Origin of the sequence: Bacillus mobilis, assembly GCF_001884045.1 — a bacterium.
Taxonomy (GTDB): Bacteria; Bacillota; Bacilli; order Bacillales; family Bacillaceae_G; genus Bacillus_A; species Bacillus_A mobilis.
In genome coordinates, this window is record NZ_MACF01000034.1 from 1 (window position 1) to 57,671 (window position 57,671).

General features: G+C 35.7%; 60 protein-coding genes and 3 pseudogenes (1 of these 63 running past the window's edge). 19 read left to right on the forward strand and 44 right to left on the reverse strand.

Annotated features, from left to right (window positions below; genetic code table 11):
- The coding region (dhaK, locus tag BAQ44_RS03590) for a dihydroxyacetone kinase subunit DhaK (RefSeq protein WP_071720774.1) at positions 1-1,603 on the reverse strand (1,603 nt) is incomplete at its 3' end.
- Positions 1,604-1,781: 178 nt separating this feature from the next.
- Between dhaK and dhaS the strand changes: the two genes are divergently transcribed.
- Together dhaS and dhaQ are read left to right on the forward strand one after the other, a co-directional pair.
- Positions 1,782-2,348, forward strand: coding sequence for a dihydroxyacetone kinase transcriptional activator DhaS (gene dhaS, locus BAQ44_RS03595; RefSeq protein WP_071720776.1), 567 nt, complete (start codon positions 1,782-1,784; stop codon positions 2,346-2,348).
- A gap of 19 nt (positions 2,349-2,367) precedes the next feature.
- Positions 2,368-3,366 (forward strand): DhaKLM operon coactivator DhaQ, encoded by a 999-nt coding sequence (dhaQ, locus tag BAQ44_RS03600; RefSeq protein WP_071720778.1) that lies wholly within the window; start codon positions 2,368-2,370, stop codon positions 3,364-3,366.
- A 161-nt stretch (positions 3,367-3,527) separates the two neighbouring features.
- On the opposite strand, the gene BAQ44_RS03605 is transcribed toward dhaQ, so the two are convergent.
- The 12 genes from BAQ44_RS03605 to BAQ44_RS03660 form a co-directional block, all read right to left on the reverse strand.
- A complete protein-coding gene (locus BAQ44_RS03605; RefSeq protein ID WP_063263584.1) occupies positions 3,528-4,157 on the reverse strand; it encodes a LysE family translocator in 630 nt (209 codons plus the stop codon).
- A 181-nt stretch (positions 4,158-4,338) separates the two neighbouring features.
- Entirely contained in the window at positions 4,339-4,992 is a 654-nt protein-coding gene (locus BAQ44_RS03610) for a DUF2306 domain-containing protein (RefSeq protein WP_071720780.1), read from the reverse strand.
- Between the two features lie 124 nt (positions 4,993-5,116).
- Positions 5,117-5,746: a VanZ family protein gene (locus BAQ44_RS03615; RefSeq protein WP_071720783.1), complete on the reverse strand. Its 630-nt coding sequence runs from the start codon at positions 5,744-5,746 to the stop codon at positions 5,117-5,119.
- A gap of 187 nt (positions 5,747-5,933) precedes the next feature.
- Positions 5,934-6,305, reverse strand: coding sequence for an ATP synthase subunit I (locus tag BAQ44_RS03620; RefSeq protein ID WP_071720785.1), 372 nt, complete (start codon positions 6,303-6,305; stop codon positions 5,934-5,936).
- 155 nt (positions 6,306-6,460) lie between these two features.
- Positions 6,461-7,618, reverse strand: a complete 1,158-nt coding sequence (locus BAQ44_RS03625; RefSeq protein WP_071720787.1) for an RNA-guided endonuclease InsQ/TnpB family protein — start codon at positions 7,616-7,618, stop codon at positions 6,461-6,463.
- A complete protein-coding gene (locus BAQ44_RS03630; RefSeq protein ID WP_071720790.1) occupies positions 7,615-7,845 on the reverse strand; it encodes a MerR family transcriptional regulator in 231 nt (76 codons plus the stop codon). Before BAQ44_RS03630 ends, BAQ44_RS03625 begins: the two co-directional genes overlap by 4 nt.
- 73 nt (positions 7,846-7,918) lie before the next feature.
- A complete protein-coding gene (pssA, locus tag BAQ44_RS03635) occupies positions 7,919-8,503 on the reverse strand; it encodes a CDP-diacylglycerol--serine O-phosphatidyltransferase (RefSeq protein WP_116758349.1) in 585 nt (194 codons plus the stop codon).
- Positions 8,496-8,954, reverse strand: a complete 459-nt coding sequence (locus BAQ44_RS03640) for a MarR family winged helix-turn-helix transcriptional regulator (RefSeq protein WP_063263237.1) — start codon at positions 8,952-8,954, stop codon at positions 8,496-8,498. The genes pssA and BAQ44_RS03640 overlap by 8 nt, the downstream gene beginning before the upstream one ends.
- Before the next feature lie 156 nt (positions 8,955-9,110).
- Positions 9,111-10,550 carry a 6-phospho-beta-glucosidase gene (locus BAQ44_RS03645; RefSeq protein WP_071720793.1) on the reverse strand — a complete coding sequence of 480 codons (1,440 nt, stop codon included), beginning with the start codon at positions 10,548-10,550 and terminating at the stop codon, positions 9,111-9,113.
- A gap of 95 nt (positions 10,551-10,645) precedes the next feature.
- Positions 10,646-12,538, reverse strand: a complete 1,893-nt coding sequence (locus tag BAQ44_RS03650; protein WP_071720795.1) for a beta-glucoside-specific PTS transporter subunit IIABC — start codon at positions 12,536-12,538, stop codon at positions 10,646-10,648.
- 146 nt (positions 12,539-12,684) lie between these two features.
- On the reverse strand, positions 12,685-13,533 hold the full coding sequence (licT, locus tag BAQ44_RS03655) for a BglG family transcription antiterminator LicT (protein ID WP_071720798.1): 849 nt from the start codon (positions 13,531-13,533) through the stop codon (positions 12,685-12,687).
- 217 nt (positions 13,534-13,750) lie between these two features.
- Positions 13,751-14,107 carry a MarR family transcriptional regulator gene (locus BAQ44_RS03660; protein WP_071720800.1) on the reverse strand — a complete coding sequence of 119 codons (357 nt, stop codon included), beginning with the start codon at positions 14,105-14,107 and terminating at the stop codon, positions 13,751-13,753.
- Between the two features lie 383 nt (positions 14,108-14,490).
- Between BAQ44_RS03660 and BAQ44_RS03665 the strand changes: the two genes are divergently transcribed.
- Positions 14,491-14,757 carry a YmzC family protein gene (locus BAQ44_RS03665; protein WP_071720802.1) on the forward strand — a complete coding sequence of 89 codons (267 nt, stop codon included), beginning with the start codon at positions 14,491-14,493 and terminating at the stop codon, positions 14,755-14,757.
- A gap of 145 nt (positions 14,758-14,902) precedes the next feature.
- A complete protein-coding gene (locus BAQ44_RS29365) occupies positions 14,903-15,013 on the forward strand; it encodes a YjcZ family sporulation protein (RefSeq protein WP_000505681.1) in 111 nt (36 codons plus the stop codon).
- A gap of 657 nt (positions 15,014-15,670) precedes the next feature.
- On the opposite strand, the gene BAQ44_RS03680 is transcribed toward BAQ44_RS29365, so the two are convergent.
- Complete coding sequence (locus BAQ44_RS03680) at positions 15,671-15,931, reverse strand: hypothetical protein (protein WP_061679467.1); 261 nt, start codon at positions 15,929-15,931, stop codon at positions 15,671-15,673.
- A 199-nt stretch (positions 15,932-16,130) separates the two neighbouring features.
- On the opposite strand from BAQ44_RS03680, the gene BAQ44_RS03685 reads away from it, so the two are divergent.
- The 4 genes from BAQ44_RS03685 to BAQ44_RS03700 all read left to right on the forward strand — a co-directional run bounded on the left by BAQ44_RS03685 (position 16,131) and on the right by BAQ44_RS03700 (position 17,761).
- Positions 16,131-16,256: a YjcZ family sporulation protein gene (locus BAQ44_RS03685; protein ID WP_000540385.1), complete on the forward strand. Its 126-nt coding sequence runs from the start codon at positions 16,131-16,133 to the stop codon at positions 16,254-16,256.
- 164 nt (positions 16,257-16,420) lie between these two features.
- Complete coding sequence (locus BAQ44_RS03690) at positions 16,421-16,762, forward strand: PadR family transcriptional regulator (protein WP_071720808.1); 342 nt, start codon at positions 16,421-16,423, stop codon at positions 16,760-16,762.
- A complete protein-coding gene (locus BAQ44_RS03695; RefSeq protein WP_063263247.1) occupies positions 16,755-17,237 on the forward strand; it encodes a hypothetical protein in 483 nt (160 codons plus the stop codon). Before BAQ44_RS03690 ends, BAQ44_RS03695 begins: the two co-directional genes overlap by 8 nt.
- The gene (locus tag BAQ44_RS03700; RefSeq protein WP_071720811.1) at positions 17,234-17,761 is read left to right on the forward strand and encodes a permease; all 528 of its coding nucleotides are present in this window, start codon (positions 17,234-17,236) and stop codon (positions 17,759-17,761) included. The genes BAQ44_RS03695 and BAQ44_RS03700 overlap by 4 nt, the downstream gene beginning before the upstream one ends.
- Before the next feature lie 42 nt (positions 17,762-17,803).
- Here the strand turns inward: BAQ44_RS03700 and BAQ44_RS03705 are convergent, their stop codons facing one another.
- Positions 17,804-19,279: an MDR family MFS transporter gene (locus BAQ44_RS03705; protein WP_071720814.1), complete on the reverse strand. Its 1,476-nt coding sequence runs from the start codon at positions 19,277-19,279 to the stop codon at positions 17,804-17,806.
- 142 nt (positions 19,280-19,421) lie between these two features.
- Between BAQ44_RS03705 and BAQ44_RS03710 the strand changes: the two genes are divergently transcribed.
- On the forward strand, positions 19,422-19,997 hold the full coding sequence (locus BAQ44_RS03710; RefSeq protein ID WP_071720815.1) for a TetR/AcrR family transcriptional regulator: 576 nt from the start codon (positions 19,422-19,424) through the stop codon (positions 19,995-19,997).
- Between the two features lie 157 nt (positions 19,998-20,154).
- Positions 20,155-21,042, forward strand: coding sequence for a DMT family transporter (locus BAQ44_RS03715; protein ID WP_063263256.1), 888 nt, complete (start codon positions 20,155-20,157; stop codon positions 21,040-21,042).
- 69 nt (positions 21,043-21,111) lie between these two features.
- On the opposite strand, the gene dnaB is transcribed toward BAQ44_RS03715, so the two are convergent.
- The 21 genes and pseudogenes from dnaB to BAQ44_RS03815 all read right to left on the reverse strand — a co-directional run bounded on the left by dnaB (position 21,112) and on the right by BAQ44_RS03815 (position 41,970).
- Complete coding sequence (gene dnaB, locus BAQ44_RS03720) at positions 21,112-22,407, reverse strand: replicative DNA helicase (RefSeq protein ID WP_071720817.1); 1,296 nt, start codon at positions 22,405-22,407, stop codon at positions 21,112-21,114.
- Positions 22,404-23,267 carry a DnaD domain-containing protein gene (locus tag BAQ44_RS03725; protein WP_071720820.1) on the reverse strand — a complete coding sequence of 288 codons (864 nt, stop codon included), beginning with the start codon at positions 23,265-23,267 and terminating at the stop codon, positions 22,404-22,406. The genes dnaB and BAQ44_RS03725 overlap by 4 nt, the downstream gene beginning before the upstream one ends.
- A gap of 198 nt (positions 23,268-23,465) precedes the next feature.
- Positions 23,466-23,792: a nucleoside triphosphate pyrophosphohydrolase gene (locus BAQ44_RS03730; RefSeq protein ID WP_071720822.1), complete on the reverse strand. Its 327-nt coding sequence runs from the start codon at positions 23,790-23,792 to the stop codon at positions 23,466-23,468.
- Positions 23,793-23,844: 52 nt separating this feature from the next.
- Positions 23,845-24,588: a MerR family transcriptional regulator gene (locus BAQ44_RS03735; protein ID WP_071720824.1), complete on the reverse strand. Its 744-nt coding sequence runs from the start codon at positions 24,586-24,588 to the stop codon at positions 23,845-23,847.
- Positions 24,589-24,596: 8 nt separating this feature from the next.
- A complete protein-coding gene (locus BAQ44_RS03740; protein ID WP_071720826.1) occupies positions 24,597-24,848 on the reverse strand; it encodes a hypothetical protein in 252 nt (83 codons plus the stop codon).
- 3 nt (positions 24,849-24,851) lie between these two features.
- On the reverse strand, positions 24,852-25,190 hold the full coding sequence (locus tag BAQ44_RS03745) for a DUF4870 domain-containing protein (protein WP_071720828.1): 339 nt from the start codon (positions 25,188-25,190) through the stop codon (positions 24,852-24,854).
- 223 nt (positions 25,191-25,413) lie between these two features.
- Positions 25,414-25,635 (reverse strand): annotated as a pseudogene (locus BAQ44_RS03750) (tyrosine-type recombinase/integrase); the annotation flags it as partial.
- A gap of 69 nt (positions 25,636-25,704) precedes the next feature.
- On the reverse strand, positions 25,705-26,712 hold the full coding sequence (locus BAQ44_RS03755) for a retron St85 family RNA-directed DNA polymerase (RefSeq protein WP_071720830.1): 1,008 nt from the start codon (positions 26,710-26,712) through the stop codon (positions 25,705-25,707).
- 219 nt (positions 26,713-26,931) lie between these two features.
- A complete protein-coding gene (locus BAQ44_RS03760; protein WP_071720832.1) occupies positions 26,932-27,255 on the reverse strand; it encodes a hypothetical protein in 324 nt (107 codons plus the stop codon).
- Positions 27,248-28,153 (reverse strand): phosphoribosyltransferase-like protein, encoded by a 906-nt coding sequence (locus BAQ44_RS03765; RefSeq protein WP_071720834.1) that lies wholly within the window; start codon positions 28,151-28,153, stop codon positions 27,248-27,250. The genes BAQ44_RS03760 and BAQ44_RS03765 overlap by 8 nt, the downstream gene beginning before the upstream one ends.
- Positions 28,154-28,401: 248 nt before the next feature.
- Positions 28,402-28,989, reverse strand: a complete 588-nt coding sequence (locus BAQ44_RS03770; RefSeq protein ID WP_071720836.1) for a hypothetical protein — start codon at positions 28,987-28,989, stop codon at positions 28,402-28,404.
- Between the two features lie 231 nt (positions 28,990-29,220).
- Positions 29,221-29,440, reverse strand: a pseudogene (locus BAQ44_RS29380) (recombinase family protein); the annotation flags it as partial.
- 12 nt (positions 29,441-29,452) lie between these two features.
- Positions 29,453-30,835 (reverse strand): LAGLIDADG family homing endonuclease, encoded by a 1,383-nt coding sequence (locus tag BAQ44_RS03775; RefSeq protein ID WP_071720840.1) that lies wholly within the window; start codon positions 30,833-30,835, stop codon positions 29,453-29,455.
- 1,339 nt (positions 30,836-32,174) lie between these two features.
- Positions 32,175-33,920 (reverse strand): DUF2075 domain-containing protein, encoded by a 1,746-nt coding sequence (locus BAQ44_RS03785; RefSeq protein ID WP_071720845.1) that lies wholly within the window; start codon positions 33,918-33,920, stop codon positions 32,175-32,177.
- 3 nt (positions 33,921-33,923) lie between these two features.
- On the reverse strand, positions 33,924-34,262 hold the full coding sequence (locus BAQ44_RS03790; RefSeq protein WP_071720847.1) for a nucleotide pyrophosphohydrolase: 339 nt from the start codon (positions 34,260-34,262) through the stop codon (positions 33,924-33,926).
- Positions 34,263-34,601: 339 nt separating this feature from the next.
- Positions 34,602-34,787 (reverse strand): annotated as a pseudogene (locus BAQ44_RS31740) (nuclease domain-containing protein); the annotation flags it as partial.
- Positions 34,788-35,077: 290 nt separating this feature from the next.
- Positions 35,078-37,978: a DEAD/DEAH box helicase gene (locus tag BAQ44_RS03795; RefSeq protein WP_071720848.1), complete on the reverse strand. Its 2,901-nt coding sequence runs from the start codon at positions 37,976-37,978 to the stop codon at positions 35,078-35,080.
- 113 nt (positions 37,979-38,091) lie between these two features.
- Positions 38,092-38,493, reverse strand: coding sequence for a (deoxy)nucleoside triphosphate pyrophosphohydrolase (locus BAQ44_RS03800; protein ID WP_000739608.1), 402 nt, complete (start codon positions 38,491-38,493; stop codon positions 38,092-38,094).
- Between the two features lie 225 nt (positions 38,494-38,718).
- On the reverse strand, positions 38,719-39,687 hold the full coding sequence (locus tag BAQ44_RS03805; RefSeq protein WP_071720849.1) for a tripartite tricarboxylate transporter substrate binding protein: 969 nt from the start codon (positions 39,685-39,687) through the stop codon (positions 38,719-38,721).
- The gene (locus BAQ44_RS03810; RefSeq protein ID WP_071720851.1) at positions 39,684-40,361 is read right to left on the reverse strand and encodes a response regulator; all 678 of its coding nucleotides are present in this window, start codon (positions 40,359-40,361) and stop codon (positions 39,684-39,686) included. The genes BAQ44_RS03805 and BAQ44_RS03810 overlap by 4 nt, the downstream gene beginning before the upstream one ends.
- A 19-nt stretch (positions 40,362-40,380) precedes the next feature.
- Positions 40,381-41,970 (reverse strand): ATP-binding protein, encoded by a 1,590-nt coding sequence (locus BAQ44_RS03815; protein WP_071720853.1) that lies wholly within the window; start codon positions 41,968-41,970, stop codon positions 40,381-40,383.
- A gap of 225 nt (positions 41,971-42,195) precedes the next feature.
- Here BAQ44_RS03815 and BAQ44_RS03820 point away from each other — a divergent pair, with 225 nt between their 5' ends.
- The 5 genes from BAQ44_RS03820 (at position 42,196) to BAQ44_RS03835 (ending at position 45,742) form a co-directional block, all read left to right on the forward strand.
- Complete coding sequence (locus BAQ44_RS03820; protein WP_071720855.1) at positions 42,196-43,521, forward strand: MFS transporter; 1,326 nt, start codon at positions 42,196-42,198, stop codon at positions 43,519-43,521.
- A 487-nt stretch (positions 43,522-44,008) separates the two neighbouring features.
- On the forward strand, positions 44,009-44,767 hold the full coding sequence (locus BAQ44_RS03830; RefSeq protein WP_249024719.1) for a hypothetical protein: 759 nt from the start codon (positions 44,009-44,011) through the stop codon (positions 44,765-44,767).
- Positions 44,768-44,814: 47 nt separating this feature from the next.
- Positions 44,815-44,961, forward strand: coding sequence for a hypothetical protein (locus BAQ44_RS30760; RefSeq protein WP_161491745.1), 147 nt, complete (start codon positions 44,815-44,817; stop codon positions 44,959-44,961).
- A 184-nt stretch (positions 44,962-45,145) separates the two neighbouring features.
- Entirely contained in the window at positions 45,146-45,298 is a 153-nt protein-coding gene (locus tag BAQ44_RS30765; RefSeq protein ID WP_161491746.1) for a hypothetical protein, read from the forward strand.
- 105 nt (positions 45,299-45,403) lie between these two features.
- Complete coding sequence (locus BAQ44_RS03835; RefSeq protein ID WP_071720860.1) at positions 45,404-45,742, forward strand: hypothetical protein; 339 nt, start codon at positions 45,404-45,406, stop codon at positions 45,740-45,742.
- Between the two features lie 312 nt (positions 45,743-46,054).
- On the opposite strand, the gene BAQ44_RS03840 is transcribed toward BAQ44_RS03835, so the two are convergent.
- Positions 46,055-47,032, reverse strand: coding sequence for an ornithine cyclodeaminase family protein (locus BAQ44_RS03840; protein ID WP_071720862.1), 978 nt, complete (start codon positions 47,030-47,032; stop codon positions 46,055-46,057).
- 19 nt (positions 47,033-47,051) lie between these two features.
- The gene (locus BAQ44_RS03845; protein WP_071720864.1) at positions 47,052-48,056 is read right to left on the reverse strand and encodes a proline racemase family protein; all 1,005 of its coding nucleotides are present in this window, start codon (positions 48,054-48,056) and stop codon (positions 47,052-47,054) included.
- Between the two features lie 137 nt (positions 48,057-48,193).
- Here BAQ44_RS03845 and BAQ44_RS30255 point away from each other — a divergent pair, with 137 nt between their 5' ends.
- Positions 48,194-48,436, forward strand: coding sequence for a YflJ family protein (locus BAQ44_RS30255; RefSeq protein WP_116758350.1), 243 nt, complete (start codon positions 48,194-48,196; stop codon positions 48,434-48,436).
- A gap of 203 nt (positions 48,437-48,639) precedes the next feature.
- On the opposite strand, the gene BAQ44_RS03855 is transcribed toward BAQ44_RS30255, so the two are convergent.
- The 3 genes from BAQ44_RS03855 to BAQ44_RS03865 all read right to left on the reverse strand — a co-directional run bounded on the left by BAQ44_RS03855 (position 48,640) and on the right by BAQ44_RS03865 (position 52,605).
- On the reverse strand, positions 48,640-49,593 hold the full coding sequence (locus BAQ44_RS03855) for a TRM11 family SAM-dependent methyltransferase (RefSeq protein WP_001059327.1): 954 nt from the start codon (positions 49,591-49,593) through the stop codon (positions 48,640-48,642).
- A 131-nt stretch (positions 49,594-49,724) separates the two neighbouring features.
- The gene (locus tag BAQ44_RS03860) at positions 49,725-51,314 is read right to left on the reverse strand and encodes an N-acetylmuramoyl-L-alanine amidase (RefSeq protein ID WP_071720865.1); all 1,590 of its coding nucleotides are present in this window, start codon (positions 51,312-51,314) and stop codon (positions 49,725-49,727) included.
- Positions 51,315-51,555: 241 nt separating this feature from the next.
- On the reverse strand, positions 51,556-52,605 hold the full coding sequence (locus BAQ44_RS03865) for a M42 family metallopeptidase (RefSeq protein ID WP_071720867.1): 1,050 nt from the start codon (positions 52,603-52,605) through the stop codon (positions 51,556-51,558).
- Between the two features lie 126 nt (positions 52,606-52,731).
- Between BAQ44_RS03865 and BAQ44_RS03870 the strand changes: the two genes are divergently transcribed.
- Positions 52,732-52,911: a hypothetical protein gene (locus tag BAQ44_RS03870; RefSeq protein ID WP_071720869.1), complete on the forward strand. Its 180-nt coding sequence runs from the start codon at positions 52,732-52,734 to the stop codon at positions 52,909-52,911.
- Between the two features lie 21 nt (positions 52,912-52,932).
- Here BAQ44_RS03870 and BAQ44_RS03875 read toward each other — a convergent pair whose 3' ends face one another.
- From BAQ44_RS03875 to BAQ44_RS03885, 3 genes are all read right to left on the reverse strand, one after another.
- Positions 52,933-53,259, reverse strand: a complete 327-nt coding sequence (locus tag BAQ44_RS03875; protein ID WP_001277346.1) for a nucleoside triphosphate pyrophosphohydrolase — start codon at positions 53,257-53,259, stop codon at positions 52,933-52,935.
- Between the two features lie 17 nt (positions 53,260-53,276).
- The gene (locus tag BAQ44_RS03880) at positions 53,277-53,597 is read right to left on the reverse strand and encodes a YjcN family protein (protein WP_071720871.1); all 321 of its coding nucleotides are present in this window, start codon (positions 53,595-53,597) and stop codon (positions 53,277-53,279) included.
- A 112-nt stretch (positions 53,598-53,709) separates the two neighbouring features.
- Entirely contained in the window at positions 53,710-54,498 is a 789-nt protein-coding gene (locus BAQ44_RS03885) for an enoyl-CoA hydratase (protein WP_061680313.1), read from the reverse strand.
- Positions 54,499-54,807: 309 nt separating this feature from the next.
- Between BAQ44_RS03885 and BAQ44_RS03890 the strand changes: the two genes are divergently transcribed.
- A complete protein-coding gene (locus tag BAQ44_RS03890) occupies positions 54,808-56,187 on the forward strand; it encodes an O-antigen ligase family protein (RefSeq protein ID WP_071720874.1) in 1,380 nt (459 codons plus the stop codon).
- Between the two features lie 222 nt (positions 56,188-56,409).
- On the forward strand, positions 56,410-57,671 hold the 5' portion of the coding sequence (locus tag BAQ44_RS03895; RefSeq protein WP_071720876.1) for an MBOAT family O-acyltransferase. 154 nt of this gene lie beyond the right edge of the window; 1,262 of the gene's 1,416 nt are visible here — the first part of the coding sequence; its start codon is at positions 56,410-56,412; the stop codon falls past the right edge of the window.

The following is a 57,671-nucleotide window of genomic DNA, read 5'->3' on the forward strand; positions in this document are numbered from 1 at the left end:
CTTCGGCTCCTTTTTCGAAGGCAGTTTTCATGTCTTCTTCGTTTGAAGCGCTAGCTAGCCAAGAGTCTACACATGGAGCAAGTGCGTCAACAAGTGTTTTATCACCAACTACTGCTCCTCTACCGAATGATCTTTCACCGATAGATTGTATGCCTTGCAGTGCTGCTTGCAACACTTCAGCGAATTCTTTCACTGTTAGCTCACGCTTTTCGCCTGCTGCTTTACTAGCTGCGCGGAATGCTCCGCCCCAAATTGGACCAGATGCGCCGCCGCAATGTTCCATAATAATCATCGAACAACCGTCAAGGAATGATCCGATCGTTACGTTCTCTTGTTCTACGATAGAATGCCACTCACGTTTTAGTTGCTTAAATCCTTTTGCCACACTCATTCCGAAGTCGCCGTCACCAGCATGCGTGTCTAATTCACAGAATGGCACTTCGTTTTTAATAATAACGTCGCTCATTTTATCAACGAGATAAATCATGTTGTTTAATGTAATGACATTATCTTTAATAACAGCGTGCTCTTCTGCCGTTTCTATCTCAAAGGAAACTTCCTTCTCTTCTGTCTCTTCAAGCACATTTACGTACTCAACACTTTCAACTGGTCCATCTACTTTAAACGCTGGTGTATTACATTCTTTTGATAGTAATGTTTTTAACTCGTCATCTAACTTCATTACCGTTAAAGACATACCAGCCATATCGATACTCGTCATATAATTACCGACGAATACTCTATTAATTGTAATGTTTCTTGCAGCTAATTCTCTCGTCACGGCGTTGTTAAATAAGTAAAGTTCTTGCAGTGGTGTTCCACCAAAACCGTTAACTAGAAGCGCAATTTCTTCGCCGTCTTTTACTCCTAAATCTTTCATTAGATCATTTGTCATACGGTTCGCTAGTTCATCTGCTGACAACATTTTTTCACGTTTAATTCCTGGTTCGCCGTGAATACCTACGCCGTATTCCATTTCATCTTCCGCAAGTGTGAAAGTAGGTGATCCGCTCGCTGGAACTGTACAAGACGTTAACGCTAAACCGATTGTGCGCACGTTAGCCGCTGCTTTTTCCGCGACAGCTTTCACCGCTCCTAAATCCATACCTGCTTCCGCTGCTGCGCCGGCAATTTTATGAACTAAAATAACGCCCGCAACGCCGCGGCGTCCTACTGTATACAAACTATCTTCTACCGCAATATCATCGTCCACTTTTACGTAGTCGACTTCAATTCCATCTTCCGTCGCTAAATGCGCTCCGTTTTTGAAATTCATAATATCGCCGCTATAATTTTTAATAATTAATAACGTACCTTTTTTACTCGCTGTTTCTTTAATTGCTTGATATACCTGAATTTGTGAAGGTGAAGCAAACACATCTCCGCACACTGCCGCATCTAACATTCCTTTTCCGACTAGTCCTGCATGTGCTGGCTCATGACCACTACCGCCGCCACTAATTAACGTTACTTTATTTTCGTTCATTTCTTTCTTCTTAATAACTTTATATTTTTTCAAAAGCTCAAGCTCTGGATGCGCCATAACCATTCCGTTACACATTTCCATTACTAATGTTTCTGGTTTGTTTATAATCTTTTTCATTGTAGTTCTCCCTCAATTCCTTTAATATATTGTGATATATTTGAAATCTTCTTCTTACTATCCATGTTAAAATGAAAGCGTTTTATAGTAAACGGACAAAATGGACAATCTGTCTAAAGACACCGCTCTCATTTCTCGGTAGGATTTTCATATTAATAACATTCTAGGGATGATTCACATGACCTCTTCTATAATTTCTAAAAAGATAATCGCGAATTCATTGAAGTATTTAATGGAAACAGAGTCCTTTCATAAAATATCAGTGAGCGATATTATGTTACACTGTCAAATGCGTAGGCAAACTTTTTATTATCACTTTAAAGATAAATTTGAACTATTAAGTTGGATTTATAAAGAAGAAACGAAAGAAAACATTATCGACTTTCTCGACTATGAAACGTGGGAAAACATTTTCGATTTATTATTTGATTACTTTTATGAAAATCAAAAATTTTACCGAAATGCTTTTAAAGTCATTGAGCAAAATTCGTTTAATCACTATTTATTTGAGCATACAAAAAACTTATATATGAAGATTATTGATGAACTATCTGTGAGCTGTGGATTCAGCCTTTCTGATGAGACAAAAAATACGATTGCCTCCTTTTATAGTCACGGCTTCGTTGGAACGATAAAAGATTGGATTGAAAGCAAATACGAAGTAGATCCTTCCATTATGTCTTCTCTCATGAAAAATATGATAAACAATCAATTACTACTATTACTAGAGCAATCAGCAAAGTAATTAAAGGGTGGCAAAAGCAATGAAAAAGATTATGAATGATGTACAACATATCGTTCAAGATATGATGCATGGCTTTTATTTTGAACATAACGACAAAGTAAATTACGACGAAACAAATAACATCATTTATGTAAAAGATATCGAAAAACTGAAGCAAAACGTTGTTATCATAAGCGGTGGTGGTAGCGGACACGAACCTGCTGATATTGGTTATGTAGGAAAAGGTATGCTTACGGCGGCCGTAAACGGAAGCATCTTCACTCCGCCTACAGTGGAACAAATTATCGCGGCAACTCGCCTCATGCCAAAAGATAAAAGTATTTTATTCATCATCAAAAACTTTAAAGATGACGTAGCAAACTTTTTAGCTGCAAAACAAATCGCAAAAGAAGAAGGTAAAAAAATTGACCACATCATCGTAAATGACGACGTTTCAATTGAAGATGATGCTTCTTTTAATAAAAGAAGACGCGGCGTCGCTGGTACTGTTTTTGTTCAAAAAATACTTGGTGCGGCCGCTCTTGCAGGTCATTCTTTAGAAGAACTAACAGCACTCGGCCGTTCTATCACCGAAAACCTACACACATTAGGAGTCGCCCTTTCACCTGCAAACGATCCAGTGAAAGGAAAAGCTTCATTTTCATTAAACGACGATGAAGTCTTTTACGGCGTCGGCATTCACGGAGAAAAAGGATACCGTAAAGAAGCATTATCCTCTTCTGAAATATTAGCAATCGAACTAATGAACAAACTTAAAAGCATTTATCGCTGGAGAAAAGGTGACAACTTCGCCATCCTCATTAACGGACTAGGCGCAACTCCACTAATGGAGCAATACATTTTCGCAAATGACATTCGACGCTTATGTGAGCTGGAAGGCTTACATGTGGAGTTCGTGAAAGTTGGTACCCTTCTAACTTCTTTAGATATGAAAGGTGTATCGCTCAGTTTGCTTAAGGTAGAAGATTTGGATTGGGTGAAGTGGTTGAAAGAAAGTACGGAAACTGCTAGTTGGTAATACAATTAAAGTATAGGTTGTTTCTTGAAATAAATTTTTAAATAACTCAAAATAACAAGCAAAAAGTCCCTTCAAAGTTAAAGGGACTTTTTAGTATGTAGAAATTAGCCTAAACCTACGATTACATCTCTTGAAAGGGGGCATTTTTATGTTATTCAGGTTTATTGAGGAGCTTTTGTTTGAAGCAACTTTAGCCCCATGCCAATAAAAATCAGTCCTGTTATCTTATTTAGAATCATTCCTACTTTTTGGTTTCCTCTTAATTTTTTTGTAACATATGAAGAGAAATAAGCAACAAATAAACACCATAATAGTCCGGTTACTGTAAAAGTAAGTCCTAAAATGATAAAAGGCATAGGACCTGAAGCCTTTGTATCTATAAATTGCGGAAGAAACGCAATAAAGAATAAAGAGACTTTTGGATTCGTCAGACTTGTTAAAAGTCCTTGTACATATATCTTTCTAATGTTCAATTTATTGGATGAGGCCTGGAAAGCTACATTTGTCTTATCAAGTATCATTTTAATCCCTAAATATACAAGATAGATAACACCTATAACCTTAATAGTGTTAAATAGCAAAATAGATTTTGTAAGTATAATAGATAAACCAAAAGCAACCAACAACGTATGAACTAAAGAACCAGTAATAATACCAAAAACAGAATACACACCTGCTTTTCTACCTTGTGAAATACTTCTCCCCACAATATACATGGTGTCTGCACCAGGAATTAAATTCAATAAAATTCCTGTTAGTAAAAACACTTCATAATTAATAATACCGTACATTTTAGCACCTCTATCTATTTTTTTGGTGCCCTTATTGATATTAAATTAAATAGACGCAAAAAGAAAGTATTTTCTATTTATTCAATAAAATTAGCGAATTTTTGAATCTACAAACGAAATCCAGCTATTTAAAAATTCAATTACTGAAGAATTCTGCCCTCAATATTACAGCAAATTCACATCAAAAATGTAAATCCTCATTTCCTTGATATTTTCCTTTATTAAGTCTTTTTCTTATGAATAATTCTGCAACAATTAAATTGGGTACCCACGCTAACCAAGCAATAATAGCGTAACTAAGTTCAAACCGCTCTATTCCAAATAGAACGATAAACAACGGTAGCCAAATTCTTAACGTAACTGCTCCAAAGGTTAAAGAATAATTTCTAATCATCCAATTCCGATGGTCTTTAATTTTTTTATTCTTAATTCTATTTAATGCTTGATATGCTGATGTTAGCCAAAATACGGATAACAAACCGAAACCTAACTTCGCTACCAATCCACCCGTAGCATAAAAGGATAGGTATAATCCAGAAACGCCTCCTAATAATATACCAACCATATAGATTCTCCCAATTATTCGATGACGGTTGATATTCCTTTCTCTAAATTTAGTGGATAATGTAAACGGGCCAATTACTAATGCTACTATACTAGTTGCAATATGTATAAATAGCATCATATACCAGAACGCACTTAATTTAGATCCAAACATAAGCTTTACTTTTACAAGCCCTGTTTGAAATCCATCCATAATAAAATATTGGACAACAATATAACTAGCTACTAAAAGAGCAAAACAAGTAACTACAAACCAAATTTTCCTGTTCAAATTTTACTGCCTCCCCATTACATTAAGGAATTAGATTATTCATTACTGTTCATTCTAGGGAAAAATAGAAAAGCCTTCTTTAATGATCTATTCAGCACATTGTTTTTATAATCGAGATCGTAGCTTACAGATCTCCAGGATAATAAATGAACATCGCACCTACAAATGAACACACTAAACAAAAAACAGCTTCGTATTTTATGACTAAAGAAGAGTTCGTATCAAGCTTTTTACCCTCTCTTTTTAATATCATTTTAAATAATGCTGTATATAATATTTTATATAATACATACCCAACAATCGCCCCGAGGGTATTCGTAAATAAATCATCAACATCTGTAATTCTATTATTTAGTAATTGATTTAACTCAATTGCCAATGAAAAAAAGAATCCCGCACATACGGTGTTTTTCATCTTTCTAAACTGCGGCCAAATAGTCGGTAATAAAAAACCTAATGGCATAAACAGTACAATGTTCAAAAGATACGTCGTACTACCTGCCGTATCAAATAGAGTCAAGTTGATTTGACTGACACGAATCCACGTTTCGTATCTACTTATATCCCATACAGTCGCGATCTGCGTCACTCCATATACTAGTGAAAGGTAGAATATAAAAACATATACCCATAGAAAATGCCGAATAGATATATTGTTTTTCGCTTTAAAATAAAATCCAATTTGAAACACAATACAAAACATAATTGTAAAAAAATAAGTATACAAATAACTCATTAAAACTCCTGTATGCATGTAGAATCCCCTAACTTTACAATTTCATCTATGACTTTGTTGTTTATAGGATAGGAGAAACTTTTAAAATAAAAAGTGGGGTAAATATAAAATTTTTCTTAAAATTTATGTTGGGTTTTATTATTGCTCTTCTTAATAATCCGCTATTCATTGTTAGGCAACAGTATGCTTAAACTTAGTTTTCACTCTATTCCTTCGCATCCCTCATACTGTAATACCCCAAATTAATAATAATCAAGAAATACCCACCCATAATTCCAGCTGCAAATGTCCACATGTACTCACGGTGTTCAATTTCATACATAATAATCGCGCCGAGTATGGCGGCTGCAAACCGATTCATCATGCCAAGCATTGGTGCTTTTTCTTTTTTTATGATGCTATTTCCGAACTTTTCGATACGCCTCCCTAAAATCCAGGCGCAGTACATACTCACTAACAGGCCGATGCTTATCCCTACAAACTGGGCTTGAAAAGGTGTCAGCAACCATCCCAGTAACATCACGCCTAGCAAACAATATATTTGTATGTTAAATGATCTTAATGCCATACGAATCATGTTATGCTGCTACTAAAAATATAGACAAATGTATATTCTTAGAGTATTCCTGCTTCTACGTGCCCTGCCTCGCTAATTACTTGCTACTACAGTTTGCTGTGACACTCCACAGGCGTAAATTCCGATGTAGCCCACCGTACATATATACAATCTATTTACGTTAGTATTGTATATTTTTTTGCTTGTAAAAGGTTGATAGATGCATTTAAATCTCGGTCTATTACATTTCCGCAATCACATGTATATACTCGGTCAGACAGCTTTAAATCCGACTTTTTTTGACCGCAACATGAACATGTTTTAGAAGATGGATAGAATCTGTCCACTTGCCGTAGTTCAATTCCATATTCCCTACATTTCGTTGATAACAATGTTTTAAAAGCATAAAAAAATTGTTGTGCTACAGCTTTAGATAGATGTTTGTTCTTCATCATACCTTTCACATTCAAATCTTCTACTGTAATAAACGTTGGCTTGGTTTTCACCACATCATTTACAATAGACTTTACATACGCTAATCGAATATTTGCTAGCCTAGCATGTAGTTTTTGCACCCTAAGAATATTTTTGCTTATATTCGCTCTTTTATTAGTAACAGGTTGTTCACCTCTCTTTCTTATATTTTCAAATTTGCGTGATAAAGAGCGTTGTTCACGTTTTAACCGTTTTTCTATCTTTTTTACTTGTACTGTTTTATTTATATTTTTATGAGTTTTTCCATCGCTACGTACAGCGAAGTCTTTAATTCCCAAATCAATTCCTAGACCTACTGCATCAAGGGTTGGATTTGGTTTTACCTCTTTCACTTCACAGAGTATAGACACGTAGTATCTTCCTGCTCTTTGATATACTGTGCCACTTTTTACATTTGCATTTTTAGGGATATACCCATATTCTTTTAACCTTGTCCAACCAATTGTGGGGATTTTTACTCTATGTCTTTCTACTGTCCAATCTGTTTTATTGTTTTTAGGGAAATAACACTTCACATCTTGCTTCTTCTTTTTTTTATATCGTGGAAACTTAGATAAACCTTTAAAAAATCGCTTAAAAGCTTTATCTCCATTCATAATCGCTTGTTTTACCGCTTTGCTCGACACTTCTTTAATCCACTGGTCACACTCTTTTGTATGAATATTGTTCAGCCATTTGGAAAAGTCATAGCCACTAAGAAATTTCCCCTCCGACTCATATGCCTCTTTATTTTTAGAGATATACAGGTTATATACATATCGACAAACCCCAATAGTTTGACGGATTTTACTAATTTGTTCAGTTGTCGGTTTGATTTCTATTAAATATGCTCTTTTCATAAGTCTTCATCCTCCGACATTTTCTTTTTGTATGTTCTCAACCCATATATTCTACAGCTAAATACATGAATGATAGATATTAAATCCTGAACAAGTTCTTCTGTATAGTATCTTCTTCCTTTTGGGTTTCGGTACGCAGTTAAAGCACCTTGATTATCCCACCTTTGTAATGTCTTAACAGCAACATTAAGTATTTCTGAAAATTCTTTTGGTTTATATTGTTTCATAAGTACTTTTTATTATATATGCCTACTTTTGTCTATGTTTTTGTTTACTATTTCTTTCTCCTTATCTTTCCTATTAATCCCATCTTTCGGAATTCAAGCTTTCCGATATATCTTTTTTAAAATGGGGGAATTTGATTTTGCTCACCATTAAATAAGCGAGTACGCATGTGCCAAATGCCACGGAAACTGGGTTATTTAGGAGGCATAACATGAGGAGACACATTGCCGCAAATGGAATGGGCATTCCGATAAATGTTGGGAGTTTACTTTGTTGTGTATTAAATCTCGCAAGCCGGAGCATTCCGCAAATACTATACGCAAGCGCACATATCATCCCGATAAACTGCAAATCTTTTAAAGCAACACTATATGCAAGAATAGATGGCGCCACACCGAAAGTCACTAAATCCGCAAATGAGTCTAGCTCTCCGCCTATTTCCGAAACAGCATCTAGTTTCCGAGCGACCATACCATCAAACAGATCAAATACCATACCTGTAATAATGAACATAACTGCACCATGCATATCGTGAACGAAAACAGCGTGAATAGCCAACAGCCCACACACAAAATTTGCTATCGTAATCATATTTGGTATGTAACTCATCACACGCTTCTCCTCCTTTCTACTAATTGCTTCATCTTGCTTCTTACTCATTAGACTCAAGATCCTTCTGCTTTTCTTCCAATATCACTTTATTTATTTTCGTTAACGTATCAGTCATTTGCTGCAAAGCTTCGATATCAATTTTCGAGAAATATTTCTCAATCAATACATCATCTAGCTCAGACAATCGTTCGATATATTTACTACCGTTTGGACCGATCGTAAGGAAATACTCCCGTTTGTTGTTAGGATTCACTTGTTTCGAAATCATCTGTTGCTTTTCCAATTTCGATAAAACTTGGCTCACCGCACTTTTCGTTACATTAAAAGTACTCGCAATGTTATTTGCTGTCGTGTTTTCATTTAAATTAATATGAAATAACATGCTCTCTTGCTGCCCAGTAAGACCGAACTCATCTTTTAAATCTTGAAATAGTAAAATGTAGAGTTCCGTGTATGCTCGATTCATTTCATTAATTACTTCTTTATATGATTTAGTCATAGCGTTCTTCCTCCATGCTGTTATTTCGTTTTAATAGTTTAGTTCACTTAACTAAACTATATTATACCTTTATGTTCGTGTAAAGGGAAATATCGCTCCGTACTTTATTCACAATGAAAAAAAGAAGACATCAATTAAGATGTCTCCCTTTCATACTCAAGACTCCAAACTCTTACCATTCGTCTTAATTACTTCCTTATACCAATCGAAGCTTTTCTTCTTCGATCTTTTTAATGAACCTTTTCCTTCATTATCTTTATCAACGTATATATATCCGTAACGTTTTTTCATTTCTCCAGTCGAAGCACTTACAAGGTCAATTGGGCCCCAGCTCGTATATCCGATAATATCTACTCCATCTTGGATGGCTTCGGACATTTCAATCATATGTTTTTGTAAGTAATCAATACGGTATTCATCATTCACTTCTTCTTCACCATTTAATTGATCGATTGCACCGAGACCATTTTCAACAACAAATAACGGTTTTTGGTAACGATCGTACAGTTGGTTTGCTGTAATACGGAAGCCTTTCGGGTCAATCGTCCATCCCCACTCTGATTTTTCAAGGTATGGATTTTCAACAGAACCGAATACATTTCCGCTCGTTATGCTTTTTAACACTTCTGGATCTGTACTTGTTGCTCGGCTTGAATAGTAGCTAAAGCCAATATAATCAACTGTATGCTCTTTTAAAATTTCCTCGTCTTCTTTTTCCATTTCAATTGTTAAATTGTTATCCTTAAAGAAGCGTTTTGCGTATCCAGGATATGCTCCTCTTGCTTGTACATCAATGAAGAAGAATGATTCACGGTCTTGTTCCATTGCACGAAGTACGTCATCTGGATTACATGTGTACGGATACGTCGCACCAGCAGCAAGCATACAACCAATTTTTGCATCTGGAATAATTTCATGACACGCTTTTACAGCTAACGCACTTGCAACAAGTTGGTGATGCGCTGCTTGATACTGAATTTGTTTTTTATTATCCCCTTCTTTAAACGCTAAACCTGCTCCCATGAAAGGTAAATGTAAAAGCATATTAATTTCATTAAACGTCATCCAATATTTCACTGTATCTTTATATCTATTAAAGATCGTTTTTGCGTACGTCTCGAAGAAGTTTACAAGCTTTCTACTTCTCCAGCTTCCATACTTTTCTACTAAATGAACAGGTACATCGAAGTGAGCCATCGTAACAACTGGTTCAATACCGTGCTTTAACAGTTCATCAAACAAATTATCATAAAACTGTAATCCTGCTTCATTTGGCTTTTCATCTTCACCACTTGGGAAAATACGCGTCCACGCAATCGATACACGTAACGCTTTAAATCCCATTTCTGCAAAGAGTGCAATATCTTCTTTATAACGATGATAAAAATCAATCGCTTCGTGTGACGGGTAAAACTCTCCTTCTACAGGTGTAAAGGAATGAATATTTCCTTTCATGATATCCCAACGGTTCTCACCAGTTGGTAATAGATCAACCGTCGTTAATCCTTTTCCGTCTTCTACATATGCACCTTCAACTTGATTGGCTGCAGTTGCTCCACCCCATAAAAATCCTTTTGGAAAATTAACTTTAGACATATAGAAAAACTCCTTTATATAAGAATGAACGAGGAAAGCTATTGTAAATTTTAAAGAATACCTTTCTTCGTTTGAACCTGTATGAAATGTGACTACTATTTAACTCCTAACGTTAGTAAGGAATCTCCTGCTTGAATCTTTTCTATTTCCGTTTTTTTGATGCTATATTTATCATAATTTGTAACAACAACTGGTGTTGTCACAATGTAACCCGCCTTTTGAATTTCAGCTATATTAAACTCAATAAGTAATTGCCCTTTTTCTACTCTCGCTCCTTGTTCAATACGAGAAGAGAAAAATTCGCCATTTAATTTCACAGTATCCATTCCAATATGGATTAAAATTTCAGCACCTGAATCCGCCGTAATTCCTACCGCATGGTTCGTCGGGAACAGCGCAGAAATCGTACCTGAAACCGGTGAAAACAACTTTCCTTCTGAAGGCTCAATCGCAACTCCTTCACCTAGCGCACCTGATGCGAATGCAGCATCGTCAATATTTTGAAGCGGCATAACGGCGCCATAGAAAGGACTAAAGATTACTTCATCATCGTTTGATGCAGCGATTTTATTAATTGTTTCAGCTGTTTCTGTAGATGTTTGCTTTTTCGTAAAACCAAATAAGTAAGTTAGAACAAAACCTACTATTAAAGAAACAACCATCGAAATAATTGCTCCCCAAAATCCAGCTGTTATCCCATCTTTCGGACTAATAAATGTCGGAAGCGTAAATATACCAAGTCCCCCTGTCATATAAGCTTGTGTACCAAATACGCCAAGTATTGCGCCGCCAATTCCTCCAGCAATACAGCTCATGATAAACGGCTTTTTAAGAGGAAGTGTAATACCATAAATCGCAGGCTCTGTAACACCGAAAATACCTGAAATAAAAGCTGGAATGCTAAGTGTTTTTAATTTCTTGTCTTTCGTTTTCATCCAAACGCCAAGCACAGCACCAATTTGAGCAAATGAAGCGGCAAATATAAGCGCTAGTATCGGATCCACACCGTTTACTGCTAAATTGTTATAGCCAATCGGAACAACGCCCCAATGAAGGCCAAATATGACAAGTACTTGCCAGAAAGCACCGAGTAAAGCACCTGCTACTAATGGACTTGCATGATACACCCAAAGCGTCGCCTGTCCTAAAAACTGACCTGCCCACGTCGCAATCGGGCCAATAACGAGAAATGTAACTGGTACAACAATTAATAATGTGAAGAATGGTAATAAAAATGTTTTCACAACATCCGGAATCACTTTCTTTAACGACTGTTCTACTTTTGCTCCAAAATAAGCAGCGAGAATAATTGGAATAACAGATGATGCATAGTTCATTAAAATAACTGGTATTCCTAAAAACGTAATATGAATTGGTGATTCAAACATCGTTCCTGCAAATAACGTATATAATGGCTCGCTTGCTTTTAAACCTGATAAAGCCGGATAGACTAACGCTCCTCCAATCGCCATACCGATGAATGGTGATCCCCCGAATTTCTTACTTGCTGTATATCCAAGGAAGATCGGGAAGAAATAAAATAACGAATCGCCGACTGCATTTAATATTTGATACGTTCCTGACTGTGTACTTAACCAGCCTAACGCTACAAATAGAGCATTAAATCCTTTAATCATCCCTGTTGCAGCTAACACTCCCAAAATAGGAGTGAAAATGCTAGAAAGAATATCTATAAGACTACTCTTTTTCTTCTCACTCGTATTTTCTTCCTCAGCTTCCTGAAACCCTCCAGCAGCAATAACCGCTTTATATACGTCGGATACATGGTTACCAATTACAACTTGATATTGTCCGCCGCTTTTCATAACAGTCACGATATCTTCCATACTTTTCAGTACTTCTGTATTTGCTTTCCCCTCATCTTTTAACTGAAATCGTAAACGAGTTATACAATGTACAACGCTATGTATATTTTCTCTCCCACCAACATTCTTCAGTATGTCTTTTGCTAATTTTTCATACTTCATAGTAACTTTCCCTCCCTACAATCATCCCATTTATTATTTTTATAAAAGAAAAAACCTAAACTAACCATAACGGCGTGATACATACGAATCACTCCATTACAAGTCAATTTAGGTTTTGCCTGCCAAACAGTAACAATCCCGTTTATTCAATTACATAATTCATTGCGTTTCGTTACACGATGAATGTGCAACGTCAAGTACACCTTTTCATCTTTTGAAAGATGACTATTATGTGCTTTTCGTAAGTATGCTTCAATTTTTTCTGTACAACAATATGCCTCTTCATACTTACTTTTCACTTGCTCGTATAAAAAATCATCATCGGCCGAGTTCAATTCCTTCTGCATTAAACGCTGCGCAAAATATCGTAAATGCGTTACAAACCGACTATAATTAAATGAATTTTCATCTAAGTTCATCTTATAGTGGTACTTTACAACATTTAAAATATCTTGGACGATTTTCGTCATCGCTACCGTTTGTTGCATCGCCGGCTCTCCTTGCTGCGCATTAACGAAATGTAGTGCAATTGACCCTGCTTCATCTTCAGAAAGTCTAAGCCCAGTCTCTTCTTCAATTATGTTCAAAGCTTGTAGACCAATTTCAAACTCTTTCTGATAGAACCTCTTAATCTCCCAAAGCAAAGTATTTTTAAGATCCATTCCTTCTTTATGCCGAGTTAAGGCAAAACTTAAGTGATCCGTTAATGTAAGATATATATAATCACTTAAAGTCCCCGGCAAAGCTGTCTTAGCAAACTGAATAATTCTCTCTGTAATCTCTAAATTTTCTACAGGAATTTCAGTTAGCAACCTAGCAAGTTTCTCTGATAATTCTTTTGTTTCTAGCACAAAGGTCTTTTCTACCTTAGATTCATCAATCGTATCGCCTACTTTTTTCTGAAATCCCAAACCTCTGCCCATCAGTACAACTTCTGTCTCAGTATCCTTCATCGTACAAACAACATTGTTATTTAAGATTTTATGGATTCTCATATTGTTCCGCCTTCTTCTTCTTCTTAAAGTCACAAAAGGTAATAAAAAAACCTAAACTGATTCCAAAAGCCACACTACACCCGTAGCCTCTAGATCAATTTAGGTTTTGCCTGCCGAACAGTAACAATCCTTTTACTTATTAACTTACCTTTATTATACACAAAGAGTAAGCGGTTGCAATGATAAATTATTGAATATTTTTTTACAAAGAACAATACTATCTATTTATCAACTGTTGCTTAAATTCATCTAAAACTTTCTTTCTCTCTTCATAATCTTCCACATCTGCTTCTTCCCAAAGCTCAAGGTCAGCCCCTCGCTCAATTAATGCAATCGCATTACTGCGAACTTCCTCTTGAAGACAACCCTTCTCCAATTGTATTGCCGCAAGACCAATGTATACTAAAGACATTACCTCTAACTCTTCCTCCATATCAAACTCATCTACATACTCTTCTAAAATGAGCTTAGTTGCTTCTTCCGCACTATTATCTTCTTCTATATATTCAATAAACTGCTCTTTCACATCACAAGTCGTGTCATCATCAAATAATCCAGTTCCCCAAGCGCCCATATGCTACAGCTCCTTCTTTGTACCTTTTTTCATTTCTATTTCAATCTTAAATATAGTAGAAGTTCATTACAAGACTAGTTATATACAGCATTATATTTTACAATTACTATAGGTAATATATATTTTTCACTACATGTATCATTCTGAATAATTAAACATAATTATCGATAAAATCCCATATAGACCCAGTAATGGTTAAAATGTTATAATGAAATCACCCTACATAGTTACTCATATTCATACAGAGGAACTAGCGTCTTATTAAGCAATGCGCATAAATTAGATAAAAAAGACACTTTTTACAGTGTCTTTTTTATTTATATTCTCATAGGAAGTATCTCTTTTATAAACAAAATTTATTAACTAAAGAAGGAGACTATCATATGGAGCATCCTCTAGCAAGAGAACTACGTAACATACGTATATGCCTGATCATCTTGATCATTGTCATTGCATTTTGGGATCGTGAGAAAACTGTGGAAATCACTGACCATGGTAGTGATCCTAGCTTAAATATTAGCAATATGACCCAAGTTGGCGATAATACATTTGCTTATAAAGACGAATCTAATCAAATTAAAATATTCAAATTCAACCCAGATACAAATGAAATAAAGCTAATAAAAGAGTTTTACGCTAGCGAATATTAATTATATAAAGGCACCTTAAGGTGTCTTTTTTTATTTTCAAAAGGACCTGCTCACGTTTATACGTCAAAACATAAAGTAAATGGAATCCGTTAAAAAAACACGAGTGACCCTTTGTTTTTCCCCTCTTATTAAAGGAGGAACTATTATGGGATTTGGTGGTAGTTGCGGCGGAGGCTGCGGTTTTGCTGGAGGATTTGCATTATTAGTTGTGTTATTCATTTTATTAATCATCGTTGGAGCTTCTTGCTTCTGCTAAGACTAAACAAACTATCGGAAAAGACACTCTTATATGGGTGTCTTTTCTTTGTAAACTAAAAAGTATGAGAATCCGATCCTTTAGACATAATTACGACTAAAGGCTTTTTTGTATGTAAATAAATGAAAAAGGAGCTAATTATATGGAACATAATAAAAATGGAATGCTTGCTTTAATCGTTTTGTTTGTAGGACTAGCTTTTTTTGTTTTCGGTATGGTTTATCATTTATGGGGAACGGTTTAAAAATAAATAGTACTTCATTTAGAAGAAATTCAGAAGCAACATCCTGGACTCCATCTCATTAAACACTAATAACAATTTCCCTAGCTATGTAACCCCTCTCTTATGCTTGAGGGATTTCTACTTTGACACAATTATAAAAAAAGGCCCCATCACTGGGGCACTCAAAAAATAATATAAGTAAATGAATTAAAACAAATAACAGACAACTAAAATATATACAATAAACATCATATAATCTATATATATGCAACATTACATAAAAATATTTACTATTACATGCTATACTAAAAAAGGAGTCGACAATCGTTATTTTCTTCTTATTATTAAAGCAATATGGATATATCTTCTTAACTTCATTTGGATTGTACAAGCAAAAGAAGACATCGTAATCGATGTCTTCTTTTCTTATACTTTTATGAATTTTTTTGCGAAGATGCTCTCCAAGCACGAAAAGATGTTGGGCGTCCAGAATGAGCTCTTTGCTTTGCAGCAGCTGATTTTTCTTCAATATTCATTGGTTTTTCTTCAATAGTCGCTGGTTTTTCTTCCACAATCACTGATTTTTCTTCAAGAATAGTCACAGCTGTTTGCATTTTTTCCAACTGCTCTTTTAAAGCTTGCTGTTCAATCTTTAAATCCGTAAGTAATCGTAAAATCATTTCAGAATTGGCCATAAAGATCCTCCTTCCCCCAATACACAGAATAAAATACAATATGTCATCAGCATAATACCCGTGACAAAAATAAGGTCGTCAATTCTCATTAAATCTAAGCACTTTTTATTTTTCAAAAGGACCTGCTCAAGTTTATCCGTAAAAACATAAAGTACATTAAATCCATTAATTAATGGTCTTTATGGAAGGAGGAGTTAATATGGGCTATGGCGGTACTTGTGGCGGTGGCTGCGGTTTCGGCGGCGGATTCGCTTTACTTGTTGTACTATTTATTTTATTAATCATCGTAGGAGCTAGTTGTTGGGGCGGCGGATTCGGCTGCTAATAAGAGGCACTCTTGAGAGTGTCTTTTTTTATGTTTTTAGATGTACAACCCTTCGAAATTGGCACATTTTAAAATTGACATAGCACTTCATGCACCATATACTGTTAACAACAGTATACTGTCATTAACAGTATAAACCTTAATTCATTCAAGGAGGTATATCCATGAAACATACAGGAAGACATACAGGTGCATTTCTTTTGTTATTTTTAGCTGAAGGAGATAACTATGGCGGGCAATTATTGCAAAAGTGCGAAGAAGAACTTCCAGTTAATCCAATCGATAGCGCCATTTTATATCGTACGCTAAAGAAATTAGAAAACGAAGGTGCAATTGAATCTTATGTAAGTACAGATCATCAAGACAAACCGAGAAAGATGTACAAAATTACGCCTGCTGGAAAGGAACAATTGGCAGATTTCCAAATGGATATTGAAGAAAAAATGAAGAACTTATCCTTTTTCATAGACAAATATAAGAACTTAAAGGATTCCGACCATGATTAACGGTGTGATTCTTTATACTTTAGCCATTATTCTTACGGGGATTTCTTTTATGAAGGACCGCAATAAAACGAAAAGAGCTCTAATGAAATCGTGGAAAATGTTTCGCAATCTTCTACCTGCGATGCTTTCCATCATGCTCTTCGTTGGCTTATCGCTTTCTATATTAACGCCATCTTTCATCTCTTCTATTATTGGGGAGCAATCTGGATTTCTCGGCATTGTTTATTCAGCGATACTCGGATCCGTTGCACTTATTCCAAGCTTCGTCGTATTCCCACTCGGCAATACATTAGTCCAACACGGCGCAGGCCTTCCTCAAGTTGCGGCACTTATGTCTACACTCATGTCAGTAGGAATTACAACCTTACCGATGGAACAAAAGATATTCGGGCGAAGCTTTGCTTACGCACGTAATGCGTCTGCATTGCTCATGTCTCTCCTATTCTCCTATATCATTTGGGTGGTGATGGTATGAAAGAACTAAAAAGATACCGTTTCTTTTTCATCTTACTACTGGGGCTCATTGTATTAACTTTTATAAATCAATCTTTAGGATGGAGCGCATTACAATTAACAGGAAATAGCATTTTAGATATGTTGTTTCTCCTTCCCCCTGTCCTACTATTTGTAGGATTACTCGATCAATGGGTGAAAAAAGAAACGCTCATGAAATATATGGGGAAAAATTCCGGCGTATACGGAATTTTATTCTCTCTATTATTAGGTGGCATTGCAGCTGGTCCTCTCTACGTTGCCTTCCCAATTGCAGCACTACTCTTACAAAAAGGCGCAAGCATTCGATATATCGTATTTTTCTTAGGCGTTTGGACAACTGCGAAATTGCCAATTCTCGTGTATGAATTTTCTTCATTTGGCACTACCTTTACACTTATTCATGTTAGTTTTGGTTTAGTGTTCTTTTATGTAATGGGGCTTATTTTTGAAAGGTTTTATGATCAGGGGCAGTTGCTACGGTATGATGTTACAAAAGACATGTAAAAAGACACCTTTTCTAGTAAAGATGTCTTTTTTATATAAACCTTAATTCTCGTTCTGTAAAACCCTCGCTGCTTTTACTCCCTTTTTCTCTTCTTTTAAAAACAGCGATACGATAAATGCAACAATGATAAAGACTAACCCTAATGTAAATGCACCTTGGAATCCTGAAGTTAAACCGTTTAACTTCTCTACTGGATCCATTGGATTTGCGGAGCTTTCCATATAGCTAGTTGTTCCTGAAGACATTTTCGAAATAAAGATAGCTGTACCAATTGCGCCAGCTACTTGTTGTAACGTACTAAACAGTGCTGTTCCGTGCGGATATAAATCTGGTGTTAATTGATTTAAACCGTATGTTTGTGCTGTCATGACAAACATGAGTCCAACCATTAATACGCTATGCATAACGATAATTTGTACCATCGATGTGTCAGGAGTAATGCCTTTAAATAAGAACATTGCAATCCCTACTAACACAATGCCGGGAACGATAATAACTTTCGGACTAAATTTATCAAATAGTTTACCTGCAATTGGTCCCATGATGGCGCTAATAACACTTCCCGGAAGCATGATAATTCCTGATTTAAAAGCTGTAACGAGTAACACTGTTTGCAGGAACATCGGTAATAAAGTCATCGTTGAAAATAACGACATCATCACAATCACGATTAATCCTACTGATAATGTAAACATCGGAACTTTAAATGCGCGTAATTCTAAAATTGGATTCTCAATTTTCAATTGTCGAACGACAAACATACATAATGAGATAATCCCAACAAGTAAAGTGCCATACACTTTCGCATCCGACCATCCTAAGTCACCTGATGCACTAAAGCTATACACAAGCCCGCCAAATCCTAATGTCGATAAAAGGATAGATGGATAATCTACCTTTGGCCTTGTTAACTCGGAAACATTTTGAATGTACTTCATTCCAATCATAATTGAAATGATCACGATCGGAATAACAATGTAGAATAACCAGCGCCAATTTAATGAATCCACAATTACTCCAGATAATGTAGGACCAATTGCCGGAGCTGCCATCATCACAAGTGCGATTAATCCCATTGTGGCACCACGTTTTTCAGGCGGACAAATGATTAAAATCGTATTCATCAATAACGGTGTAATTAATCCCGTCGCTACAGCTTGGACGATACGACCGACTAATAAAATGGAAAATGTCGGTGCGAATCCCGCAATTAATGTACCAGCTAAAAACGTTACCATAGCGATCAAAAACATTTGTCTCGTTGTGAGCCATTGCTGAAGTAACGCTGTAATTGGGACTAAAACCCCAACCACTAACATGTAAGCTGTAGAAAGCCATTGAATTGTTGAGGCTGTTACGCCAAATTCTTTCATTAATACAGTTAACGCATTACCAAGTAACGTTTCGTTTAATAACGCAACCATTGCCCCTAAAAGTAATGCAATTAAAATGGGGGTATGTTTCATATTAGAAGTATCAACTTTGCCACTTGCAGGGCTCTTAGTTGTCATATTCATTTACAGATTCTCCTCCTGTTTCTTACTTAAAAAACTTTAAATACACCGGAACACATGTAATATAATATACATATGTAGATTAAAAAGGGAGAATCAATTTTCAGCCACTGTATATTTAATCTACAAAAAAGGAGAATTGTAGATGAATGATAATGAAAAACAAATTGATTTACGTATTAGACGTACACATAAATTATTGTGGGATTCCTTATTTGAATTAATGACGCAATCAAAACAGAAATATAGTACGATCACGATTAACCAAATATGTGACCGCGCAATGGTACACCGAACGACCTTCTATAAACACTTTGAAGATAAAGATGCTTTATTAGCATTTGGATTTAAACGATACAGCAAGATGATTGGTGAAATACCGGTTTCAGATCGATTAAGTAAACCATTTCAAGTAATGGAACAATTTCTACATCATGAAGAAATCGGTAAAATATTAGAAACGCAAATGTCTGATGAACAATTTATTAACCGGACACAGTATTTAAGTCACGAAACGAGAAAACAAGAAATAGAAGCGTTAAATCAACTTTGCAAAAACCATACGATGCCAAATGATTTAATCATTGAATTTTATTCAGGGGCAATCACCTCATTAAGCGCATGGTGGTTTAAAAATGAAAGAAGCGTTTCTGCGGCTGAAATGGATAGGTATCTCCACCAACTTATTAATCGGGATATTTTTCAGTTTGGAGAGGAATAACTTTCCCATCAAAAAAGGCTGTTTTATAAACAGCCTTTTTTTTGATGGAATAAAACGTCGATAAATTTAAGTTACAAATATTCAGAATTAATATTAAAATAAAAAATGGGGATAGGGGTATGGGATTGTAAATTTTATACATAACGAGGGAATAAAGATGAAACTACAATTAAAAGCGGATTTAGGACTACTACTAGTTACATTCTTTTGGGGTGCATCCATCTTACTTACGAAGGTTGGACTTGAAGGCATAGAAGAATACAACTTAATCGCATTACGATTTATTATCGCCTTTCTTTTATCAGGTTTAATATTTTACAAACATTTATTCAAAATCGATTTTAAAACTGTAAAATATGCATTTATACTCGCTTCTGTCTTATTTATCGTTTACATTTTCGCGACTTTCGGCACAAAGTATACAAGTGTTTCTAATGCTGGATTCTTACTATGTCTCACAGTCATTTTCATTCCGATATTATCAGCTATATTTTTAAAACACATTCCGGAAAAGAAAGTTATAGTAGGCATCTTTTTAACGATAATAGGAATCGGCTTATTAACATTAACGAGCGAATTCAAGATCGGTAATGGCGATATATTTTGCATACTGTCTGCCTTATTTTATGCAATCCACGTCATCATCACTGGCAGCGTAACGAAACATGTAAACTCCATTGCACTTGGAGTCATACAACTCGGCTTCGTCGGCCTATTTAGTCTTATTTTTTCATTCATTATCGAAACGCCAAAACTGCCTAGCACAACCAACTCATGGCTCATCATCTTAGCCTTAAGCATATTCTGCACCGCAGTCGCTTTCATCGTGCAAGTTATCGCCCAGCAATACACGACGCCTACACATACAGGACTTATCTTCTCATTAGAACCTGTCTTTTCCGCGGGCTTCGCTTTCGTTTTCACAGGTGAAACGCTTACTGGAAAAGGATACTTAGGGGCGACACTTATATTAGTGAGTGTGTTAATTGCTGAGGTGGATTTTAAGGGATTGTTGCGGGTTGGAGTTAGGAGGAATGTGGAATAAGAATCTCTTATTCCACATCCGCATCATCTAAATGAATTAATAATATCCTGTTTCGTACTACCACAAGTCCTATCCCCTATTCATACTCTCCACAAACCGCCCATACTCCTTCAAGAATCTCAATTTAAAACTCCCCACAGGCCCATTCCGATGCTTCGCCACATGAATCTCCGTCATCTCTTTCTGCACCGTTTCCTTATCATAATAATCTTCGCGATACATAAGCATAATGACATCTGCATCTTGCTCAATTTGTCCCGTCTCTCTTAAATCAGATAAAAGAGGACGCTTATCTTGCCGTGCTTCTACGGAACGAGATAATTGCGACAACGCTACTACACAAACATTTAGTTCACGTGCTAATACCTTAAGCTTACGAGAAATTTCACTAATCTCTTGAAATCGATTGCCCTTATGCTTCGGATCACCCGTAATAAGCTGCAAGTAATCTACAATAACTAAAACCTTTTTATCACCGTGCTTTCTCTTCAACTTACGCGTTTGCATCCAAATATCTTGCACCGAAATGCCTGCGTTATCGTAAATTTCAAATGGTAATTCCCCAATCTCCGCAAACGCCTTACTCACCTTTTCCCAGTCCTCTATCGCAAAACGATGCTTCGGATTTTTCAGCCTACCTCCTGACACTTCACCTACGCAAGACGCCATCCTTTTTAACAATTGCTTACTACTCATCTCTAATGAAAACAATCCAACCGCCGCTCCAGACTTCGCCGCATGCAGTCCAACATTTAGCGCAAACGCAGTCTTCCCCATAGAAGGACGCGCACCAAGGACGACAAAATCACCTTCCTGCAACCCACACGTCATTTTATTGAGCGATGTATAACCAGTCTCAATACCAGTAATCTCTTTCACATCTTGATGAAGCTCTTCATATAAATCAACTAGCGCATCCTTCAAATCAAACTCACATACACAGTCCTTTTCCTCTAACTCACAAAGTGCCGTAATCGTCTCACCAATAATTTTCTCACTCTTCTCCGCAATAAGACGCTCTCCCATCTTGTGGCCGAGAACACCCGCCTGATACATTTTCCAGGCACCTCGAACAAGCCCCTCATAATAAGAGAAATTGGCAGTTGTAGGCACACCATCCATTAACCCTATAAAATACTCCATTCCCCCGATCCCCTCTAAAAACTTCGGATCTACCCTAGAAATGAACGTCACAAGATCAATCGGTTGCCCCTCTTCTTCCATTTTTCGCATTAACTGAAATATAGACTTATGCACCGACAGAGAAAAATACTGCTCCGTCAAACGGCACTCCTTAATAAGCTCTCCATCAAGTAACAGAGAACCTAATACCGTCTTTTCCGCCTCCACATTTTGAATACTCATGGACGCCACCCGCGCTCCGCTAAAAAGCGCTGCAACTCTTCCTCAGACGGCGCATTCCTCTCCCACTCCTCACACCTCGCCAAAAACTCCTCCGTCTCCCCCGTACTAACAGACGAATCCTTCTTCCGAAAGCTCGCCGTATCCGCCTCAACCTCAGAAACTTTCGTAAAACCTTTCCCGTGCCATCCTCTCAAAATCCCCTTCACATAAGCAACCGTCCGCTTATTATTCTCAAACGCAATTTGAAGAGCCTTCAGCACAAGCTCCTCTGACAAATCTTCCATCCACGCACTCAGTTCCTCCACAGTATGCGGAGACAAACTACCGAAATGTTGCTCATAAAAAGAAAACACGTGACTCCCCGTCTCTTCCTCTATAACCTCTTCTTCCGCCTCTATCTCCTCACAAACTGGCTCAACATCATCCACAGCCAAATCACTCGGCATACCGAAATGCGCTAAAAGCATCGGAACATTCAGCTCCTCCTCTACGCACTTCTGAAGAAACATATGTACAAACTCCTTATTCTTCACACCCTTCAGCTCACGAAGCACACACTTCTCCACATTCGTATTCGTCACCGGATTATAACGAAGCCAATTCAAAACGAATAACTCCCGCGTCTCCGCATCATAAAGAATCTTCCCGTAATCAATGAAACGCTGCACAAGCTTATCAACAGTCTCCCGATTATAACCCGTCTCCATCTCAGCTAACCGCTTCGGAAAAGGAAAAATCCCACACTGCGTCGTCTTCGAACAAGTTAATAAGTAAACATAAAAATACCGCTCCTCCGGCGTCAAATCCAAAACAAAATCATCCTGCCAAAAATTCACCTGCACAGTACGATACACCGCCATCCCAATTCCTCCCGTCCTAATTCAAAAATGAAAATTTCCTCTTTGTACTATATATAGGAAGGAGGGCCGGGTTTTTGGCGTGTTATTTCAAAATTTTTTTCGACTCCTACTACGGTGTTTGTTGGTGTTTTTGTTTTGTTGTGTTTTTTCTTAGTGATTTATTTACTTGGTAGGGGCTTGTAAGGGGCTTAGGAGGGGCTAGTTATCAGTTACTTCGATTAGAAACACTCGATCTGAGAAGCCGCCTCGTTCTTCTGCTTTCTTTTTGCGGATGTTGTTGATTTCTTCTAGTGTTGTACCTTCGTGTTCGGCTAGGGCGTTGATTAGTTCTAGGAGATCGGATAGTTCTTCGAGTTTATGTTCTTTTGTGTCTGCTTCTAGATATTCAGTTAGTTCTTCTTGTGTTTTCTTGCAGATTTCTTTTATGTATTCTTCTTCAGGTAGGATTCTTGTTGTGGGTGTTTTTCCGTTGGATTTTATTATTTGTGGAATTTTGTTTCGAATTAGTTTGTTGTAGGTTGGCACGGGAATTCCCTCCGTTTGGTTTTTCTTCTATTATAATGGAAAAGCAGTTTAACTAGGTGTTAAACTGCTGCATTGCTTCTTTTATATAGTTTTCTTCTTCGATTGTGAAGAGGGCTGGGAATTCGGACAGTGGAAGATTTATTTTTTGGATTATATCCTCTATATCACTTTGAGGTATATCAAGATAGTTCGTTACTTCTTCTATTACATTGAAAAATTCATTCAAGGTAACTTGAACATCTTGATGACTCGGATCCTTCTCTTCTTCCTTATATTTTTTCAACTTCCCTATCACATCCATAAATCGCCGATCAAACTCTTCTTTTAATTCCTTATTATTATAAAAATCTTGAACACTCTCTTTTGAAAAATGTTCCTCTAACCATTCCTTATTTTCTTTCTCCCATATGAAAGTTTGCAAAAAAGAAGAAAACAAAGCAACATCCACTCGTTCTTCCTTTTGAAACTTCTTCGTCATCTCATCCATATGCGAAAGCACCTTCGCAATTCTTTCTTGCTCCGCCAAAAGCATCTCTCTTTGAAAATCTATGTGTCTTAAGAAGGCTTCTGTCTCTATATCACGCTGCAATATAATATTTTGAATCTCCCCAAGCGAAAAACCGAGATGCTTAAACGATTGAATTTGCTGCAGCACATACAAATCATCTTTCGTATATAACCGATGTCCGCCCTCCGTATAATCGCTCGGCTTTAATAAATTAATCTTGTCATAATAACGAAGCGTCCGCACCGTAACATCCCCAACACTTGCAAACTCACTAATCATCCACGCCATATCATCACCTACTCCGCTAACTTCTCTTTCACATACTGAAACATATGAGAAAAACTCATCTCATTCTGCCTACAATATTGAAATAAACCTACAACAAGTAATACAAAAGGAACATTACCTCTATAACGATGTTCATACTCACTAATACCATCATAAAAGTACTCATACTTTCTTTTTCGTAAAATAATATAAATCGCAATAAACAACACTGCGACCATAATAAAAATTCGCTTTCCCCTTATCTCCACTTCTTGTTTCATCACCTATTCTCCTTCCATCGCATATTTATCTTCTTTAAACAATGGAATTCGAATGAAATAACGATATGGCTCATCTCGTATTACTTTCCACGCAACAATGATCACTTGAACTACCTCAAAAACAAATACGATCCAAAACAAAACATCACTAATACGCGAACTAATATTAAATAGAAGAAATATTAACAAATGAAAATTGAAGGCCTTTCGGCAATGGTATTTGTACACCTCATTTTTACGTGCCAGTGTGATGTACATGAGTAGTGGCGAAAAAATTCCTATTGCGGTTGAGAGTAGTAGCATGATGATGGTGTTTCTCTTTTCTTTTGTGGTGGTTTTCATGAGTGGTTTTGTCCCCCTTTTTTGATTTGTCTTCTTTAGGTTAGGGGGTGACGTTGGGGGAGGTGCAAGGGGATTGTAGAGAAAAGATATTTACCTTGATAGGGTGGCGGTCGTGAATTTGAGCCTCCCCGGGATCATACTGATAAAAACCGTGTCAATTTAACTTTTGATGCGATTTTTATTTGTTTGCTTTTATACTCTATAAAGCTATTGGTCACATTACCTACAAAATCTCTTCTATTTTGTTAACTGCATCTTCTTGCATCGTTGGTAATACATGCGAATAGGTGCCTAGTGTAATTTTGATGTTACTGTGTGTTAAGCGTCCAGAAATCAACTTCACGTTCACACCTTTACCTAATAGTAATGTTGCATGCGTATGACGTAAATCACGGACGCGAATCTTCGGAACAACCACTTTCTGAATCAAAGCGTTTAAACTTCTTATTTATTTTCCTTCTAACACTCTTTTCAACTAAACAAATGTAACTTGAACTATTTATACTTATACACCCTATGCTTCCCAATCTATTTGTCCTAATTCCTTAATAAATTCAATTCCACATTTAGGTTCTACCATTTTAATAAAGTAAGCTAAACCATATAAGTGTCCACTATAATTAGATTTAGTAAATCCTTGTTTATCCAAACTACTACTTACACCATACTTTTTAGCATAATAAATTTGCTGTCTCAGATACTTTTTTGTTTTTTGAGGCACACTCAATTTGTTATTAACAATTAATCCTGTTACCATCTGTTGATGATAGCTAAATTGTACCCTAACCTTTTTTTCGTTAACTTCAAACTGTTCTTCTTTAATTACACGTTTAATTAATTTAATATACTTAGCAATTTCTTTATTTCCGGAGAAGGTTAAATCATCAGCATACCTTGTATAGTGTGCACCAATATGATTCGCTAAATCTGAAAGTCTTGAATCTAACCTTTCACAAATAAGATTAGATAAATAAGGACTAGACGGGGCTCCTTGAGGCAATTCATTATTAAGTGTACATAATCCTGAAAAGAGCATAGAAAGGTGTCTAGTATACCCTAAACTTTCAAACAGTTTGTAAATCCAAATATATTTAATACTTGGAAAAAAGTTTTTAATGTCTAAGTTTATTACACATTGCTTTCCTACGTGAGGCTTTGCATTATCAACAATTGATTTTTGAGGTACAAAACCTGTAGCTACTTTAGAAGCATCTATTCTATATAGCACATTTTCTAGAATCCATTTTTGGATATATTTCAAATTTTCTGATGGCGCATTTAAATTTCTACTACCACCTGTTTTCTTAGGAATAACAGCAGTTTTGTATAGTGTCGGGGCTAATTCGTAATATGAATATAACTCTTTAGTTCCTATACCTATAAGTTTCGCTAGATGGATTGCATCAAAAATTATTGGTAGACCCTTTTCATCAAGGCTAGTTGCATAGGTAACACATAAATCAATGTACTTCTCATCAAATTGTTCTTCTTCCATCATTTTCTTGAGATTATCTATATTCATTATTTTCTCCAAATGTTTTCTACTGGATTATTTAATTTAACTGATTCACCATAATAAAATATTTGACCCCGAGGATTTTATTGTGGTGAAACAACAAAGTGTTCTTCTTTGTTGTTTCAGTACTAATTTTCGTTCTTCAAAATTAGTACTGAACAGCTACATAGTAACTTTATATCACGAATAGCGACTCGCTATTCAATTCTAGAAAACATTAAATATTTACAATTTAAAATCCTTGGGTATATAAATGTCATCAAAAGATAATTGGTTTCCAATAAATCTCAGTGTAACTGTGTCTTGTTGGAATAAATCCGTTATAGATACATTTAACAAACCTTTTTCTTTTAGAAGCAACTCAGCTTCGTGAGTCAAAACCAATCTACCAGTATTATTGCTTAACATGTTCTTACTCATCAAATCACTTAAAGACTTCTTCATTTGATTAGTAGAAAAATTGCACATTTCTTTAATTTCTGATAGCAAATACGCATCTCGATATTCATTTAAATATACTAAAATTAGAAGTTCTTTAAACTCAATCATCTACTAAATTCTCCATTTTTTTCATATTATATTTAACAGAATTCTTTCTTGATTTTTTGAAAGCTGGTTTTCTATCATCTCGAGGAAATAATCCTTTCCACTGTTCATTTTCAAACCAAAATGAACTTAATGTATTATTAGGAGTATTTCTAAAAAAAGAAAGAATCGCTTGGCTATTTTCGAATCCAAGTATATTTTTCGATTTTTTTCCCCATAGACCTCTTTCAAAATCTCTTAACAGCGTTTCATTTTCTTTACAATCCTCGCAAAAAATATGATTCTCACTAAAAGCCTTTCTGTGTAAATTATGACAAATTATTTCACAATTAAAATTATTTTTCTTAAAAAAATCTTCTAGATGGCTTTTTCCTTCCTCAAGCATCTCAACACAAAAAATAAAGCAATTTACTTTCAAAAGTTTTCTTTTATTTTTCTCGAAGAAACTTTCTACTGTTTTACCCGATCCGATAATATCATCTATAAAAATTACATTATGAATATTTTCAAAATTACGAATACCAAGCTTCTCAATATCATAACTAAAATGGTTAGAAATATTATTAAGAATCTTAAATTCTTCTAAAAAGAAATTTGAGCTGTCAATCTTAGAGTCATCTTCAATTCTTGAATATATAGTAAACTCTTCATCTAGTTTCAACTCATTTACGATGATATTATAAAAGTCGACGATTATTTGCTCTAAACGTTCTCTTGAGTAATAATTATAATGCCTTACAAGATTCAAAAAGACTTGTCCTAAAGTTTTGTTAGAGTCCAATTGACTTACAAATTTCCCTAACTTACTACTAAAATTTCTAGTCTTAACGTCTTCGCCCCATCTATCTATACAAGAAGCTGCTATTCTTTGTATTTCGGTTAATTGCCGTTGTTCAGTCATAAAATACACTCCTAGCTAACCTAAAGATGCTCCCATTACTAAAATTCAATTCATTTTGATTTTTAACAACCGAACATATTATACCATAAATTAGTATTATTTCCAGAAAGAAATAACCCATTCTTGGTCCCTATGTTAATAAGACACAATTTATTAACACATCTATAAAACTTTTTAACTCTACTACTAGTTTAATCCCTTCTTCTACATCTATTTATAATCAATACGATGATATCCTTAATTGTTCCTTAAAGAATCATTTTTTCATAAGTCTTAAGTACCATGCTATCAATTAATTGAATAATTTTACTTGAATCATTTTCATTATTTTTAGAAATAATCTCATCCGTGAGTTTTTTATACTCGTTTAATAATTGATTGTTTATATTCGGCACACTAATATAATTGCAAAATTCATTTATTTCAAACCTCTCCCCATCTTTTAACAATATTGCTTGATACTTATTTCCCTTCCATATATTAATATATACTCCGTATCTATAACTTAACGGCTTCCTCATCCATTCCTCTATTATCTTATTAATATCTGACTGATTATCGTTTCTCGATTTTTTCAGTTCCACTACTAAAAAATTCAAAGTATTTGTCTTTCGCTTATGAAAAATAATGTCTGGTCTCCTATTCTGATAATTACGTTTTGTAACATCTAAATCAACATTTAACCAAAAAATATACTTTGCAATTTCGTTAGACAAATGATAGTTAAGATTCCATTCGGTAAAATTCGTCTGGTAAGTATTTTCAAAAATATCTGGTTGATTTTGAAATAAATTTATAATAGAAGAGTACACTATATCCTTTATTAAATTATTCATATAAAAGCAATCCTCCAGGCAACTTGTTAAATTAAATGAGACAAATAAACAAATTCTAGCAGTTAATCAAATTCTAAGTAGATTTTCCCGATGCCACTTCATATACCGTTTCTGAGATTCATTCATTAAAATTTTAATTTATTATTGACGTTTAGGAATAATCTTGAATTATCATCTAAATTTTTTGAAATCAATATTACTCCATCATCATCAAAGCTAATATAACCCTTATCAAATAAAGAATCGTGATTTGGACACCGTCATTACTGCAACTTCTTTGTATGTATGAGACTTAAGCAATTCTAATGCGTGTTGTACTTGTTACTTGAAATGCTTTCTAGGTCTACCTTCTCGAAAATCATTACGCTGCTTTGCCAATGATTTACCTTCTTGTTGGTGTGTTTTCTACTAACCACATATTGAGGATATGAACATTCACATCTCTTACAAATCAGGCCTCCTGCTATAGAGGGAACAACTCCAATTGTTGTTGTTTATCTTCCTTAACCTGCCTCAAACCATTTACATACTTTTTCTTTTTTCTTGTAAGAAAGACTGTTGCGTCACCATAAAAGAAGTCCAGTATCCTCCTTGCATTCTGTCCATAGTAATACACCGTTCTACATTCAGACTTCTGCTTTTTATATATTTTCGGTAACTGGATTCCCAATATTTCATTTAATTTATTTATATATCCCTTAATGAACATATCATTGCCAACAATGCTAATGGTAATGGCATTCTTTCTTAGATTGACATTACCATCACCATCAAAATACCCACGCATATAAGGACCTAAAAGATTAGATGAAAGAAACGTAGGAAACTGAAGTGTAAAGGATTTTCTAGGTGTGACACCTTTTTCAATCAGATCATTAGCCATTTTTGTACAAGAAACAGTCACTCTATTCGAAAGGAAATATTTACTATCAAATCGTGTAGTTCTTTCTTTGATCATATCTGGTTCACCACCAATAGCTGCAACAAACTTTTCAATATGCTCTTTATCCTCAGCTTTTAAACCCAATTCAACAGATTTATAAGTAGACGATTCATTTATGCATCCATCCGCACCTAGAAACCCAAGCCAATAGGCTTTTTCTTCTGTATCAATGAATTCAAAGTAATCTCCATTATATTGATATTTTTGAAGTGGATCTCTAATGTCTATCTTATTTTTCTTTAAATGCTTTGATATTGTTAGACGGGTAACTTTATATTTGTCTTCTAATTCAGTGATGGTGATATTTGGGTTATTTACATACTCGGCTACAGCCAAATCTATTCTGTTTTGGATTTCCCTATAGTGATTATCTTTTTCAATCCCTCTGTTATCCAGCTCCATAGACATTCTACTTCTTGAAAACCCATATTTTTCTGCAATTTCATTTATGGACATTCGATTTACAACATAAAGATCAACTGCTTCATTTATCGTCATACCAGCTCTTTCTTCCGCTATTTGTAGCCACCTCTCCTTTTGAAAATTTCCATTGTTTTCAAATATACCTTTCTCAGCATTCTTTTTAGCCGTATCCGAACGCATTTTAGAAACGCACTTATCTGAGCAACACTTTTTGAAATGGGATTTATTCTCAGGATTATTTTTCCGCTTGTCAAATACTTCAAATTCTCTTTTACATACAAGGCAAACATTGACATATGCTAGAGGCCGTCTCTTTTCCCTTTGTCTATTTCTGAGAGTCGTATTCTGGGATTGTACGACAGAACGGCATTCCTTCGAACAATACTTTACAAACTTCCTATCATTCTTAGGTTCATGTTGGGGTTTACGTTGTACTTCAAATTCTCTTTTACAATGGTAGCAAACATTGATGTATGGCATAGTCCCCTCCAAATAATATTTTTTTACATTTTACATCCCTTATGAAAACAGGTCTATTCTTAGGTAAACACTAAAAATATAATTCAAATTATTATTGTTTTTTCACATGATCTTAATACTATCCGTTCTGTTCTCCTGGTAAATCTCTTAGATTCGAATAACAATAGCTAACGTACTTCCTAGATTTCTTTTACTGTCATTCCATTAAGTTCTGCTAGTATTTAAGTTGGGATATATTCAAACTTTGCAGCTTATGTTAACTTTAATTAACTATAGCATGGTTTACACAATCATAAATCGGAGAGGTCACTTTTGATACCTTTAAAATTTTTCGACACTTTTTACGGAGCTTTTTGTGAGGAATAATTCATGTATTTCAACTAATATATAGCTTATTCAAGTTTTTCGTTGTCAATATATTTTCTACTGTCTCATGACTAATTTTTGCTATTAATAATATTCGTCATATGAAAATCCCTCCCTTTAATTTTAAAGCTCTCAAATCATATACATATACTCGTATATGCATCTACATTGTTAGCAAGCGGGAAGTAATAAATCGCTTACTAGATTTTTGAAAGTAGCTAACGAGATTGGATAGTGAATTCTTAGTTTAAGAGCATTTCACTAATAAATGGAATTGCCCCTCGTATCTAAATTTTTCACATCATATCGTGTGAATTAGGGGGCTATGTATCCCTCACTATATAAAAAGAATGAGTCACCTCATTCTCTTTACCATTATACAGACAGTTAAGAACATAATTTTGTGGTCACAAATGGTCATAAAACTTACAGTAACCATTGCTTTTTCAATAAAATTCGGTTTATATAAACCCATAAAAATGCCTTTAAATCAACGTTTTTCCCATAACTTAGCAGGGAGAGCGCCACCTTGACAGGGTGGAGGTTATTATTTAAAGCTTTATAAGTACTTTACTTACAAATAAGAAGAAGGGCGTATACCTCATACGCCCTTCTTCCATAACTAACAATACACTTTATCTAACTACTATTTTTCTATTATATTTAAAAATTTCTCCACTTCACCTAAACTCACTCACCTCATGTGAAAATAAACTTGATACCTTATCCAGAATCTAACTCCCTTTGTATATAAACGTTATTCCCACTTAATCATATATGCACAAAAAATCCCTTTAAACTCTTAAGTTTCTCAGCCATTTAAGTTAATTTGGTTAGGCTTTCGGTGGGAAGTCAAATTGTTATGTGGCCAAAAGCCTCATACCTTATTCAATTAAGTTTGCAAAAGATTATGATAAGTCCCTGAAAATACGAGCTGAAAGTTGTAAAAAATTTGAGATCGTAAAAGTTTCCGTTATTTAATCTCCAATATTTCCTTCATATACTTTTTAAATGCATCATTTTTCCAAAATCCCAATCGAACCCCGTCAATCCCTCTGGTCATTAGAATATAGTAAATATTCAATACAAATAAGGTAAACTCTTTTGCATTTTCTGGACTTTCATCGCCCTTAGAGAATTTGCCGTTTACATTATGGAAATTTTCTGGATTTCCGAATAACCGGCCCTTTTCGTCGACTTGAAGATCATTTCCGACTAATACACCGACTTTATTCAAATCAATTCCCTGAACTGCAAAGACGGAGCCAATCTGCTCTTCAGCATCTGCATCCTCTGAATAAATCCAATTTTCTTGAGTGGAATTCCATCTTCGTTTGATATTTCCTTCATGCCAATGAGTGCTTGATGGGTCTTTGCCATCAGCCTGTTTCCAAGGTTCAACTAATCCACCTAGCACGCGATTTATATGTTCGTGATTAAAGTTTCTGTCTTCTTCTACCCAGTCAATCAAATTCTTTAAAGGTTCTGTTTCGAAATATCCAAAATAAGCATCAACATCACTATCTCGGAACACAGATCTGTCAAATCCCGGATTAAAATTCGTTTTTCCTAATAGATCTGTATCCTTATATAAAAGATATTTTATACCATTTACAAAATCTTCTGATGTATAGTTCTTTCCCGCTGGAGCTTGGATTCTAAATTGCGTTGTTAAGTATTTCTGTTCAAAGTCTTTGGTTGCTTCATTGAATTGCGCACGTGTCATATTGGCAGGACGAATAGCTTGCAACACGTCATACATTAACACAATTTGGTAGCCTAATTTTTTTATAGCCTCTAAGTGGTTCTCGTCCTGGGCAAATCTTCCTTTATATACTTCATTAAAAGATGCCATTTGCTTGGAAAATTTTCTAGAAAGCTTATGAGATTCATCAACAATTACAACATCATAATTTTCATTGGCATTAATGAGCTGCGTCGAGGTAGCAATTGTCAAATTACTGTTGTTCATTCCATATACTCTGAAGATATCCTTTGCCGTTTTAATCCAATTAGGCTGCAAAACGACCGCTATTCGATGATTAGGCTTTTCTTTCAACAGCTTAGCAACCAAATGAGTCAGCAATACTGTTTTTCCAGTCCCTGCATCTCCATTAATTACAAAGCTTTTATCAGGATTAGATTCAATCTCCTTAAGAAACTCTATTTGCTGATCTGTTAATTCTTTGATTGGGCTATATTTGATCAGCGCTCCATTACGTAGCTCATCTAAAGTTGGTGTACTTACCCATCCTTTAGGGTATAACACTTCTTCCCAAAAAGGCAAAATGATTTCTAGAGCAACCTTTTCTCGGTCTCTGTAGTCATTCACGCTGTTACCATTGTTCCGATTAATAACCTCATCATTATCATATTGAACCAGCTGCTTTTTAGATTTTGGATTATCGGCCATAAAGTAGGTAATCAACTGGCTTTCGACATCATCTAAGGCTGAACCGTTAAAATAGGATGAAGTAAGAATAATTACTTGGTCGAAGTCTGCTATATTAAATTTTTCCTCTTGACCATTGTAGTGCTGCTTATTTCGCTCAATAAATTGTTTCGTTTGTCCAATGTAAATCTTTTTTGACTTCGTTCCTTTGTAGATATAAACGACATTGCCATTTCTAAGAATATTTTGTTCAGGCTGGCGAAGTTCATCGAAACCTTCCAGTTCTCCATTCTTCACTTTCAATGTTATACATTTGTACTTAGCCATTGCTCAATCCACCTCATCCAATTCATTATATTTCTTTTTTTGACCAAAGCTTTTAGTAACTGGATATTTCTGGTCATTCTTAATTAGTTTTTCAGCGATGATTTCATCGATATCAAAGCCTAGGTTATCGGCCATCATATAAGAGTAAATCAGCACATCGGCCAGTTCTTCTTTGAGTCGCTCGGGATTTGCCTTGGCTTCCTCTGCTGTTTTCCATTGGAATAATTCTAATAATTCATTTGCTTCTAAAGAGATGGAAATGGCTAGATCTTTTTCATTATGAAATTGCCTCCAGTTACGTTCATCTCTAAATTGATTAATTCGCTTCATTGATTCGCTCATATTCATTTCCTTTCATACCTTCCAGAAAATGTTTCCTTATCTCTTAATTACTAAACAAGATATAGGTTTATTTTCTAGCTCGTGAGTGCATATTGCCAATTTAATAACATGGAAAATTTTTCTTGTAATCTTATTGTTATTTTACCATAAATATTATTTGGCTTGTTTAATAAAGGTATAATCCTTCATCTTTTCTAATTCAAATTATCAGCATTGATTTTTCTTTTCCAAAAATTCTTTTTGTTATATAAAACATTAATACTATCGCCATCAAACTAATCCTAATAAAAAAATATCCCCATCAGAATTTGACAGGAATATTTAATTTCACGAGGAATAGTACGTATGCTCCATAAACATTCCATGTTTCTCAATAGCGATCCGCGTATCTGGTTTTTGTATAACTATTAGTGTCCACCGTTTCTTTTCTGGAAATAAAGTTCTATTACTTCATCTGTCTCCGGAGGTTTAAACGCTATTTTCACCTAGCGTTATGTATAAGCCATCTTGCTTCACTTGAATAACACCTTAACTGAGAACAAACTACCCGCAACCCATCACTAGCAAACTGACTAATCATATGCACCTTATCATCACCTACTCTGATAACCTCTATTTACATACTGCAGCATATAAAAAAATCGCTCTCCACATTCTACTTACACCACTGAAATGAACCCATAAATCTAAAACACACATTAAACACCAATAAATAAGGCCATATCAAAAGCATACTCCGATGTCATTCTGATACAGCCTCATCTATATTCTCTTAATGACTTTAGAAACATATAGTTATTAAAAATTAAACCTACCTACAAAGCATTACCTTCCTTTAAATAATCATAAAGCTTATTATCCACCGATTTCTCCATAATCATATTCATCGTAACAACCGGTAGTTCTTTTCCATTTTTATCTTGCATTTCGGTTTGTTCTACACTTGCTTTATCAGGTTTCGCTTTTCCTAAATAGTAAAAGTCGCTTCCCTCATCATCATCTTTTTTCACAAAAATATGAACATCAATATTATTTTCTTTAGCGTCAATAATTGTCTGAACTTCCTTTGACTTTAACGTTCTATTACTTCTTGTATACCATTTAAGAACATCTTGATTAAGGAATTCATCACCGTAGTCCACACTGGATTCTACTTCATCATTTTTATGGTATGTGATAAATATTGGACAAGTATAGTATTTTGTCTTATAACCATACATAGTTGAGCTCTCATCATTATGCCAATTTAAAAGTTTACAAACATCTTTTCTTGAGTATTTTTTATATGCAGTAAGGTTACTATCACACTCATAGTTTTTGCTCTTTTCCCTTGCACTTTTAATAATGTCCATAACCATACGCTTAAAGTATTCATTTTGTTCTAAGCTTTTTCGGATAGAATCATTAAACATATACGTCTTATCGTCTTTTAAAGAGAGAATCGGCTTTTCTCCATATTTCTTTTGGCTATTTTGTAAGAAAAAGTCCAATTTAAAAATTCGTTGCACAGAAGTAATCGTGTCATCATCTGTTAAACAATTAAATTTTTCAAGTTGCTTTATATACTCATCTTTATCAACTTTTTCTTGCTTTAGTAATAATTCTAATAAAACAATTTCGTTTTTACGTTTTCCATTCAATATTTCCAATGAAAACATCGTTAAAACTTTATTTTCGTACTCTGTTAATGCAGGGACATCTTCTTTCATTTTCAATAAGAACTGATAATAGTTCGAATATCCTTCTGCAAGTACAACTGGATCAATAGAATGGTTTACTATAAAGTCATATAGATATGGAGTTCTTCCTATTCTATTTTTCAACTCAGCAAAAGCTTCCTTCAATACTTTCATTGCTGTTAAATTACTATTGTTAATCGCTTTAAATATCTGCTTTTTCGCTATTTCTTCAAAGTTAACTGTTGAAATACCTTTAATATAACTCGTGTCATTTGTATATCTACGTATATTATCTTTATTTTGTGATCTATCTCCTGAAAGGGCAATCGGAATTAAATAGTTATTTTTATAGTTTCCAATAAAATCAATAATCGTAACAAAATCTTTCGAATCGTGTTTTCGAAGTCCACGCCCTAGCTGCTGTATAAAGATAATACTTGATTGAGTTTGTCTCAACATAACAACTTGGTTCACACTTGGAATATCAATTCCTTCATTAAAAATATCTACTGTTAAAATATAATCCAGTACGCCATTTTCTAATTGATTCACCCGCAGTTCTCTTTCCTTTTGGGAATGATCGCCGGTTAATGCAAATGTGCGAAAACCTCTATTATTTAAGGCATATGATAATTGTTCTGCCTCATCTTTTCGGCTGCAAAACATTAATCCTGTTACTTTCTCACCAGAATAACCATAGTATTTTACTTTTTCAACTACATGATCCACTCGCTCTTCCGTAACAAGTTTAGATAAAACTGTAGTATCATCTATCTTTTCACCATTATATTCAAAATCAGTTACTCCAAAATAATGGAAAGGACAAAGCATATCTTCTTCAAGCGCTTCTTGCAAACGAATTTCATAAGCAATATTGTAATCAAATAGCTCATAAATATTAAATTTGTCTGTACGTTCAGGTGTAGCAGTCATTCCCATTAAAAATTTCGGTTTAAAATAATCAATAACTCTATGATAAGAACTAGCACCAGCTTTATGAACTTCATCTATTAAAATATAATCAAATAGCCCAGGATCAAATTGATGTAAATTTTCTTCCTTTGCAATAGTCTGGATTGTCGCAAATAAATATTTAGCATTTATTTGCTTATTTGATCCTGATAAAACGCCAAAGTCCTCATCGGCTCCACCAAGAACCTTTTGAAAATCTGATTTTGCTTTATTTAATATTTGCTCTCGGTGAACAATAAATAGCATCCGTTTAGGTGCAAAATTTCTGACATCAAATGCTGAAAGATATGTCTTACCCGTTCCTGTTGCGGAAATAACTAAGCCTTTTGCTTTTCCAGCGTCTCGAATAGCTTGTATTTCTTTTAACGCAGCTTGTTGCATTTTATTTGGCGTAATTTTCAACGCTTCTTCAATTGCATTATGATATTGACCAGGTAATTCTATAACTCGATCTAGCAACTTATTTTCTGCAGCTTGTTCATATATTGTTTCGTAATTTGCAATCAACTCTTCAGTTAATACTTGAGAATGCTCCCAGACTTCTTCAAATTGATTTTTAAAATGTTGAACAATCTCTCCATCTTCATGCGATGTTAACTTGACGTTCCATTCATAGTTCACCTTCAAAGCATGTGCAGTCAGATTTGAACTACCAACTATTAATGAACAATGTGTTTTATTATCAAATATGTATCCCTTTGAATGAAAACCAGATAAGTTTGTTAATCTTACTTCTACATTTTCAAGTTTCATTAATTCTCTAAACACTTTTGGTGTATTAAAATTTAAGAATGTAGATGTTAATATACGTCCTTTAACTCCTTTTTGTTTAAGATCAAGGAAATGCGATTTTAAAGTCGCCAGCCCACTTTCCGTAATAAAAGCTACTGAGAAAATAAAGGCTGTACTATTTTCAAGCTCTTCCAACAATGAGCTTAAAACATTTTCATTTTTCTTCGTATTGTTTACTAATAATTTAGGCTTATATATTCCAGGATGATTATGTTTTTGATTAATAAATCCTTTATATAAAGACCCTTCTAACTTTTGAATGAAATTCTCCATATGATCACCATTTATGACAAATTTTTATACTAATTGTATTACTCACTGATTTAAAGTGCAAATTTATTACAATAAAAAAACTATCCGCATAAAACGAATAGTTTTTAATCAAATTACTTTACAATCGATTCTTTTGATAATTTCTCAATAGTTGGGATATCCGCAGGTGCCCATTCTAAAGCTGCTAGTTCATTCGGATATAACCATTTAATTGCTACGTGCTCAGTTAGAACTGGACTTCCTTCAACAAGTTTACAATAGAAAGTTTTCAAATGAACAATACCAAAATCATACTCATAGGCTGTATAATCAATTTGCTCACCAATCTGCACGCTACAATGCATTTCTTCATCAATTTCACGCTTTAACGCCTCTTGAGGTGTTTCTCCCTCTTCTATTTTCCCACCTGGAAATTCCCACATAAGAGGTAGCGATTTAGATGGTCCTCTTTGTGCACATAAAATTTTCTCATCTTGAACAATTACTGCTCCAACAACATAAATATTTTTCTTCATTATATCCTCCTTAAATCTCACAGAAACTCTATACTTTATGTTTCCACACTTTATAGACTGAAAAATGCCTTTTATATCTTTAAACGACTAATATATTTTTAATCAGTAAGCTAGATTTTATCTATCCTTATCTAGCCCTTTTAATGCAATTAGCCTAACACTCTCATCTCTTTTATATTATATAGAAGTAACTACAAAAATAAAGCCTGATTGAATACTTCCCTCTTACGCCTCTTTTTTCAACATTTCCTCATACCTAAAATCACATTGCTCCAACAACATCCTACTCTCCACACTCCCCTTATAAAAACTCTCCCAACCCCGCTCCCTCAAAATCCCCTTCCAACTATCACTCTCCACCATCCTCTTAATCACACCATCCCAATAAGCAACCTCTTCCTCCGTCATATCTTTTGGACCCATAATGCCTTTCCAGTGCTGGAAGATGACGTTGATTCCTTGTTCTTTCCATGTTGGGATTTCTGGTAGGCGGTCTAGTCGTTTTGGTGCGGATACGGCTAGTATTTTTATTTTGCCAGCTTTGTATTGTTTTTCGGCTTCGGATAGGGTCATGGTTGCGGCGCTGATTTGTTTGTTCGTTAGGGCGTTTATGATTTTTTCTTTGTTTTCGTAGACGAAGAATTGTAGTTCGGCAGGGTTTATGCCGAATGCTTTGCTTACTTGTACAAATGATAGGTGATCGTCGTTTCCTAGGCCTGGGGCAACGCCGATTTTGAAGTTTTCCTTGTTTTGTTTTAGTTGTTCCATTAGTTGTTTTGCAGTTTCTATGTTTGATTCTTTTGATACGACAACGACTTCCCAATCTGATGCTAATGTTGCGAGCGGTGTGAAGTCTTTATATGTTAGTTTACTGTGGCCTAGTAGGTTGTTCGTTATAAGTAAACTTGAGTTAATCGCCAGTACGTGACCGCCTTTTTGTTTCGTATATTTCCATCCGACGTCACCGCTGCCACCTACTTTGTTTGTGACAGTGATTGGTTTTGTGAAGATTTTTTCTTCTGTCAGTGTTTTTTGCATCGCTCGTGCTGTTAAGTCCCATCCTGCTCCTTGAACGTTTGGCGCAACGATTTCTACTTTGTCGATGTTTACTGTATTCGTTTGAGGTTTTTCCGAGGAACAACCTGTTATTGCTCCTGTCATGATCCATATACATAGTAATAATCGCTTTTTCATAGTCCTCGTCCTATTCGATATTTTCGTTCTGGTCGTCCGATAATGCCGTATGTGTACTCTACTGTGCATTCGTTTGTCGCTACTAAGTATTCTAAATATCTTCTTGCGGTTGTTCTGGAGGCCCCCATTTGTTCGCCCATTTCTTCTATTGTAATGCCCTCTTCGAATCCTTTTATAATCCCTTTCACTTTTTGCAGCGTTAACGGATCCACACCTGTCGGTAAGTTTTTGATGTCTTGCGTTTGCGAAGTACCGAAGAAGTTATCGATGAGTGCTTGATTCACTTCATTGTTACTATGTAATAATTGCTTCTTTCTTTTATAGTCTTCAATTGTGCGAACGAATTTTTCTAACGTGACCGGTTTTATAAGGTAGTTGCTTACGCCGTTTCGAATTGCTTTTTGTAACATATGGTTTTCATTTGCCGCAGTAACCATAATGACGTCAACGTTTGGAAAGTCTGCATGAATTTTCGGCAATAAGTCTGTTCCGATTCCATCTGGCAAATAGTTATCTAATAGAAGCAAATCGATTTCTTCCCTTTGTAGTAATTCCATCGTTTCTTTTGCGTTCAATGCTTTTCCAATCACTTTTACATCCTTTATTTTTGATAAAAACTCTTCCTGAATTTGCGCGACGCGGAAATCATCTTCTGCAATTGCAACCTTCAACATATGCCCATCCCCCTGTTAGTCATGTACTTTCTCTCAATGTTTTCGGAAGGTAAATTGTAAAAATAGCTCCCCCATTTTTCTCGTTTTGAATTTCAATTGTTCCCCCTAGTAGATCTACCATTTCTTTCACATTTGCTAATCCGTAACCGCGATTATTTCCTTTCGTTGAAAATCCTTTTTGAAAAATGGTCGTGATTTTTTCAGCTGGTATTCCTGCTCCACTATCTATTACTTCAAACACAATATCATGTCCAATATCCGTAACAAAGAAAGAAACATTCTTTTCCTCTCGTTCACTCACCGCATCAAACGCATTGTCGATTATGTTTCCAAGGATCGTAATAAGGTGCGAAACTTTTATATGGTCTGGTAATGGATGAAGTGCACTATCTCCTTCAATATGAAAATCAATTTTCTTCTCCGACGCTGTTCCGATTTTCCCTAATAAAATAGCTTGTACTTTTGCATCATGAATTTGATGGAATAAAATATGATTTTGACTTTGATGAATATTAGATTCTTGCTGGATAAATTCAATCGCTTCTTTGTAATGTCCTAACTGAAGTAATCCTGATAAGACGAACAGCTTATTTGTAAATTCATGCGTTTGAGCACGTAAATCCTCGGAATACTTTCTTACCTCAGATATCGTATTCACTAAGTTTTGCAGTTCTGTTTTATCTCTAAAACTACATACAACGCCTACCGTATTATTATTTTCAAGTATCGGTGTCATGTTTAAAATAAACACTTTATCTTGAAACGCGATTTCTTGATCGCTTTCTAACACTCTCTCCATATTAAATTCCGGTAAAACTTTTGAAATGTGCTGCTGCATATAATCATCATTTACATGTAGCATCTCTTCTGCCGAGGTGTTCATCATCGTAATAAAACCGTTTTGATCAATGGCGATAATTCCTTCTTTTATAGATAGTAGTATCGCACTTCGTTCCCGGTATAACGCCGCAATTTCATTCGGCTCTAAACCGAGTGTATCTTTACGAATGCTACGTGCTAAAAGAATGCCACCAACAATTCCAGCTAGTAATACAGCTAAGGAAAAGAGTATAATTTCTTTCGTTCTGCTCAGTATGTTAGATTCGATACCTTTTATTAAAAACTCTACTGTCACAACACCAACAACTTGATCGTAGTCTCCGTTATGAACAATAATGGGCGCCTTCGCCATTAAAGCAGGACCACTTTCACCATTTCCTTCTAGCGTATAGTATCCACCAAAAGTAAGTGCTTCATAGTTATATGGATTGTTACTCTTTGTGCCAATTAACTCCGAATTAGAATGGGAATACATCACCCCAAAGCGATCTTCTATAATGACATAATCTGCACCAGCTTGCTCACGAACTTGTTCCGCAATAGATTGAATCGTACTTTTATGCTCATTATTTTGAAAAGCACCTTTTATAGCTGGCATAAAAGAAAGCGACTTCGCTGTTTGCAGGGCTAGTTGCTCCACTTGGCGCTTCGTATCAACGGACTGAATGTACACAAATATTCCCGCTAATAGGAGAACGACAAATAAAATTAACGCGATAATTAAGCTCACTATTTTCGTTTGCAATGACACTTTGCGTGATTTCTTCATACTTCATATCCTTTGATAAAATATTCAAAACTATCAATCTCCTTTTTCTATTATTATGACAAAACTAATAATGAAGCAACTATTAAAACTCCCCATGTACATAAAGTACAAAAAGAATAAAATTGTCATAATATTGAGATTCTATCCTTTAGACAGTACAATTCAACTACAATGAACACGCTTTCATAATTATCATTTTATTTATAAGCAAGAGGAGGAATTAGTATGGCTCAAGTAAAATCAAACCGAGTCGCCGGCAATATTTTCAAAGGTTCTGTCGGCAATTTAATTGAATGGTATGACTGGTACGTTTACTCTGCTTTCGCTGTTTACTTTTCAGCAGAGTTCTTTCCTAAAGGCGATCCAACGAGTCAGTTACTAAACACAGCGGCTATTTTCGCAGTTGGGTTTTTAATGCGCCCTATCGGAAGTTTATTAATGGGTCGCTATGCGGATCGGCACGGACGCCGGGCAGCATTAACGCTTTCGATTACAGTTATGGCCGGTGGTTCTTTAATTATCGCCTGTACACCTAGTTACGAAAGCATCGGTATTATGGCACCCATTATTTTAGTTCTTGCCCGTTTACTTCAAGGATTATCACTCGGCGGAGAGTACGGAACTTCCGCAACATATTTATCTGAAATGGCTAGTAGTGGTCGCCGTGGTTTTTATTCAAGCTTCCAATATGTAACGCTCGTTGCTGGACAAATGGTTGCGTTAGGCGTTCAAATTGTTCTTCAGCAATTGCTAAGCGAACCAGATATGAAAGCTTGGGGCTGGCGCATTCCGTTCATCATTGGAGCGATGGGTGCAGTAGCTGTATTATGGCTTCGCCGCACAATGGATGAATCGGAGCAATTCGCAAACATAAAATCACAAAAACGCGAAAACGCAGGAACCGTTCGCGCTCTTATGAAACATCCGAAAGCAGTATTAACAGTAGTCGGTCTAACATTAGGAGGTACTGTCGCATTCTATACGTACACAACATATTTACAAAAGTTCATGGTAAACACAGTCGGTCTTCCAAAAGAAGTTGTAAGCTGGATTAACTTTGCCGCACTACTTATTTTCGTCGTACTTCAACCAATTGCGGGGCTACTATCCGATAAAATTGGACGCCGCCCACTATTAATGGCATTCGGTATTCTCGGAACATTACTAACAGCACCAATCTTCTTCTTCATGGAAAAAACGACAGAACCAATGGTAGCATTCTTACTCATGATGGTCGGTCTCATTATCGTTACTGGTTACACTTCCATTAACGCAATTGTAAAAGCAGAACTCTTCCCAACTGAAATTCGCGCACTTGGCGTAGGCTTACCATATGCACTAACCGTTGCGATATTCGGTGGAACAGCTGAGTTCATCGCTTTATGGCTAAAGAGTATCGGAATGGAATCACTATTCTACTTCTACGTAGCTGGATGTATCGCTATCAGCTTTATCACATATTGGCGTATGGATGAGTCATCGAAGACTTCGCAGATTGAGGCGGAGCTTGGTGATGGGGATAGTTTGAAAAATGGTACTAGTTCAAAATAATGAAGTGCGGAAGGTCACCTTGAAAGAGGTGGCCTCTTCGTATACTCTTTCAAAGAATCTAACATCAAAAAAACTCTCCGCTGACAAATTAAAACCATCTTTTAAACTTGGAAATCCTTATTTCAAATCTATCATTAACAAGATTATTTTTAAGACTTCCCCTCCTCCTAATACACATTTTCGTTATGGTTTCTAGTTCTTTTTTAACAAAAACATATGAACTAATTTTTAGTTTTATTTAATAGTATTTTAGTGGGTTTTAAAATTTTTTTAATTTTTTCCTATGACTGTCATGTAGGGATTTATAGGTTTTTTCACCCTGCTTTTTGGACGGATATTATTTCACATGGTGTACTATCTATGTTACCCTTTTATTAGGGTGGTTGTTCCAACACAATCAAAAATTGTAATAAAAGGGGTTTTATGTATGAAGAAGCTACTATCTTATTTACTAATTTTTTCTATGGTACTTTTAGCTTCCTTTCCAATGAATTCTTCGTACGCTAAAACTAATGATGATCAGTTGTCAATTGATGAGTCTATTTTAGCTACTAAAGAATTCTTCAAAACTACTAAAGTAGTGAAAGAAAATGAAGTTACAGTAGAGGATGTTACAAAAGGTCAATTACTGGAGAAAGCTAAAGAATTAATTTCATCAGGAACTGTCAAACCGATTGGTGGTACAGAAGTTGATGTAGATAACCTTTTAGTAAGAGGGATTAAGACACCATTTGGTGTAGAGTATTCTGTTTTTGATTCATCCGTTACTACAGATGATCAAGGAATTGTGAATTCACTTAAACTCTTTAATATGGTTTTTACTGATAAGGTTGAATTAAAAAACACTTATGAATTAAAGTCTAATAGAAACAAAGATAATCTAGCTACTACTAAGATGTGGATCGATAATATACTAACAAGTTCTGCCGATTTAGATTTAACTACTGTGATTAATGATTCATCCGCCGATGAAAAAGGAACAGATATACTTACTACAGAACTTGCACCAAAAACTGATAAGGCTGTTCAATATGGATGGACAAAAAGATGGAAATGTACTCAAAGTTGTGTAGCGTCTAAAGGTGTAAATATGCTAGTAATTGCGGGATTACTTGCAGCTTGTGGAGTAGCATGTACTGCTGGTGTACCAGCAACAGCAGGAACAGCTTGCTATGCATGTGTAAACTCTGCCGGTATTGTGGGAGTAAATACAGTCCTTGGTTGTCTCGATGAATGTGATTCATAACAACATCTATTAATTGAATATTTTGTAATTTAGGGAGGATGAAAACATTGATGAAACTATTTTTCTTTTTAGCTGCCCTATCAGCAATAATATTCACGGTGCTTGGTAAAGCTATGTTAGGAATTGTATGTACCTCAATATTTTTTGTAGCAGCATTATTTTTTAGTAAACCTAGATTTAAAAATGATGAATAATGCTATTATACAGAAACGAAAACTCAAGTTATTTTGACTTGAGTTTTTCATTTGTACATCAATAGACTAGGAGTGAATGTAGTGAAAAAATTATATTTTCTTCTTTCATTGTTATTTTAAGTTTAGAAGCCTTTACTTTTATAAAGGCAAAAGCTCCTAATGATTATTATGCAAAGTAATTCGTATGACTAAAGATTCTTTTCTATTACTATTACAAACAACATTCAATAAAACAGATTGCATCGCATTTACAGATAATCAAAAAAATAGTCATAAATATCATCTATATAAGGATGATAAAATAAAAAGACCTCAAATAGATGGCCTCGTAAAATGAATAAAAGAACTATCAACTTACAAAAAATCCCTCTAAAATGATTGTTATATATAATCAAAAATGTAGAATGAAATTAAAGACAAAAAACACATTTAGGAGGTTATCATGACATTTGATGAATTGAAAAAAAATAAACCAACAACCTCATGGGTTGAGTATGATGAAGATGGGGAATTTTTCACCGAAGAAAATATAAGTGCAACAAATACGGTTCTTGACACTTACATTAACAATTTGCAGCAATTAGGGAAGAACCCAACCGAAGTCGAAGTAATGCAATTTGTTAAAGAGGTAGTTATTAAATTAAATGAACTAAATATCGAACATGACCATTTTATCGAAACAATGGAAAGAGAAGATCTCTATGAATTTATCGATGCGGCTGCACGAATAGCTGGCTTAGAATCCGAAGAAGATATAACAGAAGAATGGCGGGAATGGTAAAAAAAAGTTGCCCCTCTACTTGTTAGAGGGGCAACTTTTTCATACGCCAATTGAATTAATAATTTCATATCTGTACAGGATTCACGTGTTCCAACATATCATTAAGCTCATCCTGCCAATGAATACCACACCCCCAAAAAATATATCAACGATTATCCAATTATATCGATCACAACTCCGAATATATCGACGTTTCGACACAACATATCGACTTACCGACAAATTTTGCAAAAGCTACCTCCCAAACTATCAACCAACCCCACAACTGCACCAAACACCCAACAAAAAAAGACCACCAAAAGGCAGTCTCCCTCAAAACTCAATCCTATTCCCCACCCCATTCTCCACCGCTTTCTCATACAAATACTTCGCAACAATAATATCCACTACCGCCAAACCAACCGATTTAAAAATAGTAATCTCTTTATCGTTCTCCCTACCAGCCCTTTCCCCGCTTATGATTTGTCCAAGTTCGGCATGGATGTCGCTAGCTTTGAATAAACCTTCCTGTATTGGAACTTGAAGATCTCCTGTTTCTTCTAGTGCTGCTTCTTTTGATTCGACTACTACTTTATTTGCTCCCGCGATGGCGTGGGATGGTAGTTCTTGCATGTTCGGCCTAAATGAGCCGACGGCGTTTATGTGGACGCCTTTTTGTAGTTTTTCTGAGAAGACTGGTGTGGATGCGTTCGTAGTTGTGACGATGATGTCTGCTTCGCTTATTGCTTCATTTGCATTTGTGTGAACATAAGCAGGTTTATTGAATCTCTCTTGTATATATTGCGCAAATGCATACGCTTTTTCTTCTGTTCGATTGTATAAAATGACTTTTTCAATATCTCTCACCGCAAACACTGCTTCGGCAATTCCCTTCGCCTGTTCGCCTGTCCCGATAATACATAAGGTTTTTGCGTTATGCCGAGCTAAATGTTTTGTCGCTACTCCTGATAGAGCCCCTGTTCGAATCATCGTTAAGTAGGATCCTTCTAAAAGTGCGAGCGGTTCTCCCGTTTGAAAGTCTGATAGCATCACAATCCCGTTTATCGTTTTCTTTCCTATCTTTTTGTTCTCAGGGACTACTGTTACGACTTTTAAGCCAAGTGCCTCAAGTCCTTCCGCTACTGAAGGCATAATTAATGCCGTATTTTTCTCGTTCGCAAATGGTAATGAGCCGCGAATTGGCGTGATCGTTCTTTCTGCGGAAAATTCTTTTAAAGCAAGCGCCGCGTATTCAATGACTTCATTCATATTTACTAAGTTTCGTTGTTCGTTCGCGCTTATGACTAGCATATCTTTCCACCTCCTCCTTCTATCCTAACAAAAATCCTCGATTCAAATCATCTCTTGGGTCTACAACGAACTGATGAAATCCTGTAATAAAGGCATGCCCCGTTACTTTTGGAACGACAGCTTCATATGTATCTACTGCGGTTACCGACAATACTTCTCCCTCGAATTTCCCGTCAGTAATGCATTCGTGGACGAAAATTTCTCCCTTTTGTAGGGTATCTCTTTCAAAAAGAGTTGCGATTCTTGCGGAAGTTCCTGTGCCGCAAGGAGAACGATCTACTTGCCCATCAGCGAAAATCGTTACATTTCGTAAAGTTGCGTCTTCCCCTTTCGGTTCATCTGAGAAAATAACGCCGTATATTCCTTTTAACCCTTCTTCAAGTGGATGCTTTACTTCCATGTTACTCTCAATGTAGTGCTTAATTTTACCGCCCCACGCTTGAATAGCAGCTAAGTCTTTGAAATCGACTTTCAAACCAAATTCTTTACTATCTACTACTGCATAAAAAGCTCCGCCAAACGCGATATCTACTTGAAATTCATAGTCACCTATTTTAATAGGGACGTCTTTTTTGTATACAAATGAAGGAACATTTTCAAATGATACGGACTCTACTTCGCTCCCGTTATATTTCGCGTACGCAATGACTTCACCGGCAGGGCTGTCGATAATAAACTTTTGTTTCTCACCTGTCACTTCAAACATACCCGTTTCAATTCCGACTGTAATAACAGCGATAATGCCATGACCACACATCGTGCTCCATCCTTCATTGTGCATAAATAATACACCAAAATCAGCGTGAGCACTCGCAGGCGGCGTAATGATACAACCGTACATGCCGTGATGTCCTCGCGGTTCATACATAAGAACTTCGCGAAGATGGTCCAAATGTTCCATGCAGTATGTGCGTCTTTCTAACTGTGTTTCTCCTTTTATTTCTGGCACGCCGCCTGTAATAATTCGAAGTGGTTCCCCAGCTACGTGAGCATCAATTGTCGTGTACACTTTACTAACCTTCATTCCTATCTCTCCCCTATATGTTGATACTCTTTTTATTGCAAATATCATGCCAACGCATAGGGTATAAATTTGTATGCATTGTGTAAAAAAGCATACACTACTGTCTATTTTTTTATACACTGTCCGGAAACTATTTTATGGAACACCTTGATACAACTAGGCTTATTATTTTCAATGGAAAGTTACTCCCGCCCCCAACATATACTGTTCAAAAGCAAAAAGGAAGTGATCCAATGTACTACGGAACAAAAGGCTGGTACGTAGCCGAACTAAAAAAATTAGGCGTGCGATATCACGAAGGGCGAAAACTAGAAAGTTACCGCGGACACGTCTTACGCAATTTATTACTTGCACAACAAGAGAAGACGAAAGAAGAGTAATATACTAATGTAGCGATATCGTCGATTCTCGGAATATATCAACGATTTAGCACAATATATCGGCGATTTTTTAAATATATCGACGATTCGACATAGGATATCGACTTACCGACAAATTTCGCCAATTCATCTATCTACACTACCAACCAATCACACACCAATACCAAACAAAAAAGGTCACCCAAACGGGTGACCTTCTTTTCTTATTCACAAACAAGAATTTGTCTAGTAAATGATCCTTTTCTTGTAACACAGCGATCTGTAATTTCAAATCCTGCTTCATGGATCATGTCGTCCATTGTTTCCATCGTGACAACGACTACCTTTTTAGCGATGCGGCGCGCACTTGAAAGAATGGAGAACTGGTCTTCTGGTGTTGCATGCGTAAATAAGTCGTACGGCATATCGATAATGGCAACGTCGTAGTTCTCCGTAATTTCCTCAATTGGACCTTTTGTTACTGTTCCTTCAAACCCGAAATGTGCGATGTTTTTTCTCGTTCCAAGCACAACAAGTGGATTTATATCTCTACCAACGATGTTAATCCCCATAGAAAGTGCTTCTACTACTACTGTTCCAATACCGCAGCACGGGTCAATTGCTCGTACTCCATCTGGATTTGGTACAGCAATATTAGCAACTGATCTCGCAACACGTGTGCTAAGAGATGTCGAATAACTATGCGGTTTTTTTATGTGATGATACCAAACTGGCTCACTTTCTACATAGTGTCCGAAGTACCAGCGTCCTCCAAGAGGAACAATCCCAAATACACGCTCTGGATTACGAACATCCGCTTCTCCTTCAATATGCATGCCAAGGTCGCGTTCAATGAGACGTCTTTCCCCATATTCAATTTTATTTTCTTTCCCAAGGTCATTAATTTTAACGAAGATAACTTTAAATGATGCCCCCGCCAAATCAATTTGTTCCACTTGTTTTAAAATGCTTTCTAAGTCGTCTCCCTCGTACATAACCTCAACGCGCTCTTTTATAAACGCACTTCTACTTGGGTCAATTTTGACATCACTTTTCAAAATATTAACGTGAGACTCCGTTCCAAAGAACGAGCGCATTTCCAAATAACATAAAGCACGCTCCTCCTCGCGAAATGCATACGTATATATACATGCAGGTGTTTTACTATGATTATTCAATCTATTATCATCCTCTATATCGTTATAATTACAATACTTTTTCATATAAAATTAAATGATATCACATGCCTGAAATAAAGAGAAACGTTAATAAATAAAAGAGACTGCCATTGGCAATCTCTTTTGATGTATTAACGGAAAGAAGATACGCTATTACCCTTCGCTTCGTAATAATCTAAAATACCTTGATAAATCGCTTCCGCTGCAGCTTGTCTCTGTTTTGGTGTAGCAATTTTATCTGCATCACTTTTATTATCTACAAATGCTAATTCTGTTAATACAGCTGGCATTGTATTTTCTCTAGTTACGTATAAGTCCTGATGTCTTATACCACGATCTTTTGTTCCAAGTGCTGCTACAAGACGGTCTTGAATTTTTTGTGCTAATAACATACTGTCTTCTACATGCGGATTCGTTACTTTCGCTCTTGCTGACTGATAATATAATGTTTCTGTACCTTGTCCATTTTTCTTTTCAGAACCATTGGCATGGATACTTACAAAAATATCTCCATTATGTTCCTGTGCAAACTCTACTCGTTTTTTCAATGAATCTGTTGAGTCTACTCCTGGACGTGTATTATCTGTACGAGTGAACATAACAGTAAATGGTGCCTTTTGCTCAAATATTTTCTTTAATCGTAATGATACATCTAATACAGTTTGACTTTCTTTCTCATAATAACCAGGATTACCCGAGTCAATTCCGCCGTGACCTGGATCAATAATAATCGCTTTACCTTCTAAGAAGTTCTCTTGCTTTACTGGGTTTAATTGATTTTTATCAACCCACTGGAAACCAGCGCCTACGCGGATACGAATCCAGCTGCCACTCTCTTCCATAATCGTTACTGTTTGTGCATTATATGTTCCTAGCACTTTAGAACTATGTGAAGCTGTTTCATATGCAGTAAACTCTTGGTTAATCGTTTCTGTTTTTTCTGTTAGAGGTGTCCACTTCTCACCTTTACTTGTTACAATTTTCAACCAGCCGTCTGCTCTTTGCTCTTTCACTTCAACCATTTGTGGCTTATGCTGAACGTCAGTAATACCAGATGATAATGATGGTTGATGATATGTAATAAAGTTTCTGTTCATATACATTCTTTTTGATGTATTTGTTTTATCTTTATCAGCCTTTGCAATGAACTGAGCTGTTTCTGCACGCGTTACAGTTCCTTCAGGATTCCAGCCATTTCCAGTACCATTAGAAATCTCTAAAGCTACTAAAATATTAGCTTGTTTCTTACCCCAATGAGGTTCCAAATCTTTAAACTGTGTTGGAAGTTCTCCAATAATCTTCTTATCTAATGAGTACGCTTGTACTAACATAGATGCCATAGATGCACGGTTCATTTTGCCGAATGGATTGAAATTACCAGTACCATCTCCATTAATTGCACCTGCTTTTTCCACTGCTGCAATGTACGGTGCTGCCCAATGGCTTTGTGCATCTTTAAAAGATGGTTTTGCTTTTGGATCAATTGGTAAACCAAGAACGACTGCTATGATTTTTGCAGCTGATCCTCTATCTACTGCTTCAGATGGAGAAAACGTTCCATCTGGCTTTCCATCAAGCGCTTTTTTTCCTACTAAATAATCAACTGATTCTTGCGCCCATGTAGGAACATCCGAAAACTTCTTCGATGCTGCGAAACTACTTACTGGAGATGATAATAAACTTGCGGCTAAAATACCTGCCGCGACTGCACGATACTTCATAAAAAATAATACTCCTCTCGACAATCATCTTTTTAATAACGCGTAATCTTAATATATAAATTCCGATAAATCCGAACAAAAAAAATTAGTGCGCCCCTATTATTTTATAATACTCGAATTATGTAGTAAACCTACTTTCTTAATATTGTAAAATAAATTACAATTAATTTACTTTTTGTTAAATAAAGTCGATTTCTCTGCAAACAAAAAATAGGCTACAAGAGGCAGCCTATTTCTTTTCTTATTCCGCAATCATCTCTGATAATACATATGAATAAACAAGCGCTTCTGTATGTGCAATCGAGCTTTCATGTGTACGCTCAAATGCATGAGAAGAGTCAATACCCGCTCCAATTAATGCATGTTTCACATCAAATCCAGCGTGAATCGCAGCTGATGCATCCGATCCATAGTACGGATAAATATCTACTTTATATTCAATATTGTTCGTTTTCGCAAGCTCTACTAAATGTTTACGCAGCGCATAATGATACGGACCACTAGAATCTTTTGCACAAATAGATACTGTATATTCGTCAGATGCTTGTCCATCACCTAACGCTCCCATATCAACCGCTAAATACTCAACCGTTTCTTCTGGAATGTTAGAGTTACCACCGTATCCAATCTCTTCATTATTAGAAATTAAGAAATGAGTTGTATATGGTAATGTTACGTTTTCATCTTGTAATCTCTTAATTAATTTTAATAGAATCGCAACACTTACTTTGTCATCTAAATGACGTGATTTTATGTATCCACTCTCTGTAATTTGAACGCGCGGATCGAATGAAACAAAGTCTCCTACTTCAATTCCTAATTCGCGTACTTCATCAGCTGAAAAGACACGCTCATCAATACGAACCTCAATATTTTTCTCGTCACGTTTTGCTTCACCTGCATCTTTATATACATGTACAGATGTTTGATGCATTAAAATCGTTCCTGTATACGTCTTACCACTTGATGTTTCAATTTCGCAATATTCCCCTTCTACAGAGTTCCAACGAAATCCACCAATCATAGAAAGACTTAGACGACCGTCAGGCTTAATTTCTTTCACCATCGCACCTAACGTATCAACGTGTGCCGTTAATAAACGATGCTGTGCATCATTTTTTCCTTTTACCGTTAAAATAAGAGCGCCTTTATTGTTACGCTTCGTTTCTACGTTCCACTCACTTACATAGTTTTCAATAAAACGAATGATTTTCTCTGTATTTCCAGATGGACTCGGAATAGAGACAAGCTCCTTAATAAGTTCCATCGTTTCTTTCGCATGATGTACCATTGTCATTCCCTCCTCATTTTCTCTATTATTTAGTATACCGAATTTACTATAAATCCTCTACTCATATAGCTTAATTTTCTAAATTGCGGTAAAATTCTTTTTAGTATACAAAAGGAGGTATAAAATATGAATATATCAAAAAAATATATATACATTGCACTCATTTGGTTTTTAACATCATTATTTTGTTTACAAGTTTCTTATGCAGTTCACACTACTACTTCTATTACAATTGGCTGGGTATTAACAGCTATCTTCTTCATTATTAGTTTAATTGCAACAAAAAAGCATAGCGTTACTCACTAACGCTATGCTTTCCCTACGAAACTATTCTTCTGAAACATCTAATAAATAAATACCTCTTTCAAACCCACCGCGCTCTATTTCTTTTTGCTTTCGTAGACGTTCTACATCTTCAATTGTTGCACCTTCTGCACGCGCTAATGAGATGATCACTTCCAGTGCATCTGCAAGAGAATCAAGCGCATGTTCACGCTCTTTCATGGAAGCAAATTCACGAATTTCTTCCGTTCCAATTTTCGCTAAAGCTTGTATGTATGCGTGTCCTGTTAATTTTTGTGCTGTATATGTTTTTCCAGACATCAAAATCTTCTCTGGAACACGATCTCTTACTAACTTGTTATATGCTGACATCATTCATCCTCCTATGTTTAATAACATCCGAGCTCTGCTGTATAGAAAAACCATTTCTTCGTCACGCACGCACTAAGCATATCAATTCCTGATCCATGTGCTCTTACGTGTGGAAAGAAATAGTGCTCTGATCCTTCTTCTTCCTTACCATATAGAGTTTGGTACTCAGCTGGAATCGCTTCTTTTTTCACATCTTTTTCTTTCGTCACCTCGCCAGAAAACGCAACGCTTGGATGTCCTTCAAAAAACAATGCAGTTCGTACCGCCATAGATGGTGTACTATGTAACGCATAATATGCTATTACAATTATGCCGATAACACCGATAATTTTCTTCATATATTACTCCTTAAAAAAAGTGCTAACACAATTATACTAAAATGTGTTAGCACTTTCTCCCCTTTATCTTAAATTAACCGGCAGTAAAACTACCATTCATTCAAATTTCACTTTATTCCCCTTTAAATGCTGGCAAACGTTTTTCTAAAAATGCAGCAATGCCTTCTTTATGATCCGCTGTTTGTCTCATCGCATATTGGCCACGTTTTTCAAGCTGCAATGTTTGTTCTAAATTAGAGCGATTTACTTCACATAAAATTTGCTTCGTTTGAACCATCGCTTTGATCGGCTTTTGTGACCATTCACTAATTTTTTGCTTCACAGCCGTTTGGAAATCCTCACCGATTACTTCATCAATTAAGCCGATATCAAGCGCCTCTGTTGCTGATAATTTCTTTCCTTCCCAAATAATTTGCTTCGTCATATTTTCACCGACGCGCTTTTGAAGGAAGAAATGGCCGCCACCATCTGGAATTAAAGCGATTCCAATAAAGTTCATCGCAATAATGGATGATATATCCGCCATCACATAGTCAGCTGTTAATGCAATACTTAATCCAAGACCAGCAGTCGGTCCATGAATCGCACTAATCACAAGCTTAGGCATCGTATATAAAGTTACAACAACTTCAGAAATAGTATTCATAATACCATCAAACTTGCTTTCATCATTACTTGAAAGCATCGATTTAATATCTCCACCCGCAGAAAAACCACGGCCGTTCCCGCATAGAACTACAATATGCGCAGAACTCTCCGCTACTTCTTTCAGTTTTTGTAATAGCTCTTTTAATGTTGGCTCATCTAATGCATTTAACACCTCTGGGCGATTGACCATAACCGTTGCAACGTGCCCTTCATATTTCACAACAACAGATTCTGTTTTACTTGTTACTTCCATTATATACCCCTCTTTTCTGCATAAAGATTATACTTATATAATTATAGAAAGAGGTTGAAAAACCCTTCTTTTTTTCTTAATTTTCTGTCTAATAATATCAGAATCTGTATAGAACCCTGCATAAAACATACAATTTCGTTAAAAAATATAGCAATTAAAGTCGGTTTATCGCCTCTCCTCATCTATTTACCATTACAATGAAATGGTGTATTCTTAAGTCTGATATAAAAAAACAAATATAGAAATTCATTCCCCTTCCTATTATATAGAGGGGTGCTGAAATAACGGAATGAAGAAATGGAGGAATATATGGTTACTAAGTTTAAACAAACGGATAACTACTTCCCGCATTTCCTACTGCTATTCATTGTGTTTCAACCAATTTTAGATTTATTAACGTCTTTTTCAATCTATGTATTACACATGAGCGCAACAGTCGGAATCGTAGTCCGTTTCGCCTTTATGCTTCTTGCATTAGGTTATCTACTTCTTCATCATAAACAACACGGTGCAAAAAAGTATATTCTCTACTTATGTCTCTTTGGCATCGTACTCGCAATCGGCCTTGTGAATAATGTAATGGTTAAATCTCCAATTTCATTTGGAGAAGAAGTGAAATTTATTTTGAAAAGTGTATATCCGATTGTACTACTGTTTGGATATATTATCGCACTAAAAGAATTAAAAAATAACGAATATGTATTTCATAAAATCATTACGTATTTCTTATATGCAACGTTAATTTTGAGTATTTCACTCATTGCGGCAATGGTAACAGGCACAGATTTCCAAAGCTACCCGCACTCAAAGATCGGTTCAAGAGGCTGGTTCTTTGCGGGGAATGATTTAAGTGCTATTTTTGCAATCATGTTCCCAATCGTTGTCTTATACTCAGTTCATAAAACAACATCTTTCTCGAAATTCTATTACTGGATTCCAACCGTACTCGCGATGTATGCAAGCCTTATGGTCGGAACGAAAGTAGGATATGGTGCAATTATTGTTACGCTCGGCGTTGCACTACTATTCTCATTCATTCAATATATGATACATCGAAAAAAAGAAGGAAAAGGATTCATATATCTTGTAAACACAATTGTTGCTGCTGTCGTATTAGGAGGGTTACTCGTACTTACACCGCAAACTCCTATCGCAAAAAACATGACCATCCACTTACAAATATATGAATACAAAAAATCAGTACAAGAAGAAAAAGACCGAAAAGAAGGTAAAGAAGTTCAAGAAGAAGAACATAAGCAAGGCGAACTAACAGACTCTGAAATGAAGAGTTTAATTTATAGTGATCGTGACAAGTTTTTAAACGTATACAAACAATACTATAAAGAAGCACCACTATCTCAAAAACTATTTGGAATGGGCTACGCTGGTAACTATACAACGAAAATGAAGTTAGTCGAAATGGATTTCCACGACCTATTCTTCGCATTCGGAATTGTCGGCTTCCTTATGTACTTACTGCCGCTTCTTTATTTCGGTATAAAAATATTCATCCGCTTGATCACAAACTTCAAGAAACTATTTAGCGTAAAACATATGCTACTAGCTAGCACACTCGTCTTATCGCTCGGTATCGGCTTTATGTCTGGACACGTATTAACAGCACCAGCCGTTAGCATTTTCTTTGTTGTGATACTCGCTTACTTAATTGTTGATTTAGAAATAGAATAAAAGAAGCAGCATCCAAATGGATGCTGCTTCTTTTCTATTCCAATCCTTTACCGCCTCTAGCATTCAAAGTGCTAATTCTTTCTACTACAGTAATGGAATAATTATTTTAATCGAATTATTAACATGCTAAAATATTAAAGGCACTATTATATAAAAGAATATATAATAGATATGTCGGTTTTTTTGCACGAAATGTATTTTGAAAAAAGTGAGGAGAGTCCTTTGGTATTTAGTAGTTCGATTTTCTTATTTATCTTTTTACCTCTCGTATTATTTTTCTATTTTATAGTGCGTGCCGAGCTACGTAATTTCGTATTACTTGCATTTAGTTTAATTTTCTATGCATGGGGCGAACCGCGTTTCGTTCTTTTAATGCTCTTTTCTATCGTATTAAACTACTGCTTCGGCCTACTCGTGCATCATTATGATAAACGAAAAAATATGAAAGTCACATTTTTAATTATGGCTGTGGTCGGAAATATTTTATTACTGTCTTATTTTAAATATATTTCCTTTTTCACAGACATTTTAAACAACGTATTGCACTTATCTATTCATGTGGAACCTATTCCACTACCAATTGGAATTTCATTTTATACATTCCAAGCGATGTCTTATGTCATCGATATATACCGTAAAGATGGGGATGTTCAAAAAAATCCACTTAACTTAGCGCTATATATATCTATTTTCCCTCAGCTTATTGCCGGACCAATTGTTCGTTACAATATCGTCGCTGAGCAAATTAAAACGCGCATCCATTCTTTTGAACGATTCACAGAAGGTATTCAAATTTTCGTTCTCGGACTAGCAAAAAAAATATTAATCGCCAACCAAGTAGGTTTTGTAGCCGATAAAATATTTGCCTTACCACCATCTGAAATAAGTGTTGGAACGGCATGGATCGGTATTATCGCCTACACACTGCAAATTTATTTCGATTTCTCAGGGTACTCTGATATGGCAATCGGAATTGGAAAAATGTTCGGATTTGATTTCCCGAAAAACTTCAACTACCCATACATCTCTAAATCTATTTCAGAGTTTTGGAGAAGATGGCATATTACACTTGGTTCTTGGTTCCGCGATTACATATATATCCCGCTCGGCGGAAACCGCGTTTCAAAACTAGCGAATTATCGTAACCTCTTCATCGTATGGGGATTAACTGGTTTATGGCACGGGGCGAGTTGGACATTTATCGCCTGGGGCTTATATTACGGCTTTATTATTTCAATTGAAAAAGCCGGATTCGAAAAAATATTAAACAAACTATGGAAACCACTGCAACATGCATACGTATTAATAATCGTTATGATCGGCTGGGTGTTCTTCCGAGCTGACAACTTCGCTTACTCGTTCCAATATTTTAAAGCGATGTTCGGCATAAATGGGCAATCTTTCATCGACGACAATACAATGTTATACGTACATGAATACATTATCGTATTTCTCATTGCCTTTATCGCAGCGACACCAATTTT

Bases quoted from the DNA above. Each gene is read 5' to 3' on its own strand.
- dhaS (WP_071720776.1), top strand. From the start codon at position 1,782: ATGACCTCTTCTATAATTTCTAAAAAGATAATCGCGAATTCATTGAAG.
- dhaQ (WP_071720778.1), top strand. From the start codon at position 2,368: ATGAAAAAGATTATGAATGATGTACAACATATCGTTCAAGATATGATG.
- BAQ44_RS03605 (WP_063263584.1), bottom strand. From the start codon at position 4,157: ATGTACGGTATTATTAATTATGAAGTGTTTTTACTAACAGGAATTTTA.
- BAQ44_RS03615 (WP_071720783.1), bottom strand. From the start codon at position 5,746: ATGCATACAGGAGTTTTAATGAGTTATTTGTATACTTATTTTTTTACA.
- BAQ44_RS03620 (WP_071720785.1), bottom strand. From the start codon at position 6,305: ATGATTCGTATGGCATTAAGATCATTTAACATACAAATATATTGTTTG.
- BAQ44_RS03625 (WP_071720787.1), bottom strand. From the start codon at position 7,618: ATGAAAAGAGCATATTTAATAGAAATCAAACCGACAACTGAACAAATT.
- BAQ44_RS03630 (WP_071720790.1), bottom strand. From the start codon at position 7,845: ATGAAACAATATAAACCAAAAGAATTTTCAGAAATACTTAATGTTGCT.
- pssA (WP_116758349.1), bottom strand. From the start codon at position 8,503: ATGAGTAAGAAGCAAGATGAAGCAATTAGTAGAAAGGAGGAGAAGCGT.
- BAQ44_RS03640 (WP_063263237.1), bottom strand. From the start codon at position 8,954: ATGACTAAATCATATAAAGAAGTAATTAATGAAATGAATCGAGCATAC.
- BAQ44_RS03645 (WP_071720793.1), bottom strand. From the start codon at position 10,550: ATGTCTAAAGTTAATTTTCCAAAAGGATTTTTATGGGGTGGAGCAACT.
- BAQ44_RS03650 (WP_071720795.1), bottom strand. From the start codon at position 12,538: ATGAAGTATGAAAAATTAGCAAAAGACATACTGAAGAATGTTGGTGGG.
- licT (WP_071720798.1), bottom strand. From the start codon at position 13,533: ATGAGAATCCATAAAATCTTAAATAACAATGTTGTTTGTACGATGAAG.
- BAQ44_RS03660 (WP_071720800.1), bottom strand. From the start codon at position 14,107: ATGGGCGCTTGGGGAACTGGATTATTTGATGATGACACGACTTGTGAT.
- BAQ44_RS03665 (WP_071720802.1), top strand. From the start codon at position 14,491: ATGGAGCATCCTCTAGCAAGAGAACTACGTAACATACGTATATGCCTG.
- BAQ44_RS29365 (WP_000505681.1), top strand. From the start codon at position 14,903: ATGGGATTTGGTGGTAGTTGCGGCGGAGGCTGCGGTTTTGCTGGAGGA.
- BAQ44_RS03680 (WP_061679467.1), bottom strand. From the start codon at position 15,931: ATGGCCAATTCTGAAATGATTTTACGATTACTTACGGATTTAAAGATT.
- BAQ44_RS03685 (WP_000540385.1), top strand. From the start codon at position 16,131: ATGGGCTATGGCGGTACTTGTGGCGGTGGCTGCGGTTTCGGCGGCGGA.
- BAQ44_RS03690 (WP_071720808.1), top strand. From the start codon at position 16,421: ATGAAACATACAGGAAGACATACAGGTGCATTTCTTTTGTTATTTTTA.
- BAQ44_RS03695 (WP_063263247.1), top strand. From the start codon at position 16,755: ATGATTAACGGTGTGATTCTTTATACTTTAGCCATTATTCTTACGGGG.
- BAQ44_RS03700 (WP_071720811.1), top strand. From the start codon at position 17,234: ATGAAAGAACTAAAAAGATACCGTTTCTTTTTCATCTTACTACTGGGG.
- BAQ44_RS03705 (WP_071720814.1), bottom strand. From the start codon at position 19,279: ATGAATATGACAACTAAGAGCCCTGCAAGTGGCAAAGTTGATACTTCT.
- BAQ44_RS03710 (WP_071720815.1), top strand. From the start codon at position 19,422: ATGAATGATAATGAAAAACAAATTGATTTACGTATTAGACGTACACAT.
- BAQ44_RS03715 (WP_063263256.1), top strand. From the start codon at position 20,155: ATGAAACTACAATTAAAAGCGGATTTAGGACTACTACTAGTTACATTC.
- dnaB (WP_071720817.1), bottom strand. From the start codon at position 22,407: ATGAGTATTCAAAATGTGGAGGCGGAAAAGACGGTATTAGGTTCTCTG.
- BAQ44_RS03725 (WP_071720820.1), bottom strand. From the start codon at position 23,267: ATGGCGGTGTATCGTACTGTGCAGGTGAATTTTTGGCAGGATGATTTT.
- BAQ44_RS03735 (WP_071720824.1), bottom strand. From the start codon at position 24,588: ATGGCGTGGATGATTAGTGAGTTTGCAAGTGTTGGGGATGTTACGGTG.
- BAQ44_RS03740 (WP_071720826.1), bottom strand. From the start codon at position 24,848: ATGAAACAAGAAGTGGAGATAAGGGGAAAGCGAATTTTTATTATGGTC.
- BAQ44_RS03745 (WP_071720828.1), bottom strand. From the start codon at position 25,190: ATGAAAACCACCACAAAAGAAAAGAGAAACACCATCATCATGCTACTA.
- BAQ44_RS03755 (WP_071720830.1), bottom strand. From the start codon at position 26,712: ATGAATATAGATAATCTCAAGAAAATGATGGAAGAAGAACAATTTGAT.
- BAQ44_RS03760 (WP_071720832.1), bottom strand. From the start codon at position 27,255: ATGATTGAGTTTAAAGAACTTCTAATTTTAGTATATTTAAATGAATAT.
- BAQ44_RS03765 (WP_071720834.1), bottom strand. From the start codon at position 28,153: ATGACTGAACAACGGCAATTAACCGAAATACAAAGAATAGCAGCTTCT.
- BAQ44_RS03770 (WP_071720836.1), bottom strand. From the start codon at position 28,989: ATGAATAATTTAATAAAGGATATAGTGTACTCTTCTATTATAAATTTA.
- BAQ44_RS03775 (WP_071720840.1), bottom strand. From the start codon at position 30,835: ATGCCATACATCAATGTTTGCTACCATTGTAAAAGAGAATTTGAAGTA.
- BAQ44_RS03785 (WP_071720845.1), bottom strand. From the start codon at position 33,920: ATGGCTAAGTACAAATGTATAACATTGAAAGTGAAGAATGGAGAACTG.
- BAQ44_RS03790 (WP_071720847.1), bottom strand. From the start codon at position 34,262: ATGAGCGAATCAATGAAGCGAATTAATCAATTTAGAGATGAACGTAAC.
- BAQ44_RS03795 (WP_071720848.1), bottom strand. From the start codon at position 37,978: ATGGAGAATTTCATTCAAAAGTTAGAAGGGTCTTTATATAAAGGATTT.
- BAQ44_RS03800 (WP_000739608.1), bottom strand. From the start codon at position 38,493: ATGAAGAAAAATATTTATGTTGTTGGAGCAGTAATTGTTCAAGATGAG.
- BAQ44_RS03805 (WP_071720849.1), bottom strand. From the start codon at position 39,687: ATGAAAAAGCGATTATTACTATGTATATGGATCATGACAGGAGCAATA.
- BAQ44_RS03810 (WP_071720851.1), bottom strand. From the start codon at position 40,361: ATGTTGAAGGTTGCAATTGCAGAAGATGATTTCCGCGTCGCGCAAATT.
- BAQ44_RS03815 (WP_071720853.1), bottom strand. From the start codon at position 41,970: ATGAAGAAATCACGCAAAGTGTCATTGCAAACGAAAATAGTGAGCTTA.
- BAQ44_RS03820 (WP_071720855.1), top strand. From the start codon at position 42,196: ATGGCTCAAGTAAAATCAAACCGAGTCGCCGGCAATATTTTCAAAGGT.
- BAQ44_RS03830 (WP_249024719.1), top strand. From the start codon at position 44,009: ATGAATTCTTCGTACGCTAAAACTAATGATGATCAGTTGTCAATTGAT.
- BAQ44_RS30765 (WP_161491746.1), top strand. From the start codon at position 45,146: ATGACTAAAGATTCTTTTCTATTACTATTACAAACAACATTCAATAAA.
- BAQ44_RS03835 (WP_071720860.1), top strand. From the start codon at position 45,404: ATGACATTTGATGAATTGAAAAAAAATAAACCAACAACCTCATGGGTT.
- BAQ44_RS03840 (WP_071720862.1), bottom strand. From the start codon at position 47,032: ATGCTAGTCATAAGCGCGAACGAACAACGAAACTTAGTAAATATGAAT.
- BAQ44_RS03845 (WP_071720864.1), bottom strand. From the start codon at position 48,056: ATGAAGGTTAGTAAAGTGTACACGACAATTGATGCTCACGTAGCTGGG.
- BAQ44_RS30255 (WP_116758350.1), top strand. From the start codon at position 48,194: ATGGAACACCTTGATACAACTAGGCTTATTATTTTCAATGGAAAGTTA.
- BAQ44_RS03860 (WP_071720865.1), bottom strand. From the start codon at position 51,314: ATGAAGTATCGTGCAGTCGCGGCAGGTATTTTAGCCGCAAGTTTATTA.
- BAQ44_RS03865 (WP_071720867.1), bottom strand. From the start codon at position 52,605: ATGGTACATCATGCGAAAGAAACGATGGAACTTATTAAGGAGCTTGTC.
- BAQ44_RS03870 (WP_071720869.1), top strand. From the start codon at position 52,732: ATGAATATATCAAAAAAATATATATACATTGCACTCATTTGGTTTTTA.
- BAQ44_RS03875 (WP_001277346.1), bottom strand. From the start codon at position 53,259: ATGTCAGCATATAACAAGTTAGTAAGAGATCGTGTTCCAGAGAAGATT.
- BAQ44_RS03880 (WP_071720871.1), bottom strand. From the start codon at position 53,597: ATGAAGAAAATTATCGGTGTTATCGGCATAATTGTAATAGCATATTAT.
- BAQ44_RS03885 (WP_061680313.1), bottom strand. From the start codon at position 54,498: ATGGAAGTAACAAGTAAAACAGAATCTGTTGTTGTGAAATATGAAGGG.
- BAQ44_RS03890 (WP_071720874.1), top strand. From the start codon at position 54,808: ATGGTTACTAAGTTTAAACAAACGGATAACTACTTCCCGCATTTCCTA.